The sequence below is a fragment of the Luteibacter sp. PvP120 genome (assembly GCF_054055715.1).
Genome location: NZ_JBSRXP010000001.1, coordinates 857,098 through 914,768, shown reverse-complemented (window position 1 = coordinate 914,768; position 57,671 = coordinate 857,098). Strand labels below are relative to the sequence as shown.

The following is a 57,671-nucleotide window of genomic DNA, read 5'->3' as shown; positions in this document are numbered from 1 at the left end:
CATTGCTTCCAGTTCGTCGATCAGCTGCTTGTAACCCTGGGCCTGGTCGGCCGGCGCCAGCGGATGGATGTTGGCGAACTCCGGCCACGTCACCGGGATCATCTCCGCGGTGGCGTTGAGCTTCATGGTGCACGAGCCCAGCGGGATCATGGTGCGATCCAGCGCCAGGTCCTTGTCGGCCAGGCCACGCAGGTAACGCAGCAGCTCGTGCTCGCTGTGGTGGGTGTTGAACACCGGGTGCTGCAGGAAGGCGGTGTCGCGCCGCAGGGCGGACGGCAGCGCATCGGCCGTGGCCGCATCCAGCGCGTCGATATCGCCCAGCTCCGCGCCGAACACGCCGGCCAGCGCCGCGATGTCCGCGCGGGTGGTGGTCTCGTCGAGGCTGATGCCCACGCTGCCCGCGTCGATCGCGCGAAGGTTGAGGCCGGCTTTCGCCGCCTTGGCGTGCAGCGCCGCGGCATCCACGCCCGTGACGTGCAGCGTGTCGAAGAAGTCGTTGCCCACCGTGACACCGGCCTTGCCCAGCACGCCGGCGAGGATGGCGGTGAGGCGGTGCGTGCGGCGTGCGATGCGGACCAGGCCGTCCGGGCCGTGATAGACCGCATACATGCTGGCCATGACGGCGAGCAGCACCTGCGCGGTGCAGATGTTGGACGTGGCCTTCTCGCGGCGGATGTGCTGCTCGCGCGTCTGCAGGGTGAGGCGGTAGGCCGGCTTGCCCTCGCTGTCGACGGAGACGCCGATCAGGCGGCCCGGCATCGAGCGCTTATAGGCATCGCGACAGGCGAGGTAGGCCGCATGCGGGCCACCGAAGCCGTAGGGCACGCCGAACCGCTGCGTGTTGCCGACCACGATATCCGCCCCCCAGCTGCCGGGCGCGGCAATCAGGGTAAGGGCGAGCAGGTCGGTGGCGACGCAGACGATGCCGCCGCGTGCGTGCGTGGCTGCGGCCAGCGCGGTGTAGTCGTTGATCCGACCGAAGGTGTTGGGGTACTGCAGCAGCACGCCGAAGCTGTCGACCGAACCGGCGTCAGCGTCCGCGCCCACGTGCAGTTCGATGCCGATGCCGTCGGCGCGCGTGCGCAGCACTTCCAGCGTCTGCGGGTGGACGTCCTTCGAGACGAAGAACACGTTGGACTTCGACTTGGCGGACCGCTTGGCCAGCGTCATCGCCTCGGCGGCGGCCGTGGCTTCGTCCAGCAGCGACGCGTTGGAGATGTCCATGCCGGTCAGGTCGGTGACCATGGTCTGGAAGTTGATCAGGGCCTCCATGCGGCCCTGCGAGATTTCCGCCTGGTACGGCGTATAAGCCGTGTACCACGCCGGGTTCTCCAGCACGTTGCGCAGGATGACGTTCGGCGTGAGGGTGCCGTAGTAGCCCTGGCCGATGAAGCTGCGGAACACCGTGTTGCGGTCGGCGATGGCACGGATCTTGGCCAGCGCTTCCTCTTCGGTCACCGCAGCGGGCAGCGACAGCGGCGCGGGCGACTTGATCGAGCCCGGCACGATGGCATCGGTGAGGGCGTCGAGACTGGCGTGGCCGACCACGGCCAGCATGGCGTCGATCTCGGCATCGTTCGGACCGATGTGACGCTCGATGAACGCACCGTGGTTCTCGAGTTCGCGCAGCGACGGAGAGTTTTTCTGGCTCATGGCTTTGGAGGCATCCGGAAGAACGTGCCGTGCCGGCACGTGGGGCGCCCCTCTGTCCTTTTGCCTGAGAGTTTGGAGGCGGGTGGCCTCTTGCACCTTCGGCGCCGGATCTAACCGGTCTCTCCAGAGTGATGAAGCACGTCGGTGGTCATGGGAGCCTGAGCGATTACGGGCGTTGCGCCTTCGGCAGCGGGTCCTTCCGCTTCTCCCACCGGGTGTTGCTGCGAACGATTATACAGAGCCGGGGCCGGGGATGATGTCTTTTTGCAAGCGTATCCCGCCCAGGATCAGATCGATCCCGGCCAGGAAGTCGGCGAGGTCGTCGTGGCAGCGCAGCGCCCCGGCCATGCCGCGCGTGAAGGGGTACGCGTCCGGGTCCAGTGCGGCCCAGGTCGTGGCGACGCTGGCCAGGAACGCCTCACGGTCCACGCCCAGCGTCTGGCCGTGGCGTGCGTTGGCCGCGTTCTGGCCGGCCACGCCCAGGATGTAGCTCCACAAGGCCAGCACGGTCGACCACTGCGCTGTCGGCAGCACGTCCAGCGCCTGAACCTCGCCGCCCAGCGCCTCCAGCAGTCGCACGCCGGGTAGCTGGCCAGGGCCCCGACTCAGCGCCGCGCCGACCCAGGGGTGGCGGTCGATGGCGTCGAACATGCCCAGTGCGATGGCGCGGATCCTGTGCTCGGGCGTCGGCGCTACGGGTGCCGTCCCCGCTGCCGCAGGTCGCAGCGCAGCCGCGACCACCGCGTCGCATGCCGCAGTCAGCAGGTCGTCCTTGTTGGCGATGTGTCCATAGATGGCGCCCGGCCCGGTCGCCAGGCGCTCGGAAAGCGCGCGGAAGGTGAGGCCGCTTTCGCCCCGGCTATCCAGGAGCGCCACGGCGGTAGCGACGATGCGATCCCTCGAAAGGGCCTGGTCACGTCGCTGGGCGGGAGGGGATGTGTCGGCCATGGCCTGGATGTTGACACGGATGGAACGACGTTCCAAGCTTATGGAACGTCGTTCCACGAGCGCCTCGCGTATGTCATTTGCGACCGCCGTGCTGGCGATCGTCTCTTTCCTACCTATGTTCGGAGCGTTCCATGCCTCCTTCCATCGCCATCGTGGGTGCCGGTCTTGGCGGCCTGACCCTGGCACGCGTCCTCCACGTCCACGGCGTTGCCGCGACGGTCTTCGAAGCCGAAGCCTCCGCTACCGCACGCGCCCAGGGCGGCATGCTGGACATCCACGGCGAGAATGGGCAGCTGGCGCTCAAAGCCGCCGGACTTTACGAGCAATTCCTCGACATCGTGCACCCCGGCGGCCAGGCGAGCCGGGTACTCGGCCATGACGGCGCACTGCTTTTCGCGGACGAGGACGATGGTTCCGGCGATCGACCGGAGGTGCCGCGCGGGGCGCTACGACGCATCCTGATCGAGTCGCTTCCGCCCGATGCCATCCAGTGGGGTAGGAAACTCACGCAGGTCGCCGCGTTGGGTGATGGTCGGCATGACTTGCGTTTCGCCGACGGCTCGACTTTCACCGCCGATCTGCTCGTGGGTGCCGATGGAGCGTGGTCGAAGGTTCGTCCGCTGCTGTCCGATGCCGTACCGATCTATACCGGGATGTCGTACGTGGAGACATGGCTGCACGATGTCGACCGTCGCCACGCGCCCAGCGCGGCGGCCGTCGGCGGTGGAGCGCTGTTCGCCGTCGCACCCGGCAAGGGCATCCTTGCGCATCGCGAGCCGGAGGGTGTCCTGCACACCTATGTGGCCCTGCGTCGTTCCGAGGCGTGGATGTCACGCATCGATGCAGACGAGCCGGCCCGGACGATGGCGCAGGTTGCGGCGGAGTTCGAAGGCTGGGACGCAGGATTGAAGTCACTGATCACCGACGGCGAAACGCCGCCGGTGATCCGACGCCTCCACGCCCTGCCATCCGAACACCGCTGGAAACGACTGCCGGGCGTGACGTTGCTCGGCGACGCGGCCCACCTCATGTTGCCTTCGGGCGAGGGCGCCAACCTGGCGATGTGGGATGGCGCCGAACTGGCACAGGCGCTGGTCGCGCAGCCAGGCGACATCGACGCGGCACTCGCCACCTATGAGGAAACGCTGTTCAGACGCAGCGCACTGGCCGCGGCAGATGCGCAGGAACTGCTCGAGGTATGTTTCGGCGAGCGCGCACCTGCCAGCCTGGTCGAGATGTTCAGCGGCGGCGGGTCTGCCGGCTGATCAGAAGAAGGCGGCGGGGCTGAGGGCGAAGCGCTTGGCCAGCGCACGGATGTGGTTGACGGTCAGCTCGCGCTTTCCCGCCAGAATCTCGGAAACCACGCTCTGTGTTCCGATTTCCGGCAGTTGGCTCTGTCGAAGATCGTGCTGTTCCATGAGGAACCGCAGAAGATCGACGCCATGCACCTCCGCCTGGAGATAGTGGCGCTGGTCGTAGGCGTAGATGAGATCGGCAATCACCTGGAACAGGGAGTGGCACGGGTGTGTCGCTTGCATTGCACCCGCATCGACGAGCATGTCGGCCAGTACCACCAGTTCGTCGTAATCGGCACTGTTTTCGATGTGGCGCAGACCGGAAAGCTTCTGGAAGGCCTCCCAGCCCTCCGTGACGAAAGCCAATGAAGTTCTTGCTTTCATTTCCATTTTCCTTCGTCGTACTGGCTGTGCGTGAGCACTGCCCTGCAGCGGGATTCCGGCATCGGTATGGAGAAGGGCGAATTCGACAAGGCGCCGATTCGTGATGACGCACATCGCACTCTTCCGTGAGCTTGGGTTCCATAATATCGCAAATTGCGATGGCGTCAACGAGAGGCGCGGATCGACACTTCTTGTCAGGCTTTATCTCACTGGCTACTGGCCATAAGGGCTGTCACCAGGGATCGGTACCTTCCGTGGCGGAGAATCCACCGGTCGGGCCTTCGTCCGGGAGCAGGGCGAGGCGAACGGTCTCGGCGGCTCCTTCGGGGATGGTCTGCGGGCCGCTGTGACCGTTGAGGTCGGTGGCGGTGTAACCGGGATTGGCCGCGTTGACTTTGATGCCGTGCTCCTTCAGTTCGGCAGCAAGCAGCACGGTGAACATGTTCATGGCCGCCTTCGATCCGTTGTAACCGAGCAGTTTGACCGCGGCGTATTCCCAGGTCGGATCGTTGTTGAGCGTGATGGAGCCCAGGCCGCTGGACACGTTGACGATACGACCCGACCTCGATTTTTTCAGCAGCGGCAGCAGCGCCTGCGTCACGGCGACGGCGCCGAAGAAGTTGGTATCGAAGATCTGCCGCACGACTGCCAGGTCGGCGGCTCCGGGCAGACCGTCGCCCTGCAACGATATCCCCGCGTTGTTGACCAGCACGTCGAGGTGGCCTTCGTTGGCTTCGATATCGGCGGCCGCTGCCGTCAGCGACGCGGGGTCGGTCAGGTCGACGGCGATGTAACGCACGTCGATGCCTTCAGCCTGCAGTGTTTTCACGGCCTCGTTGCCGCGTGATGCATCGCGTGCGCCGAGCAGGACACGATGACCCGCCTTGCCGAGTTGACGGGCGACTTCGAAGCCGATGCCCTTGTTGGCGCCGGTAATGAGGGAGATACGACGGTCGGTGTTGGTCATGGCGTTCCTTGGTGATGCGGCAGGGAGGGTATGGGTTTAATATATGAACCATCCTTCGGTTTTTGAATTCGCATATGTCCGTGATCCCTGCCGACCCCTTGAAGCCCCGCAAAACGCCGCGTCAGGCCCGGTCGGCTGCCACCGTTGCGGCGATTTTCGAAGCCACGTTTCAGGTTCTGCTGACCGAGGGCCTCGTGCGCCTGACCACCACGCGCGTGGCCGAGCGGGCCGGGGTGTCCGTCGGCACGATGTACCAGTACTTCCCGCACAAGCAGGCGCTGCTATACGCCTTGCTCGATCTCTATCTGGAGGAAGTGGTCGTGGCCCTGGAAGAGGCGTGCATCCACCACGAGGGTGGATCCCTGAGTTCGATCGCCGACGGCTTGGTCCATGCCTATCTGGAGGCCAAACTGCGTCACATGCCCGGGTCGCGGGCGCTTTACGCTGTGGCTGCGGAGCTCGATACGGCCGACCTGGTTGGCGATATCTCGCGGCGCGTGGACAACGCCCTGGCACGCGTATTGGCCAGTGCCCGCGATGCGACATTCGATGACCTGCCTACCGTGACCTTTGCGTTGCGCACCCTGCTGGTGGGCACCGTGCGTGCCGTGCTGGAAACCGACGCGTCGCCGCCGTCGATGGCGATGCTGCGTGCGCAGTTGCCCGTGATGTGTCGCGCCTACCTGTTCGCGGCGTCGCGTGCGCTCCCGCCAGGGCCGTAACGAACCTCGCTACCGCCGTCACCGCAAATGGACTATGCGGATGAGTTGACCGTTTCGCTGCGGCGTTACGGGTCGGATCTTCCTGGGAGCGGCTGAAACGATGAGCGCGGTGGGCAGCACGCAAAAAAGAAGCCCGCCGGACAAGCATCGCGGCGGGCTTCGTGTTGCAACAAACAAGAATCTGATCGGTTACTTCTTCAGGTCGAACCGATCCAGGTTCATCACCTTCGTCCACGCGGCGACGAAGTCGTGCACGAACTTCTCCTGGGCATCCTCGGTGGCGTAGACCTCGGCGATGGCACGTAACTGCGCATGCGAGCCGAAGATCAGGTCGACACGCGTACCGGTGAACTTGCGCTCGCCCGACTTGCGATCGACACCTTCGAAGATGTCCTGCGCCGACGACATCGCCCGCCATTCCGTGCCCATGTCGAGCAGGTTGCGGAAGAAGTCGTTGGTCAGCGTGCCCGGGTTCTGCGTGAACTGGCCATGCGTATCGTTGCCGGTGCGCACGCCCAGTACGCGCAAGCCACCGACCAGCACGGTCATCTCGGGAGCGGTCAGGGTCAGCAGTTGCGCCTTGTCGATCAGCAGCGCTTCCGCCGGCACGTTCCACTTGCGCTTGAGGTAGTTGCGGAAACCATCGGCCTTCGGTTCCAGCGCGTTGACCGATTCCACATCGGTCTGCGCCTGTGTGGCATCGCCACGACCCGGTGCGAACGGCACGTCGACCGCATGGCCGGCGTCACGCGCGGCCTTTTCGACGCCTGCATTGCCCGTCAGCACGATCAGGTCGGCCACCGAGACCTTCTTACCCGTGCTCTCGAAGTCACTGCGGATACCTTCCAGCACAGCCAGCACCTTTGCCAGCTGCTCGGGCTGGTTCGCCTCCCAGTCCTTCTGCGGCGCGAGACGGATACGTGCGCCATTGGCGCCACCACGCTTATCGGAGCCGCGGAACGTGGACGCGGACGCCCAGGCGGTGGTCACGAGTTCGGCCACCGACAGGCCCGACGCCAGGATCTTTTCCTTCAGCGACGCAATATCGGCTTCGCCGACCGGAGCGTGATCGACCGCGGGGATCGGATCCTGCCAGTCGAGCACCTCGGCGGGCACTTCGGGACCAAGGTAACGGGCACGCGGGCCCATATCGCGATGGGTCAGCTTGAACCACGCGCGGGCGAACGCGTCGGCGAACTGGTCCGGGTTCTCGAGGAAACGGCGCGAGATCTTTTCATAGGCCGGATCCATGCGCAGGGCGAGGTCGGTCGTCAGCATCGTCGGGCGCAGCTTCTTCGACGGATCGTAGGCGTGAGGAATGGTCTCTTCGGCGTCCTTGGCGACCCACTGGTGAGCGCCGGCGGGGCTCTTGGTCAGTTCCCACTCGTGGCCGAACAGGTTCTCGAAGAAACCGTTACCCCACTGAGTCGGGGTGCTGGTCCAGGTGACTTCGAGGCCGCTGGTGATGGTGTCGGCACCCTTGCCGCTGCCGAAGCTGCTCTTCCAGCCGAAGCCCTGGTTCGCAATGTCCGCGGCTTCCGGCTCGTCACCGACGTTGTCGGCGGGACCGGCACCGTGCGTCTTGCCGAAGGTGTGTCCACCGGCGATCAGCGCGACGGTCTCTTCGTCGTTCATCGCCATGCGTCCAAACGTCTCGCGGATGTCGTGCGCCGAGGCGACCGGGTCCGGGTTGCCGTCCGGGCCTTCCGGATTCACATAGATCAGGCCCATCTGCACCGCGCTGAGCGGGCTTTCCAGGTGGCGACCGCCATCGGTGCGGCTCTGTTCCTCGCCGTGCTTCTCGGCATCGGCCACGAGCACGCCGCCGTCGTTGTCGTCACCGGCCTTGCCCTTGCCGTAGCGGACGTCGCCGCCCAGCCAGGTTTTCTCGTTACCCCAGTACACGTCCTGGTCGGGTTCCCACGTATCCTCGCGACCGCCGGCAAAGCCGAAGGTCTTGAAGCCCATACTCTCCAGGGCGACGTTACCGGTAAGGATGTAGAGGTCCGCCCAGGAAATCTTCTGGCCGTACTTCTGCTTGATAGGCCAAAGCAGGCGACGCGCCTTGTCCAGGCTGACGTTGTCGGGCCAGCTGTTCAGCGGGGCGAAGCGCTGCTGCCCGCGGCCACCGCCGCCACGGCCGTCACCGACGCGGTAGGTGCCCGCGCTGTGCCAGGCCATGCGGACGAACAGGCCGCCGTAATGGCCGAAGTCCGCCGGCCACCATTCCTGCGAATCGGTCATCAGGCGGGTCAGGTCCGCTTTCACGGCCGACAGGTCGAGGCTGTTGAAGGCCTCGGCGTAATTGAAGTCCCCACCCAGCGGGTTGGACTTGTTCGAATGCTGGGCCAGCAGGTCCACACGCAGCTGTTTCGGCCACCAGTCACGATTGGTGGTGCCGCCGCCGGCGGTGTGGTTGAACGGGCACTTGGCTTCGTTGGTCATGCGCTCTCTCTCCTTGGGATGGTCCCAATGGCTGGCATTACGGTGCGTCAGGCTTGCACGGAGGTTCGGCGACAATACGCCACGGGGACAACGATGATGGGCAGTGTCACTGCCGAGAGGCCGACCAGGGTGTCGTTGTCCCGCTTGCGGGAAACAGGTGGAACAGCGACGTAAGCGCGACGGGGGAAGGGCATGACGCGACCTGTGGAAGACCTGTTCATGAGTGTACGCTGCGGGTGTGACGCTTCGGAAGCTGATTGATTCTATCGAATCCATAGGGTGAGGCTATGGAAGCCTTTCCTATCGTCGCGGTCCGTGCCGGTGTTGCTGGCGCGTTATCGGCAAGGAACGCCATGGCTCATGGAAAGCCTCATACACCGCAACGCGGCACGCGAACCAGGGCCACAGGTGGTAACGACCTTTCATCTCTGCCGCAACTTCTTTCGGGTGAACCGGCGTAAATTGATCGCTCGACATTCATGGTGTTTTCTATGAAAGCGAACGGATGGTTCGGCAAAAAGCGCATCGGCTGGGGTATCGGCCCGCGTCGCTGGCAAGGCTGGCTGGTCATGGCGATCTATGCGGTGACGATGATCGCGCTGCCGCGGGTTGTGGACAGGGCAGCCCACCCCTGGCTGGTCGGCGGAGGTATCGCCGTGCTGTCCATTGCACTGCTCACCATCATGATCCTCAAGTTCGAACACGCCGAGCACCGTCGTCCCTAGCGTGTCCATGGCCGAAGCACAGGCTTCACCAGCCCGGTGCTCGCTTCAATCCACCAGTTCGATGCCCAGGCCATGCAGCAGCCCGGACGCTTCCGTGCGGGTGAACCTGGCTCCCTTGATCTGGTTATCGCGGATGTCCATGACGTAATTGGTGGACTCTGAAAAATCCGCACCCCCCAGCTTCGTCTTCCCGAAGAGAGCTTCCGCAAAGTCGGAATAGGTGAAGTTCGCCCGCGTGAAGTTGCCCTGGCGCAGGTCGACGTGGCGGACTTTGCATTCCTCCATGACGATCTCCTGTAGATCGAGGTCGAAGAACGATGAGTAGTCCAGCACCGACTTGCGGAAAGCGAGCTTGGCCGGCGCGGCGTACCGCGGCCAGTCCGCTCGCGTCCAGTCCACGCCGATGACCTTGCATTCGTTGAACGTCACGCCCTGGAACTTGCTGGCCTTGATCTTGATGTTGCTCAGGTCGCAGGCTGCGAACGTGCAGTCGATGAACTTGCAGTGATCGAACGTTGCATCACTGAACGTGCAGCGGGTGAACGTGCATTCCTCGAAGGTGAGCGTGGCGAGGATGCTTTCGGCATAGTCCATGCCCTGGAACGCCTTGAGGTAAAAATCGCTTTCCGTGCCGATACGTTCGTTCATGGGGGGAGGGCCTGCGGAACACAGCGGCGATTGTCCGGCTTCACTGTCACGTGTTCAATCTTGCGTAACCGGTGCAACTGTGTGCGAGGGCGCTGCGCGATGCGATGCCCGCTACCATCACAATTGGCCCATCGCGGCTGTGTACTATTTTCCGCATTTCCCATGCAGGATAATGCATCATGCCATTGGCTGAATCGCGCCATGTATGCGAAGGCGCGGCTGTGCATGCGCTTTCGAGCCCGCAACGGGATATCTATCACGATCAACTGATGAAGGGCCGCACGCCGACCTACAACATCGGTGGGTACGTCGACCTCTTCGGCGGCGTGGACGCGGCACGCTTCCGCCAGGCCCTGCAACTCGCCGTGCGTAAGCACGATTGCCTGCGTTTGCGTCTGGTTTCGAGAGGCGAGGACACGCCCGGACAGGTCATAACGCAAGAACTTGCGATGTCGCTGCCGTTGCTGGATGTTTCCGACCGAGAGGCGCCCGAGCAGCACGCGCGGGCGTGGATTCGCGAGTGCATCAACACGCCATTCGATCTCTTCGATGGGCCATTGTTTCGCTGCGCGCTCCTCAAGCTCTCGGAGAGCCGGTTCCAGTGGTTCATCTGCGCGCATCACATCGTCGTCGATGGCTGGGGCATCGATACCATCATCCAGTCCGTCGCCAGCCTGTACAACGCGCTGGCGAACGGTGAGGCGCCGGATGCCGAGGCACCGTCCTATCTCGCGTTCGTAGCCAACGATGCCGCCTACCTGGCGTCCACGTCGTTCGACAGGGATCGCGACCACTGGCTTGGCACCTACCCGGACGTGCCCGATCCGTTGCTCGCGCCCCGCCATCGCGACACGGTCGTCGGTCAGCCTTTTTCGACCGGTGAATGTTCGTGGCGGCTGTCGCGCGATCTGGACGAGAAGATCGACGCCCTGGTCGCCACGCATGGATCGACGAGATTCCAGGTCTTTCTCGGCTTGTTCCAGGCGTTCTTCCTGCGCCTGGAACAGCGTGACGAACTGGCTGTCGGCCTGTCCGTCCTGAACCGCAAGGATGCCGCGGCGCGGCGGACCGCCGGCATGTTCACCAATGTCCTGCCAATGCGCCTGGCATTCGATACGAGCCGTTCGTTCGTGGCCTTGCTCGAGGCCATCGCGCCGGCGTTGCGCCAGGCCTATCGGCACCAGCGTTTTCCAGTAGGAGCGCTGAACGAGGGCCTGGACCTTTTCCGGGAGCATCGCGCGCAGGTCTACGACCTTTCCATCTCCTACGAGCATGGCGGCACCGAACTGTTCTTCGGCACGGTCCGCGGATGGGTCGTGAAGTGCACGAACGACCACGAAGGCACGCCGCTGCGTTTGTGCGTCCGTGACGACCTGGGGACGGGCGAGTCGACGATGTTCTTCATCTTCGGCCGCGCGTACTTCGACGACGGTGAGATCGCCACGTTGCGCGAGCGGTTCATCGTCTTCATGGAGGCGTTGCTGGCGGATGCCCACGCCCCCCTGTCCTCGATACCCGTCGTGCTCGCGAGCGAACGGAAGCAGTTCGCGGACTGGAACGCGACCGATGTCGCTTACCCCGATACGTGCCTGCACACGTGGTTCGAGCGCTGCGTCGACCGGCAGCCGGATGCCATCGCACTGGTGCACGGCGATGTATCGCTCACCTACGCCGAACTCAACCGACGCGCCAACCGGCTTGCCCACCATCTCCTGGCGATGGGCGTGCAGCCGGACGACCGGATCGCGCTGTGCCTCGAACGAAGCGTGTCGATGGTGGTGGGCCTGTTGGCCGTCTTGAAGGCGGGAGGTGCTTACGTCCCCATCGATCCGACGTATCCGCCGGAGCGCCTGGCCTATCTGCTGCACGATGCCCAGCCGCGCCTGCTGCTGACGGACGAGACGGGGTGCCGTGCACTGGGTGCCTCCGTAGACGCGACGACGCACCTGCGGCTGGACCTGCCTTCGCCACCGTGGATCACGCTGCCTGCGAGCAACCCCGAGGTGGCTGGCGTGACCTCGCAGCACCTGGCTTACGTCATCTATACCTCGGGCTCCACCGGGCAACCCAAGGGGGTGATGGTCGAGCACCGTCACGTCGCCCACCAGGTCGTCGCGTTGCAGCGTGCCTACGACCTGCGGCCCGGCGACCGTCTGTTGCAGTTCGCTTCGCTGGCCTTCGACATGTCGGTGGAGGAGATTTTTCCCGCGCTGGTCACCGGCGCCACGCTCGTGTTGCGCACCGATGCCTGCCTGGCCTCGCCGATGGCGTTTGCCGCCTTCTGTGCCGAGCACCGCCTGACCTGGATCAACCTTCCCAGCACGTTCTGGGCGCAGCTGCCCACGGAACGACCCGAACTGCCGCTGCCAGACACCTTGCGCCGGGTCAGCGTGGGTGGGGATGCCATCAGTCCTTCCGCGGTGGCCGCATGGTTCGCGAGGGCAGGGCACCGACCCACGCTGTTCAATGCCTACGGGCCCACCGAGGCGACCGTTAACGCCACGCTGTTGCGCATGGACGAGGTGCCACGCGTGCCGTCGATCGGACGCCCGGTGTCGAATGCCCAGGTGCATCTGCTCGACGCCGTCCAAAAGCCCGTGCCTGTGGGGGCCGTGGGTGAGCTGTACATCGGCGGTAGCGGCGTGGCGCGAGGCTATCTCCATCGGCCGACGCTGACCGCCGAGCGTTTCATCGACGACCCGTTCGCGAACCGTGCCGGTGCGCGCATGTACCGCACGGGCGACCTGGGTCGTTATCTGCCGGATGGCGCGATCGAATTCCTGGGTCGCAACGATCACCAGGTCAAGGTGCGCGGGTATCGCATCGAGCTGGGTGAGATCGAGGCCCGTCTCGCGACGCATTCATCGGTGCATGAGACGGTCGTACTCGCGCTGGGCGAGGGACTCGCGCGACGGCTCGTCGCCTATGTCGTGGCCCGGGGCAGCGAGGCCGACGATGCCGCGCTCGCCGGACTGTTGCGAGCGCATCTCGCCGTCGACTTGCCCGATTACATGCTGCCGTCCGCCTTCGTCCGTCTGGACGCCTTTCCGCTCACGCCGAACGGCAAGCTCGATCGCAAGGCGCTGCCCGAACCCGGCGACGAGGCATTTGCTCTGCGGCCCTACGAGGCGCCCCGGGGCGAGGTGGAAACCGAACTGGCGACGCTCTGGCGGGAATTGCTGGGCATCGAGCGCATCGGGCGTCACGATCACTTCTTCGAACTCGGCGGCCACTCGCTGGTCGCCATTCGCCTGCTCGGTCGCATGGCGCGGGCCTTCGATCGTGTGCTGCCGCTGGCCACCCTGTTCAGTCACCCTACCGTGGCCGAGCTGGCCGTGGCCGTCGAAGCGCTTGGGCGCGAAGACGCGCATCCTGTCCTGCCGCCCATCCGTCCCGTCGTCCACGGGGAGACGCTGCCGCTGTCCTACGCACAGCAGCGCCTGTGGTTCATGGACCAGCTGGACCGTGACAGCGCGATCTATCACGTGTCGCTGGTGGTACGCATGACGGGCGAGGTGGACGGGGCGCTGCTTCACCGCAGCCTGGACCGCCTGCTGGCGCGGCATGAGGCCTTGCGCACCGTGTTCCGTGCGATCGACGGCGAGCCGCATGCCGCGCTGCTGCCGACGGATACCGCGTTCCCGTTCGTCGAACATGACCTGCGCGGGACGAGCGATCCCGACGGCGCACTGGTCCGATACACCGACGATAACGCGCGCACGCCGTACGACCTCGAACACGGGCCGCTGGTCCGCGCCTGCCTCGTGCGTGTCGCTGACCGCGACTGCACGTTGCTGCTGGGCATGCACCACATCGTCGCGGATGGCTGGTCCCTGCACCTGCTGGCCCGCGAGATCGGCACGCTGTATACCGCGTTTGCGCAAGGGCAGGACGACGCGCTGCCGCCGTTGCCGGTGCAGTATCCCGACTATGCCGCCTGGCAGCGTGCGGTGCTGACTCCCCAGCGCTTGCAACGCCAGGTCGACTATTGGCGGCACACGCTGGCCGGCGCGCCGGACTTGCTCAACCTGCCGACAGATCGACCGCGCCCGGCGCGCCAGTCGTTCGCAGGTGCGGTGGTGCCGCTGCGGGTCGATGCCACGGTGGCCGGCCGCCTCAGGCAGGTGTGCGCCCGGCACGGCGTGAGCCTGTTCATGCTGCTTACGGCGGCGTGGTCGAGCGTGCTGGCGCGCCTTTCGGGTCAGGATGACGTGGTGATCGGAACGCTCTCTGCCAACCGCGGGCAGCGCGAGATCGAGCCGCTCATCGGCTTCTTCGTCAGCACGCTGGCCCTGCGCCTCGACCTGTCTGGCGAGCCGGATACCGCCGGGATGCTCGCCCGGGTGCGCCAGCGCATCCTTGCGGCACAGGAAAACCAGGACCTGCCGTTCGAGCAGGTGGTGGAGCTCGCGCGTCCGTCGCGGCGGCTGGACCATTCGCCGCTGTTCCAGGTGCTCATCGCCTGGCAGAGCAACGACCGCGGGCGCTTCGCGTTGCCGGGCATCGAGGTGAGCCAGGCAGAGATGTCACTCGCGGCGATCCGCTACGACCTGGAACTGCATCTCTACGAGGACGAAGACGCCATCGTCGGCGGACTCGGCTATGCCACGGCGTTGTTCGACGAGGCATCGATCGAGCGCCACGTGGGCTACCTGGGAGCCGTGCTGGATGCCATGGCCGCCGACACGACGCTGCCTTTATCCCGCACCGAATTATCCGGTGCCGACGAACGGGCCTTGCTCGAACGCTGGAATCGTACCGAGGTATCCGTCGCGCGGGAGGAGGGCATCCACCGACTCTTCGAACGGCAGGCGGCACGCTCGCCGGACGCGATCGCCCTCATCCACGGCGAGGCGCGGCTGGCCTATGGCGCGCTGAACCGGGAGGCGAACCGCCGGGCGCGTCATCTACGTGCGCTGGGCATCGGTGCGGAGGGCCGAACCGACCAGCGCGTCGCGCTCTGCGCCGAGCGCGGCTTCGCCATGGTCACCGCCATGCTGGCCATCCTCAAGGCGGGCGCCTGCTACGTACCGCTCGATCCCGCCTACCCCGCGGAACGGTTGCAGCAGGTGCTCGATGAAGCGGGCGCGACGCTGCTGCTTGCCGACGGGGCGGGGCGACGCGCAGTGGGCGACCGGTCGCTAGCGACACACCGCACGATCGACCTCGATAGGGCGCCGCCCGAAGAAGACGCGCTTGCATCGGACGACCTTGACCCCTTGCCCGGCGCGACGGATACCAACCTCGCCTACGTGATCTACACGTCCGGCTCCACGGGCACGCCGAAAGGCGTCGCCATGCCGCACGGGCCGCTGGTCAACCTGGTGCACTGGCAACGAACGCAGAGCGAACATGCGGGCGCCCCGGCACCGCGTACCCTGCAATACGCAGCGCTCGGCTTCGACGTGGCGTTCCAGGAGATCTTCGCCACGCTTTGTTTCGGGGGAGCGCTGGTCCTGGTGGACGCGGCGGTTCGGCTGCAGTTCGAGGTGCTGGTGGACGTGTTGCGCGAGCAACGCGTGCAGCGCGTCTTCCTGCCGTACATCGCCTTGCAGTCGCTGGCCGAGGCGATCGACGAGGGTTCCGTCCACGGTGAACTGCTGCCGGACCTTCGCGAGGTGGCCGTGGCCGGCGAGCAGTTGCGCCTGACCCCGCAGATCAAGCGCCTGTTCGCGCGCTTGCCGGCGTGCGCCCTGCACAATCACTACGGACCCACGGAAACCCATGTGGTCACGGCGCAGACGCTCGGCCCGGGGTCGATCGGCGATTCGCCCAGCCACGTACCCATCGGGCGTCCCATCGCCAACGCCCGCGCCTATGTGCTCGATACCCAGGGCGTGCCGGTGCCGCTGGGTGCCGTCGGCGAGTTGTACATCGGCGGCGTGGGCATCGCGCGCGGGTATCTCGATCGCGACGAACTGACCGCCCAGCGGTTCGTGCGCGATCCGTTCGACACCCGCCCCGATGCGCGCATGTATCGCACGGGCGACCTTGCCCGTTACCTGCCGGATGGGCGACTGGTCTGCCTCGGCCGCAATGACCATCAGGTCAAGGTCCGCGGTTTCCGCATCGAGCTGGGCGATATCGAGGCCCACCTCGCCGATCATCCGGCGGTACGGGAGTGCGCGGTGATCGCACGCGCGGATACGCGTGGCGAGACGCAACTGGTCGCCTATGTCGTCGCGCCGTGCCAGGACGACGGCTTGGCGGCCACGCTGCATGCGCACCTCGCCGGCCTGCTGCCGGGCTACATGGTGCCCGCGGCATTCGTGCGTCTGGCCGCCATTCCCCTGACCGCGCACGGCAAGCTGGATCGCCGCGCGTTGCCGTTACCCGACGAGCAGGCGTTTGCGCGCTCGGTCTATGCGCCGCCGCAAGGCGAGATCGAGGCGGGACTGGCCGCGTTGTGGCAGGACCTGCTCGGCGTGGAGCGGGTCGGGCGGCACGATCACTTCTTCGAGCTGGGCGGCCACTCGCTGATCGCAGTGCGGCTGCTGAGTCGCCTGTCGCAGCGTTTCGGCGTGGCGTTGCCGCTGGCCGAGCTGTTCGCGCACCCGGTACTCAGCGAGCTGGCCGGCGTGCTGGCCGACAGCCGGCTCAGGATAGGCGACACGGGCCTCGAGGTCATCCCGCGAGCGTCTCGCGGGGACAGCGCCCCGCTGTCACACGCCCAGCAACGGCTCTGGTTCCTCGCCCAGCTCGAGGGTGACAGCGCCACTTACCACATCCCACTGACGGTGCGTCTCGACGGTGACCTCGACGTGGCCGCCCTGCGCAGCGCATTCCGCCGCCTGCTGGCGCGCCATGAGAGCCTGCGCACCGTGTTCGTCGCCGAGCACGGGCGACCACACACCATGGTCCTCGATGAGGATCGCGGCCCGGACCTGCACCACGACGACCTGCGTGACCGGCCCGACATCGAGGCCGCGTTGACACGCTTCCTGGCCGAGGACAGGAACCGTCCGTTCGACCTCGCCGCCGGCCCCCTGGTTCGCGCCAGCCTGGTCAGGGTGGGCGAGTCGCGTCATGTGCTGCAACTGACCCTGCATCACCTGGTGGCCGACGGCTGGTCGCTCGGCATCGTCGCCGCCGAACTCGGCGCCCTCTATGTCGCCGGCGTGGACGGCGTGAATAGCCTCCTGCCGCCGTTGCCGATCCAGTACGCCGACTACGCCCTCTGGGAACGCGACCGCATGAGCGGGGACCGCCTCACGGCGCAAGCCGCGTACTGGCGACGGCAGCTCGCGGACGCACCGTCCCTGCTGACCCTGCCGACGGACAGGCCGCGTCCAGCACGTCAGTCGTTCGCCGGTGCGTTCCTTCCACTGACACTGGACCCCACGCTGACGCGTGCACTCAAACGTGTTGCCCACAAGCACGGCACGACCCTGTTCATGGTGGTGCTGGCCGCCTGGGCCGCGGTGCTGTCACGGCTCGCCGGTCAGTCGGAGGTGATGATTGGTACGCCCACCGCGGGACGCGGGCGGGAAGAACTGGAAGCGCTGATCGGCTTCTTCATCAATACCCTCGCGCTGCGCATCGACCTCGCCGCCCCACACGACGTTGCTTCGCTGCTCGACCACGTGCGGCAGGTCGCGCTGGATGCGCAGGCGCACCAGGACCTTCCGTTCGACCAGGTGGTGGAGATCGCGCAGGTGCCCCGGCGCGTCGATCGCACACCGCTGGTCCAGGTGCTGTTCGCCTGGCAGAGCCACGACGAGGGTCGGTTGTCATTGCCCGGCATCGCGGTGGAGCCGCTGCCCGCGTTCGACTGGGTGAAGTTCGATATCGAGCTGATCCTGAGCGACGTGGACGGCAGTATCCAGGGCGGCTTCAACTACGCCACCGCCTTGTTCGACGACGACACCATGGCGCGTCACGCCGGCTACCTGCATACCGTCCTGGAAGCCATGGTGGCCGATGACGCCGCGACGATAGCGGCCATCCCGTTGCTCGCCGTGCCCGAGCGGCGGCAACTGCTGGACGAGTGGAACCGTACCGAGGCATCGTATCCCGCGCAGACGGGCATGCACCAGCTGGTGGAGCGCTGGGCGCGCGACACACCGGACGCGCCCGCACTGGTCGATGCTTCGGAAACGCTCTCGTACGCACAGTGGAACGCTCGCGCCAACGGTCTCGCCCACGAACTGATCGCGCGGGGCGTGCGCCCAGGCGGCCGGGTGGCGCTGTGTGTCGGCAAGGGTTCGGCCATGTTCGTCGCGCTCCTCGCCGTACTGAAGACCGGCGCCGCGTACGTGCCGCTCGACCCGGCGTACGCCTCGGCGCGTCTGGACCATATCCTGGACGATGCCGCGCCCGGGCTCCTGCTTTACGACGCCGCCGGACGCGCGGCGCTCGGCGCGACGGCGCTCGCGGCGCGCGACGCGCTCGATCTGGCGGACTGGCTCGGCCGGGACGGCGAGGAAACCGACAACCCCGACGTGGGCGGCTTCGATGCACGCATGCTCGCGTACGTCATCTATACCTCCGGTTCCACCGGCAAGCCGAAGGGCGTCATGGTGGAACACCACGCGGTGGTCAACCTTGCGCTGTCGCTGAGCGAGCGGCTGGGCGTGGACGCAAACAGCCGGATCAGCCAGTTCGCCTCGCCCGGCTTCGATGCCAGCGTCTTCGAGAGCGTGATGGCCCTCGCCACGGGCAGTGCGCTGTATGTCCCCACGCAGGCGGAGCGGCTGAATCCGGCCGCTTTCCTCGCCTTCATTGGGCGCCACGGCATAACCCACGCCTCGCTGCCGCCGGCCTTCCTGCAAGGCCACCTCGAAACCCCTCGCTGGTCGCATCGACCCACGCTCGTCTTCGTGGGTGACGCATCCGCGCCGGGGCTGGTGGCCACCTGGCAACGCCATGCCCGTATGGCCAACGCGTACGGCCCAACCGAAATCACGGTATGCGCCACGGTGTGGCTGGCCCCGGACGAGCCTGGCGCACCGGCCAGCGTGCCGATCGGCAGGCCGCTCGCCAATACACGCCTGTATGTGCTCGACGAGCAGGGTCTGCCGGTGCCGTGTGGCAGCGTTGGTGAGTTGCATATCGGCGGGGTAGGGGTCGGACGCGGCTACCTCGACCGGCCCGTACTGACGGCCGAACGGTTCGTTCCCGATCCGTTCGATGCGCGGCCCGGCGCACGCATGTACCGCACCGGCGACCTTGTCCGCTACCTGGCGGACGGCAATCTCGTCTTCGTGGGACGCAACGATCATCAGGTCAAGTTGCGCGGCTTCCGCATCGAACTGGGCGAGATCGAGAGCCAGCTGGCGATGCATCCCATGGTGCGGGAGTGTGTCGTGATGGCCCGCGAGGATCGACCGGGCGAGCAGCGCCTGGTGGCCTACGTGGTGGTGGATGCCGATGGAGACGCGGACGTTGCCCTCCTGCGCGATCACCTGGCCGTGCGGCTGCCGGACTACATGCTCCCTGCGGCTTTCGTCGTGCTCAGGTCGATGCCGCTCACCGCGCACGGCAAGCTGGATCGCAAGGCCCTGCCCATGCCGGACGATGGTGCATACGCCCGGCGTGCCTGGGAGCCGCCGCACGCCGGAGCCGAGAACACGCTGGCGAGGTTGTGGCGCGAGGTGCTGGGTGTCGAGCGCGTCGGCCGACACGATCACTTCTTCGAGCTCGGCGGCCACTCGATGCTGGTCGTGCAACTGGTCATGCGCATCAACGAGGTCATGGACATGTCGGTGGCGGTACGCGATGTGTTCCGCTGTCCGGTGTTGACGGACATGGCGCAACTGATGTCTCCGGCCGATACGCTCCCGCCGTCGCTCGTCCTCGACCTGGACAGGGAGATCGTGCTCGACGAGGCCATCCGTGCCGATGCGCGACCTCGAGACCACGCGCCACCGGCGCATATCCTGCTCACGGGTGCGTCGGGCTTTCTCGGGGTATTCCTGCTTGCATCGTTGCTACGGCAGACGCAGGCGACGGTGCACTGCCTTGTCCGTTGTATCGACCCTGCGGACGGATGGTCGCGTCTGGCAGCGACCATCCGGCGGTTCGGCATCGCCGGGATCGATCCCGCCCGCGTGGTGATCGTGCCGGGCGATCTCGCGCAGCCGAAGCTCGGTCTGACCGAGGCGTGTTTCGATCGCCTGGCCGGCATGATCGATACGATCCACCATAACGGGGCGTGGGTGGATTCGTTGCACACGTACGCCAGCCTGAAAGCGGCCAACGTGACGGGCACCCAGGAGATCCTGCGCCTGGCAGCGCGGGGCACGCCCAAGCACATCCACTACGTATCCACGCTCAGCACGATACCGCCGGTCGAGAGCGCCGGACCGGACATCGTGAAGGAGACGCAGCTGGCCGAGCACTGGCGTGGCCTTCCTTCGGGCTACGCGCAAAGCAAGTGGGTGGCCGAGCGGCTGTTGCGCGTCGGTGGCGAGCGCGGCATCCCGTACACGGTCTATCGTCCCACGCATATCGCGGGCGCCCGCGGGAACGGCGCCAGCAATCCTACCGATACCTGGAGCCTGTTCATCGATGCGTGCCTCGTTCTCGAGTGCGTGCCGGACATCGATACGCCTATCAATTCATTGCCGGTGGACGACATGGCCGACGCGATCGTGACCCTGTCGCTGCGAGGCGACATGCGCGGCCGTAGCCTCAACCTCACCAACCCACGATCGTTCATGCTCGGCGAACTGACCCGACAGGTCGCGGCCATCGACGAGCTGGACGTGCAGCGTGTGGACTATCGAAAGTGGCGGCAGCAACTCGGCGAGCATCCCGCCACCGGTCGCCTCGCCACCGTGATGCCGGTCGAACTGTCGGAACTACCGGTCGGGACGAAGGCTCGTGCGCCGATCGAACTGGGCAATGCGATGGTCGAGTTCGCCGGTGACGGCGTGCGCGCTACGGCGATGACGCCCGATCTATTGTGCAGGTATGTGCGGTGGCGTTATGGGCAGATGGTGCAGCCGGCTTGATCTAATCAGGGCAGGCAGGGAGTACCGACTGCTGACGACCATGGTGGACGGCCTCCTTAGTTTGAGTCCTGCGATATAGGTTAAGGCGCATCGAGTGAATTCATCGCACCTTGAGTAGTTCTTTTTAGCTCTGGGTGCCTCACTGCGGCGGACGTTTACAAATTCACTATCTAGCGCTAAAACGATCAATCGAAGCACGTGAAGAAAGCGGTTGTATCAACTACTGCAAGGAGCCGATCATGAACGAAAAACGCACTTCACCGAAAAACGTTGGGCGTGGCGTTCACCGCAAAATATTGCCCCTCGCAGTCCTGTTTCTCCTCTCGGGAATGCCATTCGTCAGCAGTGCTGCCAAGATCCCCACGGGGTTTGAGAGCTACGCCAAAGTTGAGGCTGGCGAGGGGCTGCAGTGCGTCGTTGGAGACATCACCGACCAAGACGCCATGAATGGAAGGGCTTACGTATATTTGGAAGAAAAGAAAACGCACCATATTCAGTGGGCTTTCCGCATACCGTTGCCGCCCAATCGCTACCAGAATCGTGCCACGCATTGCTTGTCGGATGCCGGGAAGATCTATGCGCTGGTCCAATCAGACACATCGCAAGCCCAAGCTCTGTCGCAGACCTTCGTTGATGTCGTCACGATGGATAAAGCTACCGGACGCATCGAATCGACCGGAAAAGTCATCGCAGCGCAGGCTGGCCGTGCGCCGTCTACATGGGTCGAAGCGGGAGCTGGAAATTTTCGTATGGATAACGGAAAGATTGTCGTAACGGGGAAGTATTTCAACCTTCAAGACCCGGACGCGCGTAAGTCGTTTACCGCAAGCCCGACCCCCTGATCGACAAGGAGAGCGACATGGCGACCCCTCAAGAGCAGTTCATTGCAGATATCTATCCCGGCGCGAAGAAGATCGCAGAAGACACTGGGTCGTCAGTAGAGATTGTTCTTGCCCAGACCGCCCTTGAAACGGGATGGGGCCAGAAAGTCCTGCCTGGTACGAATAACCTCTACAACATCAAGGCGGATGCGGGCTGGAAAGGCAAGTCAGCAGAATTCACCGTACCTGAGGAAGATAAGAAGACAGGTGCGGTGTACATGTCCAAGGAAAAGTTTCGCGTCTACGACTCGTATGCCGAGTCTATGGCTGATCGCGCCAAGTTTCTTGCAGATAATCATAGGTACGAAAAAGCAGGCCTGTATAAGCCCGAGGTAAAAGGTCATCTAGAAAAGGAAGCAGAGGCCATAGCGAAGGCCGGCTACGCTACCGACTCTAACTACGCAGAGAAGCTCGTCAAGATAGGCAAGGGGCCTAGTTTGAGAGCGGGGATCGACCTTGCCGAAGGAAGGGCACCGCAATCCCATGGGGCGGACCATGATCGTCCGTTGCGCAAAGGTGAGAAAGGTGACGACGTAGGTGCCCTGCAGGCATCCCTGGCGTCCCTCGGGTACAGCGACGCAAACGGTCGTGCACTAAGGCCAGACAAGGATTTCGGTACGAGTACGGACCACGCGGTGAGGGCGTTTCAGCATGATCAAGGGCTTCACCAGGATGGTGTGGCGGGGAAGGCCACGCAGGCTGCTTTGGCGGAAGCCTTAAAAGCGCGGAGATTGCCCAGCATGATGGATGTCGACCACCCCGCCAAGGGCATGTACGACCAGGCATTCCGCTGTGTCGCGCAGCTCGATAAGGATCACCAGCGCGAAACGGGGCCTCATAGCCAGATGCTTTCGGGAAGCCTCGTTTCAGCCGCCGCGGCCGCCGGCTTCAGTCGCATCGACCACGTCGTGCTATCGGATGACGCAAGCCGGGCTTACGCGGTCCAGGGAGACATGAAATCACCATTCAAGCAGCACGTCGATGTCGACGTCGTGCAGGCGGTCCAGACCCCCCTGGCGCAATCCAGCGCCGAAGCAGCAACTCATATTCAAGCCAGCGAACAGGCTCGCATGCAGCAGATCCAGCAGCAGGCTGTTTCGCAACCCTCCCAGGATCCGCAGCAGCCCCCTCCGACCATGCTGAGGTAGCGGCTCAGGTCGGTGTAGTCACATCATCCCATTCCGCCTGCTCGAAGCGCACAAGCCAGTTCAGCGCGTGATGACGTTCCTGGATCACGCCCGGGATGACATGGGGAGGGAAGCTGCGGCGGCCGAGCTCAGCCTCGCGTATGACCCAGTGCGTACGGAAGGTCATATCGAGCGCGTCGAGGATATCGTCGATGAGACGCAGGCCAGGCGTAGTCGGCATGCCATGCTCCGCGTCATCGAGCAGGCTGGCCGTGAGGCCGGCGACATCGCAAATGGTATCCGGCGCAGGGTGGTCCGGCCAAAGTCCTGCCGCCCAGGCCAGGGTCGCCATGCTCTCGTAGCGCCAACCCATCTGGGTGACGAGATGCTCATCCGGGTTATCGGCCTGGAGGAACGCTTGTTCGTCCGGCGACAGATACGGGAAGGCTCCTGGGAGGCGCTCGCGCATCTGTTCAACATCGAGCCGTTCGCCGTCGCGGATGCCTTCCGCATAGGCGCTTACGATAAGCAAGGCCATCACGCGTCCGACGACGTCCGCCGGTGTACGCCATTGGGCTTCTTCCTCACCGACCACCGGTGGCAGGCTGGTCGAGGTGTGTATGCCTTTCTCCGAGAGTTCGGTCTCGATGACGGCTTTCCTCGCCACGGCATCGGCGGGATAGGGGACGTCCGCGGCAGGATCGCCGCCGCCCTCACTGTCGATCAGCACGCGGCCAGCCGTGTCGCGGACGCTTCCGTCGTCGTGAAAGACCACCGCGTTTGCCCGTTCGGTCCATCGCGAGAACGTGGGGAGGGCGGATGGCGCGACGCTCAGGCTGACGTGATGCTGCACCCTCTGCAGGTGCCGCATCAGGTGATAGAGCACGCGCGTCATCTCACCATCGCCGCGGCTGAGCACGTAGCCGATGAATCCGTCGAGGTGCTCGTGCAGGTCGGGATCGTCCAGGCCGCGCGCGCCGAGCACGCTGTGGGGAAAATCGAGCGCGGGCAGGGGGCTGACGGTGGCATAGACGTTCAAGCGGAGTTCGCTTGCGTCCGGGTCGCCGCCCGTGGGGGACGAGAGCATCGATGTGAGGCGTGTGAACATGGAGGAGGCTTCCTTCGCAGGTTCCGACGATTCTATCGCGAGGCTTTCCTGAACCCCGGAAACAACAAAGCCCCGCATCGCTGCGAGGCTTCGTCTATAATTGGTGCCCAAGAGAGGACTCGAACCTCCACGGTTTTACCCGCTAGTACCTGAAACTAGTGCGTCTACCAATTCCGCCACCTGGGCAGGTGTCCCGAAGCATCGCTGCCCCGTGAGCCGCGTAGATTAGGTAGGTCGAGTATGCTTGTCAACTATTTTGCACCCCGGATGTGAAACTATTTCCCATCCCCCTTCAAAGGTTCTTACGTGACAAAGAAAACGAAAGGTTCGGATACCGAACGCGGTCCCCGTAAACCCAAGGCCAGCCGCGCCGGCAAGGCGCCGGAAGGCAACACCCCCGCGCATGCCGTGGTCGATCCCCATGCCGAGCGCGAAGCCCAGCGCTACGAGAAGCCCATCCCCAGCCGTGAGGCCATCCTGGCCCTGCTGGAGGAGCGCGGCGAGCTGCTGGCCGAATACGACATCGCCCGGGCGCTGCGCCTGTTCGATGAATACGAGATCGTCGCCCTCAACAAGCGCCTGGGCGCCATGGTCCGCGACGGCCAGCTGCTGCGTAACCGCCGTGGCGACTACGCGCCGGCGCAGAAACTCAGCCTGATCCCCGGTCGCGTCATCGCCAATGCCGAGGGCTACGGCTTCCTGCGTCCGGACGAGGGCGGCGACGACCTCTACCTCTCGCCGCAGCAGATGCGCAGCGTGCTCCACGGCGATCGCGTGCTCGCCAGCGTGGTCGGCATCGACCGTCGCGGCCGCCGCCAGGGCGCCATCGTGGAAGTGCTGGAGCGCCGCTCGCCGCGGATGGTCGGGCGCGTGGTGATCGAGAACGGCGTGACCCTGGTCGAGCCGGACGATCGCCGCCTGCACCAGAACATCATGATTCCCGCCGGCCGCGACGCCGGTGCCCGCTCGGGCGAGATCGTCGTGGTGGAGATCACCGATCCGCCGACCCAGCAGCGCGGCCCCATGGGCACCGTGCGCGCCGTGCTCGGCGAGCGCCTGCAACCGTCGCTGGTGGTCGAGATGGCCATCGCCAGCCACGACCTGCCGCACGAGTTTCCGCCGCAGGTCATCCGCCAGGCCGAGGAAATCGAGCCCAAGGTCACCTCGGAAGAACGCAAGGGTCGCACGGACATCCGCAAGCTGCCCCTGGTCACCATCGACGGCGAAGACGCACGCGACTTCGACGACGCGGTGTATGCCGAGTCCCTGAAGGACGGCGGTTTCCGCCTGATCGTGGCCATCGCGGACGTTTCGCACTACGTGCCGGTGGGTACCCCGCTGGACGTCGAAGGCTACAACCGCAGCACGTCCACCTATTTCCCCGGGTTCGTCGTGCCAATGCTGCCGGAGACCTTGTCCAACGGCATCTGCTCGCTGATGCCGAAGGTCGAGCGCCTGTGCATGGTCTGCGACATGGAGATCGACGAGGAAGGCGAGGTCACCCGCTCCAAGTTCTACGACGCGGTGATGTTCTCGCATGCGCGCCTCACCTATAACAAGGTCTGGCAGGCCGTGGGCGAGCGCAATGCCGACGTGCGCGACGAGATCGCCGACGTGCTGCCGCAGGTGGAAACCCTGCACAAGCTGTACAAGGTGATGGCCAAGGCACGCAAGCGCCGCGGCGCCATCGATTTCGAGACCCCGGAAGTCAAGTTCCGCCTGGGGCCAGCGGGCGATGTGCAGTCGATGGGCGCTTCGGATCGCAACGACGCGCACAAGATGATCGAGGAATGCATGATCGCCGCGAACGTGCAGGCGGCGCGTTTCCTCACCAAGCGCAAGGTGCCTGCGCTGTACCGAGTGCATGCCACGCCCCCGGCCGAGAAATACGAAGACCTCCTGCAGTTCCTCAAGGAGTTCAAGCTGAAGATGCCGCCGGCCGACGAAGTCACGCCTGCGGATTTCTCGGCCCTGCTGAAAAAGGTGCAGGACCGCCCCGAGGCGGAGCTGATCCAGTCGGTGCTGCTGCGCGCGCAGAGCATGGCCATCTACCACCCGGAAAACCAGGGTCACTTCGGCCTGGCGCTGGATGCGTACGCGCACTTCACCTCGCCGATCCGCCGTTACCCGGATTTGCTCGTCCATCGTGCGATCCGCTATGCGATCACGCGGGGCAAGCCGTCCGAGTACGTCTACAGCGACACGCAGATGTCCGCCATGGCCATCCACTGCTCGCAGCGCGAGCGGCGTGCCGAGGAAGCCGAGCGCGACGTGGACGAGCGCTTCAAGTGCGCCTGGATGGAGAAACACGTCGGCGAGGAATTCGCCGGCACCATCACCGGCGTCACCTCGTTCGGGCTGTTCGTCGAGCTGGCCGCCTCTCGCGTGTCGGGTCTGGTGCATGTCTCGCAGCTGCCCAACGATTACTACAAGTTCGATCCAGTCCGTCACCTCCTGCAGGGCGAGCGCACCGGCGCGGCGTATCGCCTGGGCGACTACGTGAGCGTGCAGGTGCTGCGTGCCAGCCTGGAAGATCGCAAGATCGACTTCCGCCTTATCGCGCGGCTGGCCGCGCTGCCCAAACCCGCGCCGAAGGTGGCCGCACCGGTCGCCGCGCCGCGCTCGGGCATGATGGAAGCGGGCAGGGCGATGGGCCGTGCGGCGAAGAAAGCCGTCGGCCGCATCTTCGGCAAGAAGACTCCGGCACCGGTGGCCGTCGAGGAACCGATCGCGCCGAAGGCCCGTCCGGAGCGTTCGCCGGCGGCGGAAACCACGGCCGATCGCTCGGAGCGTTCTTCGCAGCGGGGCTCCCGCCAGCGCGGCCCGCGTCAGGCGGGCGGTGGTGAATCGCGCCAGGACGATAACCGCTCGGGCAACCGTCGTGGGCCGCGTCGCGACGACACGCGTGACACGCCGCCGTCGCCATCGTCGGAGGCTCCGGCACGGGGCAGGGCGACATCGAAGCGCGGCGGCGCGCCGGCTGGCGCGGGTTCGTCGGGCGAGGGTCGTTCGTCGGCCCCGGCCGTGAAGAAGGCCCCCAGGAAGCAGGCCGCGGCACCGTCGGACGCAACGACGACGGATACACCGTCGACGGAGCAGGCCACGGCGAAGAAGTCCACGACGCGTCGTGGTCCGCGTAAACCCAGGAGCAAGCCGCAAGCATGAGCGAGTCGTGGATCGTAGGCATCAATCCGGTCGAGGGCGCACTCGTCAACGACCCGGATCGTATCCGTGAAGTACTGATCGAGCAGGGTTCGAAGAACGCTCGCATTGCGGAGATTGCGGGCCAGGCGCGCAAGCTCGGCCTGATCGTCAAGCCGGTGGCCAAGGAACAGCTGGAGAAGCTCGGTGGCGAAGCACGCCATCAGGGCGTCATCGCGCGTTATGAAACTCCGCCCTTGCGCGACGAGAGCGCCCTGCCGGCGTTGCTCGAGGCGGCGGGGGCGGATGCGTTGGTGCTCGTACTGGACGGCGTCACCGACCCGCACAACCTGGGTGCGTGCCTGCGCAGTGCGGCGGCGGCCAAGGTGACGGCGGTGGTGGTACCGAAGGATCGCGCGGTAGGCATCACGCCCACCGTGCGCCGCGCGTCCGCCGGCGGTGCCGACCTGGTGCCGCTGATCGCGGTGACCAACCTGGCCCGCGCCCTGCGCCTGCTGAAGGACGCCGGCGTGTGGATCACCGGGCTGGACGGCGACACCGACCAGTCCATCTACGCGATCGACCTGAAGGGGCCGGTGGCGCTGGTGATGGGTAGCGAGGGTGACGGCATGCGTCGGCTCACCCGCGATACCTGCGATTTCGTGGCGAAGATACCGATGCCCGGCGGGATGGAGAGCCTCAACGTCTCCGTCGCCACGGGTGTCGTCCTGTTCGAGGCGTTGCGTCAGCGAGGTGCGAAGAAATGAATGCGATGTTCTGGCACGACTGGGCGGGTCTGGTCGGCGTGGCACTGGTGTTGATCGCCTTCCTCCTGCTCCAGGCGCACAAGGTGTCCGGCCAGGGTTACGCCTATCAGGTGATGAACCTGCTGGGTGCGTTCGGCATCCTGCTGTCGCTGGTGTTCGGCATGTTCAACCTGTCGGCGTTCGTGCAGGAGCTGGCCTGGTTCCTGATCAGCGTCTACGGCATCGTCCGTGGCGCGAAGGTACGCAAGGCCGCGGCCGATCCCACGACCGGTTCCACCGGTCCGACCGTCGGCCCCTCCGTCTGACGAGCGGGTCAGCGCGGGGTTACACACGCTCCGTATAATGGCAACGGGTCGGCGCAACGCCGGCCCGCTTCCGGGGACGACCCCGGAACGCGCACCATCTCCGCGGGGACGACCCCGCTCTTGCGGAGCACACTCCCATGTATTGGTTGATTCTTGTCGTGGCCGGCTTTTTCGAAATCGCCTGGGCCGTCGGCCTTAAATACACCGAGGGCTTCACCCGTCTGTTGCCCAGCGTCCTCACCGCGGGCGCGATGCTGGTGAGCATCGTGCTGCTGGCCTTCGCGACGAAACAGCTGCCCCTGGGCACGGCGTATGCGGTGTGGACGGGCATCGGCGCCGTCGGCGCGGTGATTTTCGGTATCGTGTTGTTCGGTGAGTCGGCGCAGCCGTTGCGGCTGGTGTGCGTCGGGCTGATCGTGCTGGGGATTCTGGGGTTGAAGCTGACGTCGGCGTCGGCGTCGGTGTAGGTCGTCGTCCGTGTAAACGTCTATCGCGCACATCGTGCGCTCCTACGCTCGGCGTAAACGTGGATCGCGCACATCGTGCGCTCCTACCCTCGGCGTAGGAGCGCACGATGTGCGCGATTTGCGATCACGTGCGAAACGGTCGCTACGCGCGCCCGATCGACGTTCGCCGATCGATGTTACATATCCGGATTGGCGGTCGTATCGCGCTTGATCCGCGGCGCGACCAGCGGTTCGCCATGCACGACGAACCAGACGTTCTCGGCGATATTGGTGGCGTGGTCGCCGATACGTTCGATGTTCTTCGCCATGAACAGCAGGTGGGTGCACGGCGTGATGTTGCGCGGGTCTTCCATCATGTAGGTCAGCAGTGCGCGGAACACCACGGTGTACGCCTCGTCGAGGTCGGCATCCGACTTCCACACTTCATAGGCGGCTTCGGCGTCCTGCGCGTCGTAGGCCTTGAGCACGTTGCGCAGCTGCTCGGCGGCCAGTTCGGCGAGGTTCTTCAGGCCGCCGGCGGCGCTGATCGGCGCCACGCGGCTGAGCGGGATGGAACGCTTGGCGACATTGGCGGCGTAGTCGCCGATGCGCTCGATGTCGGCGGCGATGCGCAGCGCCGCGAACACGTTGCGCAGGTCGCCGGCGATGGGGGCGCGCAGGGCCAGCAGGCGGACCACGTCCTGGCTGACTTCCTGTTCCAGGGCATCCAGCGCGTCGTCGTTGTCGACCACCCGCTGCGCCGCGCGCTCGTCGCGACGTTCCACCACGTCGATGGCGGCTTCCAGCTGCGCCACGGCCAGTTCGCCCATGCGGACGATCTCGCCGGTGAGACGCTTCAGTTCGCCGTCGTAGCTCTTGATGATGTGTTCGTGCGGGTTGTTCATCGCGGGTGCCTCGAAGTGGGGAGCGCTCAGCCGAACCGGCCGGTGATGTAGTCTTCGGTCTGCTTCTTATCCGGCTTGGTGAAGATCTTCTCGGTCCGGTCGAACTCGATCAGTTCGCCCATGTACATGAACGCGGTCATGTCCGAGCAGCGCGCCGCCTGCTGCATGTTGTGCGTCACGATCACGATGGTGAACTGGCTTTTCAGTTCCTCCACCAGTTGCTCGATACGGCTGGTGGCGATCGGGTCCAGGGCGGAGGTGGGTTCGTCCAGCAGCAGCACTTCCGGCTTCAGCGCGATGCCGCGCGCGATGCACAGGCGCTGCTGCTGACCGCCGGAGAGGCCGAGCGCGCTCTGCTTGAGCTTGTCCTTCACCTCGTCCCACAGCGCGGCGCCGCGAAGGGCCTGCTCCACGCGGCCTTCCATGTCGCTGCGGTTGAGCTTCTCGTGGTGGCGGATGCCGTACGCCACGTTCTCGAAGATGGTCATCGGGAACGGCACCGGTTTCTGGAACACCATGCCGACCTTGCTGCGCAGGCGGTTGAGCGAGTACTTCGGGTCGAGGATGTTCTCCCCGTCCAGCACGATCTCGCCGCTGGCGCGCAGGCTGGGATAGATCGCGTAGATGCGGTTGAAGATGCGCAGCAGGGTGGACTTGCCGCAACCGGACGGCCCGATGATGGCGGTGACCTTCTTCTCCGGCACGTCCATCGCGATGTTCTTCAGCGCGTGGAACTCGCCGTAGTGGAAGTTGAGGTCGCGTACGGTCATCTTCGGCGCCGCCTGGCCGAGGTCGACGGCGGCGTGCGGCGAGGTGCCGAATCCGGGCTTGGACGCGACTTCGTTGAGATTAGTCATTGGACACCTTGGAACGCGAGAAGACGAAGCGGGCGGTAAGGCTGAGCGCCAGCACGAACATGGTGAGCACGAAGGCGCCGGCCCAGGCCAGGGTGTTGATGTCCGGGCTGGGGTCCTTCGTGTATTCGTAGATGACCTGCGGCAGGCTGGGCATCTTGTCGATCGGGTTGAAGGTCATGAAGTTGTTGCCGAACGCCGTGAACAGCAGGGGCGCCGTCTCGCCGCTGATGCGAGCCAGGGCCAGCAGCACGCCCGTGACGATGCCCGAGCGCGCGGAACGCACCAGGATCTGCAGGGTCAGCTTCCACTGCGGCACGCCCAGCGACAGCGCCGCCTCGCGCAGCGTGCCTGGTACCAGCCGCAGCATTTCGTCGGTGGTGCGGACGATGACGGGCAGGGCGATGAGGGCCAGGGCGATGCCGCCTGCGATGCCGGAGAAGGTCACATCGCCGCCGGTCAGCCACTTGGACGGCAGCACGATCACGGTATAGACGAACAGGCCCAGCACGATCGACGGTGCCGAGAGCAGGATGTCGTTGAGGAAGCGGATGGTCGGCCCCAGCCGCGAGCGGCGGGAGTATTCCGCCAGCCAGGTGCCGGCGGCCACGCCGATGGGCGTGGCGATCAGGATGCCGATCACGTTGAGGATGAGGCTGCCGACCATGGCGTTTGCCAAGCCGCCTTCCTCGCGGTACGCGGTGATCTTGGTGAACAGCTGGGGCCTGAGGCCGGCGATGCCCTGGCTCAGGGTTTCCCAGAGGATCCATGCCAGGAACAGCAGGCCGATGCCGGTGGCCAGCACGCTGAAGACCATCGCGAGGATGTTCTTGATACGGCGCCGGGTATACAGCGAGGCGGACATCAGGTGCCCTCCTTGGTCGCCAGGCGGCGGAGCATGAGGCGCGCGATCAGCAGCACGATGAAGGTGACCACGAACAGCAGGAAGGCCAGCGCCATGAGCGCCGATTTCTGCAGGCCCTCCGCTTCGCCGAACTGGTTGGCGATGGTGGAGGCGATGGAGCTGCCGGTCTCGAGGATGGACGGGGTGAACTGGAAGGTGTTGCCCAGCACGAAGGCGACCGCCATGGTCTCGCCCAGCGCGCGGCCCAGGCCGAGGAAGATGCCGCCGATCACCGCCGTGCGGGTGTAAGGCACCACGATGTCCCACACCACTTCCCAGGTGCTGGAGCCCAGGGCATACGCCGATTCCTTCAGCCGGGTCGGCACGGTCTGGAACACCTCGCGCATCACCGAGGAAATGAACGGGATGATCATCACCGCCAGCACCAAGCCCGCAGTGAGCACGCCGGCGCCGAAGAACGGGTATTCGCTGGAGAAGAACTTGGCGATCCAGGGCACGTGCTGCACCAGCCACGACACCTGACCGTCCGGCGGCTCCGTGCTGAGGTTGTTCATCAGCCACGGCTTGATATGCGCGGCGACGAAGGGCGCGAAGATGAAAAGACCCCACATGCCGTAGATGATCGACGGAATGCCGGCCAGCAGTTCGATGGCCGAGCTGACCGGACCGCGCAGCCAGCCGGGCGCGATCTCGGTGAGGAAGAGTGCGATGCCGAAGCTGACCGGCACGGCGAAGACGAGGGCGATGAGCGCCGTAACCACGGTGCCCATGACGGGAACCAGGGCGCCATAGCGGTTGTTGGTCGGATCCCATTCGGCGCTGGTGAGGAAGCCCCAGCCGAACGTGGCGAAGGCGTCGCGGCCCAGCCACAGCGTGGAGGCGGCGGCGCCGACAAGGCAGACCAGGACCAGGAGGGCGCAGGCTTTCAGTGCCCCACCGAATATCCGGTCGTTACGCGTGTCCCGCGCGTTGCGGGATGCTTCCGCCTGGCGTTCCCGATCGGCTACGGCGTTGCTGACGGTGGCGTGCATGGTCGGTGCGGATTCCCGAAAGGCCTTTCAAACATGTGGGTCGCCGCTCCTGTCGGAACGGCGACCCGCCTGGACGATACTGTGGGCCGCGGATGTGTCAGCCGACCCATCGGTGTCGAATCAGTTCTTGAACTCCGACGCCCAGTAGGCTTCGATCTGCTGGACCAGCGGCGCCGGCAGGGCGACGTAGTCGAGCGAAGCGGCCTGCGCCTGGCCCTTCTCGAGCGACCACTTGAAGAAGTCGAAGGCGACCTTGCTGTGCGAGGCGTTCTTGGACTTCTTGTACATGATCGCCCACGTGGTGGCGGTGATCGGCCAGGCCTGCGCACCCGGAGCGTTGGTCATGATCAGGTTGAAGTCCTTGGCGGACTTCCAGTCGGCGGTGGCAGCGGCGGCACCGAAGGCCTCGGCGTTCGGCTGCACCCACGTACCGGCGGCGTTCTGCATCTGGGTGTACGAGAGCTTGTTCTTGGTGGCGTAGGCGTATTCGACGTAGCCGATCGAGCCCGGGATCTGGCGCACGTACTGCGACACGCCTTCGTTACCCTTGCCGCCGACGCCGGCCGGCCATTCCACGGCGGTGCCGAACTTCACCTTCGACGCCCACTCCGGGCTGACCTTGGACAGGTAGTTGGTGAAGTTGAACGAGGTACCGGAGCCGTCCGAGCGGTGCACGACGGTGATCTTGACGTCGGGAACCTTCACGCCGGGGTTGAGCGCGGCGATGGCCGGATCGCTCCACTTGGCAACCTTGCCCAGGTAGATGTCGGCCAGTACCTTGCCGTTGAGCTTGAGCTGGCCCGGGGCGACGCCCTGCAGGTTGACGATCGGCACGATGCCGCCGACCACGACCGGGAACTGGCCCAGGCCGAACTTGGCGAGGTCTTCGGCGCTCATCGGGGCGTCGGACGCGCCGAAGTCGATGGTGCCTTCCTTGATCTGGGCGATACCCGCACCCGAACCGACCGACTGATAGTTGAGCTTGTTGCCGGTGGCTTCGGCATAGGTGGCGGACCACTTCGACAGCACGGGGTAAACAAAGCTTGAGCCTGCGCCCGTGATATCGGTGGCCTGGGCGGACATACCGAACAGGGATGCGGCGACGAGCGCGGCGATGCGGAGTTTACGTGTGAACACGGGGTGGTCCTCGGATGGATGAGTGTCAGGCTTGTACGCCTGGGGCCGTATTGCAGCCCTGCCGTGTTGCAATGAGACGTACTGAATGTTTCAACCTCATGACACTCGCCTTTTTGGTGTCATATTCAGGAACTTACGAAACGCCTCAAACCACGATCGAGGCCGCCTGATCACGTTCGGCCAGCTCCAGGTGGCGCCAGCGGTTGACGATCCGGCAGAAAAGCTCCGCCGTCCGCTCCGCGTCGTAGATCGCCGAATGGGCCTCGCGGGTATCGAATGACAGCCCTGCGGCCAGCACGGCCTTGCTCAGCACCGTCTGCCCGTAGGCCAGGCCGCCCAGCGTGGCGGTGTCGAAGCAGCTGAAGGGATGGAAGGGGTTGCGCTTGTGCCCCGTGCGACGCACGGCGGCGTTGAGGAAGGCCAGATCGAACGCGGCGTTGTGGCCCACCAGCACGGCGCGCTGGCAATCGGCGGCCTTGACGGCGTCGCGCACGGCCTGGAAGACGTGGTCCAGCGCCAGGCGCTCGGGCAGGGCGCCACGGAAGGGGTGATCCGGGTCGATGCCTGTGATTTCCAGCGAACGCGGGTCGATGTTCGCGCCCGGGAAGGGCTCCACGTTGGCGGCCACGGCCGGCTGCGGCACCAGGAGGCCCGAGGGCTCCATCGTCACCACGACCACGGCGATCTCGAGCAGCGCGTCGCGCTCCGCGTCGAATCCCCCGGTTTCCACATCCACGATCACCGGCAAAAACCCCCGGAACCGCGCTGACATGCTCGAAGCGGTGCTGTTACTCGTCGTATCCATCCTTAAAGGATATCAGCCGGGGGCGCGGTGCGTCCGTGTTAAGCGGATGTGCGCGTGTCTTCGATCTGTCACAAAAAGGGCATGGAACGGTAAACCCCACGGCTCATTCTTCGCGCCGTTGGCCCTGCTTGAGGATTTTCGGACAGAAAAGACTCAACGGGGGCACAGGGGTCTACACACAATTTCATACAGCGGAGAAATCCCATGCGTTCCAAGTTGCTCACGGTGGCCATCGCCGCCGGTCTGGGCCTGACGAGCTTCGCAGCCCTCGCGGCTACGCCGAAGTCGCAGCAGCCGGCCCGCGTCACGGTCGACGCCGCCACCCTCCAGCAGCTGCAGGCGCAGCTGGCCGCCCTCCAGTCCCAGGTCGCCGACCTGCAGGCCAAGCAGGAAGCCCAGGCGGACGCCCAGATCGAAACCGCCAAGGTCGTCAACGACGTGCAGGTGGCTGCGGCCAAGCCGACCGACGACCTGTCCAAGAAGCTCGACGCGCTGAACAAGCTGGTGGATAACACCAAGGTCGGCGGCACGATGTTCTTCGACGCGACCAATCAGGATCACGACGAGAAGATCGGCAACGCCCGCTCGCTGCAGAAGGACGGCCACGGCTCGACCAACGGTACCGGCTTCGACGTCAAGCGCTTCTACCTGACGGTCGACCACAAGTTCGACGATGTCTGGTCGGCCAACCTGACCACCGACTTCAACTACCAGTCCACGCTGTCGCAGACCAGCCTGTTCGTGAAGAAGGCCTACGTGCAGGGCAAGTTCGATCCGCTCTTCACCGTGCGTTTCGGTGCGGCCGACATGCCCTGGATCCCGTTCGTCGAGAAGTGGTACGGCTACCGCTACGTCGAGAACACCATCACCGACCGTTCGTTCGAAGGCGGCCGCAGTGGCGGCACCGCGACGGCTGGCGGCGTGGGCTCGTTCGGCAACTCGTCCGACTGGGGTATCCATGCCATGGGTGCCACCACCGGCGACAACGCCGTCAACTACCAGCTCTCGGTCGTCAACGGTCGCGGCTTCCGCAACCTGAGCCGCTCCAAGAGCGTCGACACCGAAGGCCGCTTCGCCTACTCGCCGATCGAGCAGATGGTGATCGCCATCGGTGGCTACACCGGCAAGCGCGGCAACGACGTCGAGAACGGCGCCCCGACCCGCACCGCCACGCGTGGCGACGTGCTGCTGGCCTGGCGCGACAAGACCTGGGGCGCGGGCGTGGAATACTTCCACTCCGAGAACTGGGACGACATCCTGAAGTACCAGGGCGCGGGTCCGGGTGTGGGCGCCGCTACCAACACCACCAAGGACAAGGCCGACGGTTACTCGGTCTGGGCCGACTGGCACTTCTACGAGCAGTTCGCCGTCTTCGCGCGCGCCGACAAGCTCAACTACAAGTACAACAACCTGCTGAACGTCGAAGAGAAGCTCAACGACAAGTACTACAACGCAGGCGTGTCGTACGACGTACTGAAGAATCTGAAGCTGGCACTCGTCTACAAGCACAACAAGCTGGACGGTCCCTTCGCCACCCCGTACCACTACAAGACGAACGAAGTGGGCTTCTGGGGCATGCTGAGCTTCTAACGGGCATCGGAACGGAGTTCTGCTCAAGGACGAACCGGACGGCGGGCGCAAGCCCGCCGTTTTTTTTGTGCGTTGCGAATGATCTCAGCCCTCGGAGCCGGCATCCGGACGTCCAAACTGAATGCCCACACCCCGTCGGGGCGGGCGAAAGGCCGTCAAAACCGTTGTCACGTCACGTTTTCGAACAGAAAACTGCGTCATGCCTGAATTTGCTGCGTCGCCACACTTGCGGTCGCCGGTGCGCCTGTCGTAGGTTCGGCCCATGGACACCCCCGCCGCCCTCGTCATGCGCCGCTTCGCAAGCACGATCTTCGTGTTCTTCGCGTTGCTCGTCGCCTGCATGGGCGTCAGCGCCGCACCCGCCGCGGCGGAGGCGCTGTCGGTGACGATGGCCCAGGAACATGCAACGCAGCATGTCCATGTCGCTGCCGCGGACGACACCGTCGCCTTCGACGATCAAGACGCCGTGCCCTCGCTGGAAGACAACAGCGGCGGCGGCCTCGACGACACCTTCGACGTGCCGCCCCTGCACATCGTCTCGATACCCCGCATTGCCACCACCGGCCATGCGGACGTGCGCCCCCAACCGCACGCGCACCACCCCAGCCTGGACCTGCGCCCTCCCATCGCCTGATGTCCTCGCGGCGCCCATGTGCGCCGCTTCCGCCAGCCCGTGTCGCGACTGTCGTCGCCATGCCGGGCTTGTGCAACCCCATTTCCTTTCCCTTTCCCCGCGTGTCGGCGCCTTTGCCGGCCGCCGCGAGCGTGAGCGCTCGCGCCCCCTTTCCGCCAAGAAGAGAGAAACCACCATGGAACGTCTCATCCAGGGCTTCGACAACTTCCGCCGCAACATGACCGACGACCAGCGCGAGGTCTTCACCCGTCTGGCGTCCGGCCAGACACCCCACACCATGTTCATCACCTGCGCCGACTCGCGGATCATGCCCGAGCTGATCTTCAACGCGCAGCCGGGTGACCTGTTCGTCTACCGTAACGTCGGCAACATCGTGCCGCCGTACGCCCAGCACGTCAGCGGCGTGGTCGCTGCCATCGAGTATGCGGTCACGGCGCTGAAGGTCCAGCACATCGTGATCTGCGGCCACTCCGACTGCGGCGCGATGAAAGCGTTGCAGAACCCCTCCGTATTGAAGGGCAAGCCCTCCGTGGAGCAGTGGCTTAAGCATGCCGACGTAGCCCGTTACGTCGTCGCCGAGAACCGTCCCACCATGATGGGCGAGGAAGGCCTGCGCTACCTCACCGAAGAAAACGTGGTCGGCCAGCTGGAACACATGCGTACCCTGCCGGCGGTCGCCGCCGCCATCGCCAACGGCAGCCTGCGCATCCACGGCTGGATCTACGACATCGCCCAGACGGAAATCACCGCCTTCGATCCCCTCGAAGGCCGGTTCCGCCCCCTCGTCGCCGGCGATGCCCACGCGCCCGACGCGACACCGCACGCGCGTTTCTCGACGCCGCTGCCGGTGGCAAACGCCGCTTAAGGAAAGCCAGACATGCGCGCTTATTTCTCCCAGGGCCTCTTTGGCCGCGACCTCCTCGGTTCGGTGGTCGTTTTTCTTGTCGCTCTGCCGTTGTGCATGGGGATCGCGATCGCGTCGGGTATGCCACCCAGCGCGGGACTGATCACTGGCATCGTGGGCGGTATCATCGTCGGCTCCATCGCCGGTTCGCCGCTGCAGGTCAGCGGCCCGGCGGCGGGCCTCGCGGTCCTGGTGTTCGAATTGGTGCGTGAGCACGGCGTGGCCGCCCTCGGTCCCGTCGTGCTGCTGGCGGGCCTTATCCAGGTCGTTGCCGGCCTGTGCAAGGTCGGCGTCTGGTTCCGCATGACCTCGCCCGCCGTCGTGGCGGGCATGTTGTCGGGCATCGGCATCCTCATCGTGGCGTCGCAGTCGCATGTGCTGCTGGACGCCATCCCCAAGGCCCGAGGCCTGGAGAATTTCGCGGCGTTGCCTGCGGCGGCGTGGGAATCGGTGACCGGTGCGGGCGAGGGGCAGGCTCCGGCCGCCCTGATGATCGGCCTCGGTACCATCGCCATCATGCTTGGCTGGGAGAAGCTGCGCCCGGCCAAGTTGCGTTTCGTGCCCGGTGCGTTGCTGGCGGTGGTCGCCATGACCCTGATCGCGCAGCTCACCGCGGTGGACGTGAAGCGCGTGGACGTGCCGGCCAACCTGTTCTCGGCGGTCAGCCTGCCCAGCATGGGCAGCCTGTTCGGCCTGTTCGACGCCACCCTGCTGGTAGCCGCCGCCACGTTCGCCTTCATCGCCAGCGCCGAAACGCTGCTGTCGGCGGCGGCGGTGGATCGCATGCACGACGGCGTACGCACCAACTACGACCGCGAACTGACCGCGCAGGGCGTAGGCAATCTCATCTGCGGTTTCCTCGGCGCGCTGCCGATGACCGGCGTGATCGTGCGCAGCGCGGCCAACGTGCAGGCGGGTTCCGCCACGCGCATGGCCGCCATCCTGCACGGTGGCTGGTTGCTGGCCTTCGTGATGCTGTTGCCGTGGCTGATGCGGATGACACCGGTCTCGTGCCTGGCCGGCATCCTCGTCTTTACCGGCGTCAAGATGGTCAACCCCGGCCAGATCAAGTCGCTGGCAGCGTACGGCAAGGGCACGGCGGCCGTGTACGTCGCCACCACGGTCGCCATCGTCGCGACCGACCTGCTCACCGGTGTGATCGTCGGCTTCGGCTTGTCGCTGTTCCGCCTGGCGCTGCTCTCGTCCAAGCTGAAGATGGACGTGCAGCACCACGACGAGCCCGGCCACGCCACGCTGCACCTGGAAGGCTCGGCCACGTTCCTCAAGGTGCCGACCATGGCACGCAAGCTGGAGGCCGTGCCGGCCAACACCCGCCTCAACGTACGCATGGATCGCCTGGTTCACGTCGACCAGGCGTCCCTCGAGCTGCTCAAGGAGTGGGGCCAGAATGCCTCCAAGCGTGGCTGCGAGCTGATCGTCGACTGGCACGAACTGGGCCGCCGCGTCGAAGGCGCCCCCCAGGCGGCATAGTTCCGGCCCACGAGGGGCCATGTAGGAGCGCACGATGTGCGCGATCCCTCAACGTTGCTACATCGAATGAGGCAAAAACGCCGGCACTAGCCGGCGTTTTTGCTACCTGAGTTTTGCTTCGTTTTGCGCTTGGAAACGCCGTTTCATAGGCTTTTTATGGCTTCGTTCGCCATCGTTGCGTTGAGGGTTCGCGCACGTGCGTGCGCTCCTACACACGCATCCGGTCAAGCGCGTCCCACATGCCGTCAGGCCCGGTCAGGCGCATCCCGTCGGGCGCGTTACGCATCCCGTCGAGCGCATCCCGTCAGGCCGCTTTCGTCTTTTGCTTGAACGCACAAAGATCCACGATGGCGCAGCTAGGACATTCCGGCTTCCGCGCCTTGCACACGTAGCGACCGTGCAGGATCAGCCAGTGATGGGCATCCTGGATGAACTCCGCCGGGATGACCTTCTCCAGCTTGTCCTCGACCTTGCGCACGTCGGGGCCGGGGGCCAGGCCGGTGCGGTTGGCGACGCGGAAGATGTGCGTGTCCACGGCGATGGTCGGTTCGCCGAAGGCGGTGTTGAGCACCACGTTCGCGGTTTTCCGCCCGACGCCGGGCAGCGATTCCAGGGCCTCGCGTGACTTCGGTACCTCGCCCGCGTAGCGGTCGACGAGGATCTGGCTCATCGCGATCAGGTTCTTCGCCTTGTTGTTGTAAAGGCCGATCGTGCTGATGTACGGCTTGAGCCGGTCCAGGCCCAGGTCGAGGATCTGTTGCGGCGTATTGGCCACGGGAAACAGCTTGCGCGTGGCCTTGTTCACGCCCACGTCCGTGGACTGGGCCGACAGCGCCACGGCGGCGAGCAACTCAAACGGCGTGGTGTACGCCAGTTCGGTTTTCGGATGCGGATTCAGCTCGCGCAGGCGGCTGAACATCTCGACCACATCGGCTTTCTTCACGGGCTGTCCTTCTTCCGTGCCCTGGCCCGGGCAAGGGCCTCGAGGACGGCATTACGTGCGGCAGGTGCGGCCACGTCGGCCTTGTTCGCCGCCAGCTGGCGTTCGCGCTCGGCGCGTTCGTGGGCAAGGCGGGCTTCCCGGCGCTGGAAATGCCGTCGCGCGGCATCCGCGTGCCCGGGATCCTCGGCTTGCGAAACGGGCATGGGATCGAGTCGGATGCAATCGACCGGGCAGGCGGGTACGCACAGCTCGCATCCGGTGCAGAGGTCGCTGAGCACCGTGTGCATCACCTTCGAGGCGCCCACGATGGCGTCCACCGGGCACGCCTGGATGCACTTGGTACAGCCGATGCAGTCGGCTTCGACGATGCGTGCCAGCGTACGCGGCTTTTCCACGCCATGGGCGGGGTCCAGCGGCACGATCGGGCGATCCAGCAGATGGGCCAGCCGGCGAATGCCGGCCGCGCCGCCGGGCGGGCAGCGATCGATGCCCGCCGCGTCAGCGGCGATGGCTTCCGCGTAGGGACGGCAGCCGTGGAAACCACACTGCTCGCACTGGGTCTGCGGCAGGAGGGCGTCGATGCGATCGGCGAGCGTTGGCGTCATGGCTGGCGCGCGGCCGGTGGGCGGATCAGCGGACGGTGGCGCCCGGTGCCGCACCCTGGTCGGCATCCAGCAGGAACAGATCCGCGCCGCCGTCACCGGCGGACAGGATCATGCCTTCCGACAGGCCAAAGCGCATCTTGCGCGGGGCGAGGTTGGCGATGAACACCACGCTGCGACCGACGAGTTTTTCCGGCTCCGCGTAAGCCGCGCGGATGCCGGAGAAGATCTGCCGCTTACCAAGGGGGCCGGCGTCCAGTTCGAAACGCAGCAGCTTGTCCGATCCTTCGACGAACTCGCAGGCCAGCACCTTGCCGATGCGCAGGTCGAGCTTGGCGAAATCGTCGATGGACACGGTGGCGGCGGTGTCGGCGGCGGTGTTGGCAGGCGTGGCTTCGGTCATGGGCTTGGCGTTTTCTTTGGGTTTCTTGGACGGTTTGGCTTCGGCCACGGCTTCGCGGGCCTGCTCGGAGGGGGACAGCGACTCCTTCGAGGCGTCCACCATCGCGGCGATCTTCTTCGGATCCAGGCGCGAGAACAGCGGCGAGAACGCATTCACGGTATGGCCGAAGAGCTCGCGCCGTGCATCGTCGAAGCTGGCGATGGGCGCGCCGAGGAAGGCCTCGGCGGCGGCGACCGTGGTCGGCAGGATCGGCTTGAGCAGCCCGGACAGCAGGCGGAAGGCGTTGATCGCGAACGAGCACACCTGGTGCAATTCGTCGCGGCGCGTGTCGTCACGAGCGATGACCCAGGGCGCCTTCGCCGCGATATAGCCGTTGACCGCATCGGACATGGCCACGAAGCGCCGAGTGACTTCCGCGTACTCGTCGGCCTCGTAGAGTGCATCGATACCGTCGTACTGCCCCAGCAGGTCGGTCCACAGCGCGGACGCCTCGGGGTCGAAGCGATCGGACAGCGTGCCGGCGAAATGCGTGTGCAGGAAACCCGCGGTGCGGCTGGCGATATTGGCCCACTTGCCGACCAGATGCGAATTGACGCGTTCCTCGAACGATTTCAGGTCGAGGTCGACGTCCACCGGCTGTGGGCTGAGCATGGTGGCGAAGTAGTAGCGCAGGGCTTCGGGGTCCAGGCCGACATCCAGGAAGGTGCGCGCCTGGATGAAGGTGCCGCGCGACTTGGACATCTTCGCGCCGTTGACTGTCAGGTAGCCGTTGGTATGCAGCGCGGTCGGCACGCGCATGCCGGCCCCGTGCAGCATGGCCGGCCAGAACAGGCCGTGGAAGTTGATGATGTCCTTGCCGACGAAGTGATGCATCTCGGCCGTGCTGTCCGCGCGCAGGAAGTCGTCGAAGACCAGTCCGGTGCGATCGCACAGGGCCTTGAACGCGGCGAGGTAACCGGCCGGCGCGTCCAGCCAGACATAGAAGAACTTGCCCGGTGCGTCGGGAATCGGGAAGCCGAAGTAGGGCGCGTCACGCGAGATATCCCAGTCGCGCAGGCCACCGTCGATCCATTCCGCCAGCTTGGCCACGACGCCGCTGTCGGCGGTGGGCTTGCCTTCGGTGAACTTGCCCGCGAACCAGTCGCGCAGCAGCTGCTCGAACTTGCCCAGTTCGAAGAAGTAATGCTCCGAATCGCGCAGCACCGGGGTGGCACCCGACATCACCGAATACGGATTCAGCAGGTCGGTAGGCGCGTAGGTGGCACCGCAGTTCTCGCAGTTGTCGCCGTACTGGTCGGGCGTGCCGCACTTGGGACAGGTGCCCTTGACATAGCGATCGGGCAGGAACATGTCCCGCGTGGGGTCGTACAGCTGCTGGATATCCCGGCGCGCGATGTAGCCGGCGTCGCGCAGGCGCGTGTAGATGGCCGTCGCGATATCCCGGTTTTCCGGGGAATGCGTGGTGTGGTACTGGTCGTAGCTGAAATGGAAGTCGGTGAAGTCCGCTTCGTGCGACGCCCGGATGCCGGCGATGTAATCTTCCGGCGTCAGCCCGACCTTCTCGGCGGCCAGCATGATCGGGGTGCCGTGGGCGTCCTCACCGGCGACGTACCACACCTCGTTGCCTTGCATCCGCTGCGCCCGCGCCCAGATGTCGGCCTCGATGTAGCCGAGCATATGGCCCAGGTGCAGCGGGCCATTGGCGTAGGGAAGGGCGTTGGTAACCAGGATGCGGCGGGCCATGAGGATCGCGGTCGGCTTCGGGGCCCGCGATTATGGCATGGGGCGCGGTTAGGCGGTTTTTTGCGGGCACCCGCCTCGCAAGAACGACGGGTGTAGGAGCGCACGATGTGCGCGATGCCCTTATGGCCGTGCCCTACGGCGCTCCCCTCATTCCACCCGCTTTATTCCACCCGCACCCAATCCTGGCTACGCCCGATCAGCGAGAAACCGATGTAACCGTGGACGTCGAGCGTCTTGCCGCCGTTCTCCAGCTTCACGGTGAGCTTGTAGATCTTGCCCTTGGCCGGATCGAGGATCTGGCCACCCGACCACTCGTTGTCACCGTCCTTCTTCAGGCCCCAGATGATGGTCATACCCTCGATGGGCTTGTTCTTCCGCTCGCCATCGCACTGGGCGCAGACGGGATGCGGGCCATGATCGGACTTGAGCACCTGCAGCACCTTGCCCTCCAACTGACCGTTGGCGCCCTCGGTGATCTCGACGATGGACTTCACTTCCTTGGTGGTGTCGTCGATCGTCTTCCATTTGCCGACCGGGCTGTCGGTGGCGGCAAAGGCGGGGAGGGCGCTCGCGACGAGGGCGAGACCTAGGGCGGCGCGGATCATGGACTTCATAAGTTTGCGGTACTCCCCATACGGTAAGGTATGGCCGGAGCCTGACGAGGGCCATCGACGCCGTCAAGCTGCACCGCGCCAGATGCGCCGCCAAGGGCAGGATGGACGGGAAGCGGGTGCCGACGGTCCGGTGCCACCCCGCTAGCTGGCATAATGGGCAATCTTCGATTTTGCTCAACATCCCCCATGACCCAGCCCAGCGAAACCCTCGTGCGCGGTGTCCTCGACCGCGTCATCGACCCCTATTCGGGCCAGTCGCTCGGCGCCGCCGTGCGCGCCGTGGGCGTCGATGGCGACCGCGTGTCCGTCGATATCCAGCTCGGCTACCCCGCCGTCGGCTATGTCGAGCAGGCCACGACGCAGGCGCGCGAGGCGCTCGAAGCCGAGCCGGGCATCGCCGCGGCCGCCGTCTCGGTCGGCTGGCGGGTGCACCCGCACAAGGTGCAGGGCCAACTGGCGCCTATGCCGGGGGTGAAGAACATCATCGCCGTGGCCTCGGGCAAGGGCGGCGTGGGCAAGTCCACCGTTTCGGTCAACCTCGCGCTGGCCCTGGTCGCCGAAGGTGCCCGCGTCGGCATCCTCGATGCCGACATCTACGGCCCCAGCCAGCCCCGCATGCTGGGCCTGACCGGCAAGCCCGTGTCGCCGGACGGCAAGAGCATCCAGCCGATGCTGGCCCACGGCCTGCAGGCCATGTCCATCGGCGTGCTGATCGACGAGGACACGCCGATGATCTGGCGTGGCCCGATGGTCACCCAGGCCCTGATGCAGCTGCTCAACGACACCCGCTGGGACGACCTGGACTACCTGGTCATCGACCTGCCGCCCGGCACGGGCGACATCCAGCTCACCCTGTCGCAGAAGGTGCCCGTCTCCGGCGCGGTCATCGTCACCACCCCGCAGGACATCGCCCTGCTGGACGCGCGCAAGGCGCTGGGCATGTTCCGCAAGGTGGAAGTGCCGGTGCTGGGCGTCGTCGAGAACATGGCCACCCACATCTGCTCCGCCTGCGGCCACGAGGAACACATCTTCGGGCACGGCGGCGGCGCACGCATGGCCGCGGAGGCGGGCATCGCCTACCTCGGCGACCTTCCGCTGGATATCCGTATCCGCCAGCAGGCCGACGAGGGCACGCCCACGGTGGCCGCCATCCCCACCTCGGACCTGGCGGAGCGCTATCGCGCCATCGCCCGCTCCACGGCGGCGAAGCTGTCGCTGCAGGCGCGCAACAAGGCGATCTCGTTCCCCAAGATCGTCATCCAGAACACCTAAGTGGCGTCTTCGACGACGTTCCTATACCTTTCCGGCTCCAGCGAGGGAGACAGTACGTGAGCATCAAGTCCGACAAGTGGATCCGCCGCATGGCCGGGCAGCACGGCATGATCGAGCCCTTCGCGCCTGGTCAGGTGAAGGAGCGCGACGGCCACCGGCTGGTCTCCTATGGCACCTCCAGCTATGGCTACGACGTGCGCTGCGCCGACGAATTCAAGGTGTTCACCAACATCAACTCCACCATCGTGGACCCGAAGGCGTTCGACGAGCGCAGCTTCGTGGACATCAAGTCGGATGTCTGCATCATTCCGCCCAACTCGTTCGCGCTGGCCCGCACGGTGGAGTATTTCCGCATCCCCCGCCAGGTGCTGACGATCTGCCTGGGCAAGAGCACCTACGCGCGCTGCGGCATCATCGTCAACGTGACACCGCTGGAGCCCGAGTGGGAAGGCCACGTCACGCTGGAGTTCTCGAACACCACGCCGCTGCCCGCGAAGATCTACGCCAACGAAGGCGTCGCGCAGATGCTGTTCCTCGAGTCCGACGAAGAGTGCGAGGTGTCCTATGCCGATCGCGGCGGCAAGTACCAGGGCCAGCGCGGCGTGACCCTGCCGAGTACCTGAACGCCCGTGCCGTCCCAGCCGCGCGCGAGAAAGGCGCGGGGTAAACTTTCCCTCTTCATGAAACGCCGATCCACGGAGACACGCATGATCCGAGTTACCACCCTCCTGTCCCGCGCCGCCGCCGCGGTCCTGCTTGCCAGCCTGCTCGTGCTGGGCGGTTGCCATCGTGGCGTCTCCAAGAGCGACCACGTGCCGACCGAGCAAGGCCAGTTCGACGTCACCATCAAGGCCTACAAGAGCGGCCAGTTCGTGGTCGACAACGCCGTGCTTTCCGCGGCCGACACCGGCAGCCACTTCGCCTACCTGAAAGACCAGGGCAAGCTGCCCAAGACGGTGCTGCTGATCCCCAGCGACGACTCCAAGATCCGTGACATCCATCTCGGCTTCATGGCTCGCATGCAGCTGGATTATGGCTTTGCCGTGTACTACGACAAGAAGGGCGAGCTCACCCGCCTGAACGCCGTGGAAGAGAAGGCCCGCCAGCTCGAGGACACCCCGCAGAAGGCTAACCTGCCGGATCGCATGCAGGGCAAGGACGCCGCCAGCGGCGCCTACAACCCGCAGACCCAGCCGTAACCGCCGAAGGCGGCGGCTCGTCGCTAGTTCTTAGCGAGCTTGTAACGCAGAAGACGGGGCAGGTGCCATTGGCACCTGCCCCGTTGTCGTTTCGGCGATACGCCAGGTAGGTCATCGGCCGGCCACTGGGCTGGGCTGGGAACAGCCTCGGTGCCAGCGGCAGGCTTGATGCTGGCTACAATCCCAGCGCTTCCCTCAGTGCGTCGATCCACCGCTCGGCCTCGCCGGGCGGATACGCTTCAGCCTGGCCAAAACCCCACACCGGCCCCGGCCACGCCGCATCACCGGCGTTGCGCGCCACCACATGCACGTGCAATTGCCGGACGATATTGCCCAGCGCACCGATATTGAGCTTTTCGCACGGCGCCACGGCACGCAGGGCGGCGCCGGCCAGGCTGGCTTCCTGCCAGAGCCGGGCCTGGTCGTCCGCATCCAGGTCCGACACCTCGATCCTGCCCGCCTTGCGCGGCACCAGCACCAGCCAGGGGTACCGCGCGTCGCGCATCAGCAGCACACGGCTCAAGGGCAGGTCGCCGACGACAAGGGTGTCGCCGGCCAGCCGGGCATCGAGGGTGAAGCCGTCACTCATGCCAGTTCGCGGGCGAAGAACGCCAGGGTGCGCTCCCAGGCCAGCTTGGCGCTCGGCTCGTCGTAGCTGCCGCGGACATCGCAATTGAAGCCGTGGTCGGCCGGATAGACCCAGGTATGCATCTCGGGCTTCAGCTCACGGTGCTTTTCCACCATGTCCGGTGGGATGGAGTGGTCGCGTTCGCCGAAGTGGAAGATCACGTTGGCCTTGGCCGGCTCGCTCAGGAACGGCACATTGCGCGCACCGTAGTAGCTGGCCGAGGGCAGGCCCAGGCGCAGGGCGGCCAGCATTGAGACGGTGCCGCCCCAGCAGTAGCCCACCGTGCCCACCTTGACCTTGTACTGCTCGGCGATCAGCTTGGCGGCGATGGCGACGTCCTGCAGGGGACGCAGCAGGCCCAGTTCGCCGATCAGCTTGATGCCCTTCTGCATGCCGTCGTGGTCGTAGCCCAGTTCCACGCCCTTTTCCACGGGGTCGAACAGTGCCGGGGCGATGGCGACATAGCCCTCGGCGGCAAAGCGGTCGGCCACGCTGCGGATATGCGCGTTGACGCCGAAGATCTCCTGGATCACCACCACGCCACCCTTCGGCGTGCCGGCGGGCCCGGCGATGTAGGCGTCCATGCTCTCGTGCGGGCGGGAGGTGTCGAGGATAAGGGTGCGGCCCATTGAAGGTCTCCGGAAGAGTGGGTAAGGAGACAAGGGTAACCTGTAGGCATGTCGCCGGGATGTGCGGGGCGGTGCCGGACAGCAACGATGAAGTAGATATCGCGATATCTTACGTATATCGTTTACCGATATACGATAAGGATGCGGCGTACGATGTCGACGAAGCGAATGCCGATACACCCTGGCGAGATCCTTCGCGAGGAATACCTAGTTCCGTTGCAGCTTTCCGCGAATGCGCTGGCGAAGGCCATCGGCGTCACTGCGACTCGCGTGAACGAAATCGTTAACGAGCGTCGTGGCATCACGGCCGATACGGCTTTGCGGCTGGCACGATACTTCGGTACCGACGCACAGAGCTGGCTCAACCTGCAGCAGCACTACGAACTGGAGTGCGCGCAGCGATCACTGGGGCCGGTTCTGGCAAAGATCCATCCTCGCGCGGCATGATGCGATCGATATCCCGATACGGATTCCAGGTCGAGCTTGCGACCGAAATCTCTGCCAGGAAACTGCCCCCAAGGAGACGCTGCCATGTTTTCAGTGTTCACGGACCTGACGATCTTTCAAGCCATCATGATCGGCTGCGCAGTGCTGACAGGCGGGGTTATCTTCGCTCTCCTGAAGCATGTCCCGAAGACGCCTGCAACACGGCGACTTCGGGGTATCACGACGTTCCTGGCTTTCGTGCTTATTGCCACATCGATCTGTGAGAGGTTGGGTTGGATCCACTGAGGCGAAGGTCTTACCCAGCCATGGGTGAACAGATTTCAACCAGGCACCCGTTGATATCGCGCACGTACCCGACGCGCTGGCCCCAGGGCTTTGCCTCGACCGCCTTGAGCGCCAATGCACCTGCTTCGACGGCCTGGCTATAACCCTGCTCGGGTGCCTCGGTAACAAGGCATATCTCGAAGCCGGCAGAAAGCTCGCTCCTGCTATTCGGACGAATGGCGACGCCGTTGAGTTCCGCCATCGATTCGCCGGCGAAACTGAGCGTGGTCTCGCCGGTCGCCATCTCCGCATACAAGCCACTCTCGTGGACGAAGCGACGTTGCAGGCCAAAGGCGCGTTCGTAGAATTCCACCGTCGCCGTGACGTCCGGCACGTAAATGATCGTATAGCCCAAGCGCATCGTAATCTCCCGTGGTGATGGCGTGCAGCGTGGAGCACTTCAACTCGCCCGGCTTGAACAAATCGGCCACGTCATTCGATCGACATGCCGACCAGTACCAGCGGCGGCCTGCTGCCGGGAGTAAAGCCCCCATGGCGCCGAAACTCACGTGTCATATGAGCCTGGTCGCTGTAGCCGCTTTCGATCGCCGCATGGGCCGGAGCGAGCGGCCCTGACGCATCGTTGAGAAGTCGCATGGCGCGCTGGAAGCGCACGACAGCGGAAAACGCCTTGAACGACAGTCCTACTGCAAGTGTCAACTGACGTCTCAGCGTTCTTTCCGGCACGACGACAACGCGGGCGACCTCATCGAGCCGGAGGCGTCCACCGGATGCCTGAATGACGGTGATTGCACGCCGGACCGTCGCGTTAGGTCGCTGCGCCAGGGCCGCTCGCCGATGCGCGAACGCACTCAAGGCAGCCGCCAGTGCGGACGGCGTTCGAGCGTCGCCGATCGCTCCGCCGTCCAAGCCAAGTGCGGTTTCGGCCGCTTCGCCGATCAAGGCGCTGTCAGTAAGCGACGCAGGAGCGATGCCGAGACATGGCCCACCCCAACCGGGTCGGAAACGTACGCCCAGGAAGCGGTCGCCGGCCGACACAGCGACCTCCGCCCAACGCCGGGCGGGCCCGACGATCAACAATTTCACATGAGCAAGTCCGCTCCCTCCATCGCCCCGGAAAGCGACGATGAGGTCCATCCGGCCATCCGGGAGCACAATGTGCGTACCTTCAGTAGACGCCGTGAAAGTCCACTCCGCTTCGATCGCCCCCGAAGAAAGAATCGGGAGAAGCTGTTCCTGATAGTCTGACGGCCATGGCATACGCGAGAGTCTGCCGCCTTTGGGTAATTTCCCGTAACAGCTGCCCGCTGATGCGATGGGCATCTTAGGCATTTACCGGTCGAAGTTGAGTTGCTAGCGAGGATTATTGCCTGGCGCAGACTGGCATGTTTCCTTTAAGGATCTGACTCCTGGACGATTTATGCATCCGTTGTTTGCTATTTCTGCGTGGCCTACCTTTCCGTTATCGTATTTTCCAGCAGCGGCGCAGCAGCTGTCTTGTCTTTGGACATACGCACTGCTTCGGCGTAGTAAGCGTAATTGTCGGCATTAATTATCGCCATAGTGCGATCAGTGGCTGCCAGGGCTTTCGCCTTAATACGCCCATAGCCTTGCGGTTGATCACCAATATACGGGCCGTTACTGTCGCTATGGTGGGCGTTCTCGTGAAGGATGATTATTACCTGGCTATCGACTCCATAGGTGGAAAATGGGAGTCGAAAGAAGAGCGAGCACATGTGTGTGACGCTTTCTTCTGTCCAGGCTGCGGCACCTTTAGCCTCAGCGGCATCTGAACAGCCGCAGGAGTAACGATCGTCAAGATTGACGCGATTGTTGATTGCGCTTGTCACGTGCAACGGAAAGAAGTCTCCTGAATCCCAAACCTGCTGAAGCTGTGGAACGCTTGGAAAGCCGGGGCTGTCGTTCAATGGAGCACCAAACCACGTGGTATACATCGCGTCAGACGCAATGGATGGCTTCCACGAAATCTTGCCGTCGACTACCGAGTGTCTTACGTTGAAGAGAGAGTTGGCTGCAGATTTGCCGTAAAATGCCCAGCTGGAAGCAGTGTTTCGTGCGGCATTGATTGGAGTGGCTTGTTCACTTGTGCACGTGGTATCTGGCCCTGTGGCTAGTGTGCCCAATGAGGATGGAGCAGTGATTTTATATGAAGTACGCAACGCTCGCTCGCGGCTCAGGAGGCTGGAGTTGGCGTAAATTTGCAACTCGTTACTGGGAACCATCGTGTACGACACCTCATCCGGGTTCCAATCGCTCACTTCAATGTACGGCTGGGAATAGCTTAGCTTATAAGCGCCACCCTTAATGTCGTAGTTCATCGCAAGGTCGACATCTGCACTCATTGTCTGCCCTGGGTTAATTGTCCAGAACCTAACGTCTTTTTCCCTTGTCGCGACGCGTGTTGCGCGGCCCGTATACGCCACAGTTTCTCCTGGGGCTGAAACGACTTTCACTATATTGTTCCACAGGTGTCCGTTGTCGGAATCGAGTGGGCTATCTACTTTTGGAAGCAATAGAGGACGGCCTGAGCGGTTTGTTACGTTGACCGTTACAAAAGCCATCTCGGCTTTCTCTCGCGAGGCCGGTTGTTTCAACACGACTTCCAATGGATCGACTGCACTTAATGCTGTCAGAGGGAGGGTGGCAAGAAACACGAGGACCGAAGATTTTATTTTTTTCAACATAGCACTTGTCCTTGATTGTAAAAGCTACCGGACGCGTCTATGCCCGGCGTTGCGCAGGTGATTTGTTACAAATAGGGTATCCGAGAGGGACGTAGGCTTGGACTTAAATTCGGCTAGGGTTTCACCTTTGTAAATCAGGAAGCCGCTACGTCACGCGTCTTGCTAACTGTCAGCCTGATAGCCCCTCTCCCTGTCCGCCAACCCGCTATAATGCCCGGCTTCCCTATACCCCCGGTACCCACGGCAATGTCCCAGGCCGCTCCCAAAGTCGGTTTCGTCAGCCTCGGCTGCCCGAAAGCCCTCGTCGATTCCGAACGCATCCTCACCCAGCTGAAGGTCGAGGGCTACGAGATCGTGCCCAGCTACGGCGAGGCGGATGCCGTGGTGGTCAACACCTGCGGCTTCATCGACTCCGCGGTGCAGGAGTCGCTCGACGCCATCGGCGAGGCGCTCCACGAGAACGGCAAGGTGATCGTTACCGGCTGCCTGGGCAAGCGCTCCGAGCTGATCCGCGAAAGCTACCCCGAGGTGCTGGCCATCTCCGGTCCGCAGGATTACGCCAGCGTGATGAGCGCGGTGCATCAGGCCATTCCGCCGGTGCGCAATCGCTTCCTCGACCTGGTGCCGGACACCGGGGTGAAACTGACGCCCAAGCACTACGCGTACCTGAAGATTTCCGAGGGCTGCAACCACCGTTGCAGCTTCTGCATCATTCCCTCCATGCGCGGCGACCTGGTCAGCCGCCCGGTGGACGAGGTGCTGCTTGAGGCCGAGAAGCTGGCGCGTGGGGGGGTGAAGGAACTGCTGGTCATTTCGCAGGACACCAGCGCTTATGGCGTGGACGTGCGCTACGCCGAGCGAGAGTGGCGCGGCAAGGCCTATCGCACGCGCATGACGGAGCTGTGCCAGGGCCTGTCCGAACTGGGCATCTGGACCCGCCTGCACTACGTCTACCCGTACCCGCACGTGGACGAGATCATGCCGCTGATGGCGGAGGGCAAGATCCTCCCGTACCTGGACATCCCGTTCCAGCACGCCAGCCCGCGCATCCTCAAGCTGATGAAGCGCCCGGGCAACGTCGAGCGCACCCTGGAGCGCGTGCAGGCGTGGCGCCGCGAGGTGCCCGACCTCACCATCCGCAGCACCTTCATCGTCGGTTTCCCCGGCGAGACGGACCAGGAATTCCAGGAACTGCTCGGATTCCTGCGTGAAGCCGAGCTGGATCGGGTCGGCGCGTTCGCCTATTCGCCGGTGGACGGTGCGAAGGCCAACGACCTGCCGGGCCAGATCGACGAGGAACTGAAGGAAGACCGCCTGGAGCAGTTCATGGCGGTGCAGGCCGAGATCTCCGCTGCCAAGTTGCAGCGCAAGGTCGGCCGGACCATCAAGGTGCTGATCGACGAGATCGACGCCGACGGCGCGTGGGGTCGCTCCAGTGCCGATGCCCCGGAAATCGACGGCGCCGTGCGCATCGACGACGGCCAGCTGCTCAAGCCCGGCCAGTTCGTCGACGTGGTGGTCGAGGAAGCCGACGCCCACGACCTCTACGGTCGCCTGGCCTGAGCCCATGCGGTACGTGGCGCCGACGCGGCAGTCGCTCGAGCGGAGCGTGCTCGCGTCGCCGCCGCTGTCGTGCTGGCGCGACTACGCCACGCTGCTGGGTGGGGAGGCGTGGCCCGATATCGCAGCCCTGAACGCGCTGCTGCCGGCAGACGCCGACGTGCACTTCGTCACCCAGGACAAGGCGCTGCTGGACGACGGCTTGCACTACGAGGAACGCATCGCGTATCGCCGCGCCATCGCCACGCGGCCGGACAACTGGCACGACCTGCTCAATGCCCTGGTATGGCTGCGCTATCCGGCGCTGAAGCGCGCGCTCAATGCGCGGCAGATGGCGGAGATCGCCGTGATGGGGCCGCGGGAGCGCTCACGGCCGCAATGCGCCCTGACGCATTTCGACGAGGCGGGGATGATCGTCACGCTGCGTGAGCCGGCCATGCTGGCGGCCTGGGATGCCCACGACTGGACCACGCTGTTCTGGACGCACCGCGAAGCGTGGCTGACCGGCGGGGCCCGCGTCGAGGTGTTCGGTCATGCCTTGCTGGAGCACGCACTGACGCCCGGCAAGCTGCTGGTCGGCAAGGCCCTTGTGGTGACGGGAGAGGGCGATGCGCGGGCGATCTGCGCGGACGCCATCGCCGCCGGCAGCGTCCTCAACGACCCGCAGGAACTGAGGCCACTGCCGGTGTCCGGCGTGCCCGGCTGGCATGTCGAGACGGATCGGCCGTCGTTCTACACAACGGCACCGTGTTTCCAGCCCCTCCGCGAAGGCCGGACCTACCCGTTACCGCTTTGACGCGGGGTCAGCCAGGCCGTGATCGCGCACGTAGTCGCCCAGCAGGCTGTCGTGGTCGACGCCCAGCTTGCGCATGGCGTCGCGCTTCTGCCGGCTGATGGTCTTCACCGACTTGCCCTCGCGGTCGGCGATCTGTTGCAGCGACATGCCGGCGACGAAGGCGCGGATGACTTCCGTTTCGCGCGGGGATAGCGGCGCACCCGGCATGGCCACCGAGGTGTCGTCAGCCTCGTTGAGGATGTCGAGCAGGGTTTCGCTGAGGTAGGTTTCACCGTCCGCGACGGCGCGCGCGGCCGTGGCCAGTTCGTCCATCGGGGCGCGCTTGTCGACGATGCCGCGCGCGCCGCGCCCCAGCATGGATTGCAGGGCCGCCGGACGGTTGATCATCGTCAGCACGATGAGCGCGACATGCGGATAATCCCGGTTGATCGTTTCCAGGAGGGGAAATCCATCGTCCTGCCGATCGCTCGGCATGAGAAAATCCGTAATGACGACATCGCAGGCGCGGTCGGCCAGCATGGCCAGGAGTTCGTCCGCGGCCTTGGCCGCACCGACCACTTCGACGTGCGCGTTCTCCAGCGCAAGCCGCCCCCCAACAAGAACGAGGGGGTGATCGTCTGCCAGAATGACCTTGAGTGGCATGCCTTGCGTTCTCCTGAATACGTTGCGATACAGCGGGCTTCGACTCGATTATGCCCATGAAGGTTACCTTGACGAAGCCTCCCGTGTGATCCGACGCCTGTTCCCGTTAATGCTGCTTGTGCTCGCCCGCATGGCCATGGCCATGCCGGATGTGCCGTTGCGCCCTGCCGACGCGGAATGGCTGCGCCATCATCCGGTGCTCATCGTGGGCGCGTATCCGGAGGGGTACCCGCCTTTCGAGGAACTGCGCGACGGCGAGCTGGAAGGCCTGGGCCCGGATTACCTGCGCGAACTGGCCGGCGAGCTGGGCGTGACGCTACAGACGCGGGAATACCCCAGCTGGCCGGCGTTGCTGGCCGCCCTGGCGAAAGGCGAGATCGACGTGGCGACCTCGGTCACCCCGCTCGAACAGGGCATGCCGGGTATCCGTGTGGGCGCCACGTACTTCGAATCGCTTCCCGCGCTGGTGGAGCGCATCGATGCGCCCATCGTCCATCGACCGGGCGACCTGCGCGGCAAGCGGCTGGCGGTGCACACCGGGTATTTCGACATCGCCGCGCTGCGCCGCGAGTTGCCCGATACCACGCTGGTGGAGACGGCCTCCACCGCGGAGGCGCTGGGCCGGGTAAGCCGGGGCGATGTGGATGCCTACCTGGACAACCCTTATTCGGCACGCGAGTTCGTCGCGCGCCTGCGCCTGGACCACGAATTGCGCGTCGGCAGCCCCGTGGCCCTGCCGATCAGCGCGCTGGCCTTCGCGGTGCCGGCCTCCCGTGCACCGCTGGGCCGCGCGCTTGATCACGCCCTGGGCGAACTCACGGCCGCCGACCACGGCCGCCTGCGCGCGCGCTGGGTGGGGCGCGACATCGCTCCGCGGCCCCGCGAGGCCGGCATTCCACTGAGCGAGAAGGAAAAAGACTGGCTGCGGGCGCTGCCGCCCTTGCGCCTGGGCGTGGACCCCAGCTACGCGCCTTTCAGCCTGATCACCGGGCGCGGCGAGGCGGAGGGGCTGTCGCTGGATTACGTGCGCGAGATTGCGGCGGAGCTGGGCATCCGGGTCACCCAGGTGCCCAGCGAGAACTGGGCCGGCACCGTGGAGCGCGTACATCGTGGCGAGGTGGACGTCGTGGCCGCGATCAATCCGCAGAGCGCCACGGCACCGTTCCTGGAGCCGAGCGTGCCCTACCTCGATTTCCCGATCATGATCGTCACCCGCGAAGGCGCGCCTACGATCGCCGGTCGCGACGACCTCGCGGGCAAGCGCGTGCTGGGCAACACCACCCGTGAGCCGATCCGCCGGCTGCTGTCGCGCATCCCGGGCGTCCAGATCGTCTCCGTCGACACCGAGGCGGAGGGCCTGCGTCGGCTGGCGGCAGGCGAGGGCGACGCGTTCGTCGGCAACCTGGCTTCCGTCGATTACCTGATCCGCGACAACTTTCTCGGCCAGCTCAAGGTGGCCGCACCCACCGGCGACAACGAGGCCATCGCCATCGGCGTGCGGCGTGAACTCGCGCCGCTGGTGCCGCTGGTCAACCGTGTGCTGGTCAACCTGTCGACGCACCGCCAGCAGGAGATCCGCAACACCTGGTTCGCCTCGCACTACGTGGTCGGGCCCACCTGGCGCGAGATCGCCGGGCGCGTGGCGCCGTTCGTGGCAGTGCTGCTGGCCTCGTTGATCGCGATCAGCTACGCCTACCTCAACCTGCGCCGTGAGACACGCCGGCGCGAACGCACGGAGCGGCGCCTCGCCGAGGTCACCGCGCACGTGCCTGCCGTGGTGTACGAAGCGGTGCGCGGTCTCGACGGCACCTATGCCATGGCCTACGTGGGCGGCGATCCGCAAAGCATCCTCGGCATGGAGCCCGGCCAGTTGCTGGCCGCGGGCGAGGCCATGCTGGCACCCGTGCCGGAAGACGATCGTGAGGCCCTGCGCGCCGCCTTCGAGCGCTCGGCGCGTGAGCTCACGCCGTTGCATGTCACTGTGCGCGCGCACGTCGGCGGACGCACGCGTTACCTCAGCTCCGACGCGGTCCCGCTGGCGGCCGCCGACGGCAGCGTGCGCTGGAACGGCTACTGGGTGGATGTAACCGCGCAGGAGCTGGCATCGCGCGGCATGGCGCATGCACGCGACGAAGCCGAGGCCGCCACGCGTGCCAAGAGCGACTTCCTGGCCACGATCAGCCACGAGATCCGCACGCCGATGAACGGCGTGATCGGCCTGCTCGACGTGCTGGAACGCACGTCGCTGGATACCGACCAGCGCAAGATGGTCTCGACCATCGAGCACTCGGCGGAAGCCCTGCTGCACATCCTCGACGACGTGCTGGATTTCTCGAAGATCGAAGCCGGGCACCTCACCTTCGACCCGCGTCCGGCCGATCCTCGCGGCATCGTCGAAGGCGCCATGGCGATCATGGCGGCACAGGCGGAATCCAAGGGCCTGCGCCTGGAAGCCTCGTTCGACCCAGCGCTGGCCCCGGCCGTCACCGTCGACGACGGGCGCCTGCGCCAGGTGTTGCTCAACCTGCTGGGCAATGCGATCAAGTTCACGGTGGAGGGCTCGGTGCTCATGGCGGTGCACGTGGATGAACACCACGGCGCACGCCAGCGCCTGCGTTTCGTCGTGCGCGACACCGGCATCGGCATCCATGCGGCCAAGTTGCGGCACGTGTTCGCGCCGTTCAGCCAGGCCGAATCCTCGACCACCCGCCGCTTCGGCGGCACCGGCCTGGGCCTGACCATCGCCCGGCGACTGGTCGAGCGCATGGGCGGGCACATCGTCATCGAGAGCGAGCCGGGGCAGGGCACCACGGTCACCGTCACCCTGGAACTGATGATCGCCGAGGTGCCAGTGCCCACGCAGGCCCAGAACGGCGATGCGCCCGTATCGCCCGTACCGGCGCGCGATGCGCGGATCCTCCTGGCGGAGGACCACCCGGTAAACCAGGAACTGGTTCGCGTGCAGCTGGCTTTGCGCGGCTACCGCTGCGATGTGGTGGACGACGGCGTGGCTGCGCTGGAGGCACTGGCCACGCGGGAGTACGACTTGTTGCTGGTGGACTGCCACATGCCGCGTATGGACGGCTATGCGGTGGCGCAGGAGGTGCGTCGCCGCGAGGCGGGCGGCTCGCGCCGGCTCCCCATCGTGGCGATGACCGCGGATGCGCGCGCCGAGCAGCACGAATTGTGTCGGGCCGCCGGCATGGACGACCTGCTGCGCAAGCCGATCCGGCTCGAAGCCTTCCACGCGGCCGTCGCCCGCTGGCTCGGCGACACCGGGGTACCGCTCGCCGACGATCGCGTGGCCCCGTCGAGCGTCGTGCCCGTTGGCGCCGGGATGTCCGGCGTCGACGCATCGGACACCGACGAGGGCATACCCGATGTGGACATGGACCGGATGCGTCGCGCGTTCGGTTCGGACGAAAACATCGCCAGCGTCATCGATGCCGGCGTGCACGCCACGCGCGAGGCGCTGGCGCGGTTGGATGCGGTCGCCGTGGATGCCCACACCGAGGCCGTGGCCGGCTGGATTCATCACGTGCTCGGGGGCGTGCACGTGTTCGGGCACTCGCCGGTGGGTCACCGGGGCGAACGCATGGAGCTCGCCCTGCGTGAAGGCGCCGCGGTGGACGACGACGCGTTACGCGACTTCGCGGCGGATGTCGCCACGTTCACCGATGGGTTGGAGCGCCTCGCGATTCGCCTGCGCCGGAACGCGCCCGCCCCGCCGGACGCTCAGTCGTAGGACACGTCCATGATCGCGAAGCGCGTGCGCCCGCCGGGCAGTTCCGCGTCGAACTCGTCGTCCAGGCGTTTCTTCAGCACGGCGCGAGCCATGGGCGAGTCGATGCTGATCCAGCCCTTGCGGGCATCGGTCTCGTCGGGCCCGACGATGCGATAACGCACCGTCTCGCCGCTTTCCACGTTTCCCAGGGTCATCGTGGCGCCGAAGAACACGGCGTCGCGTTGCGAGGGGGCGGCCTCGACCACCTTCAGTGCCGGGATGCGCTTGCTGAGGTAGCGCGCGCGACGGTCGATCTCGCCGAGCTGCTTCTTCCGGTAGGTGTACTCGGCGTTTTCCGACCGATCGCCCTCGGCGGCGGCCGCGGCCAGCGCCTTGACCACCTCGGGCCGCACGGTGTGCCACAGGTGGTCCAGTTCGGCCTTCAGGCGTTCGAAGCCCTCCCGCGTGATGATCGCGGTGGACGAGGGGGAGGGTGGGCGCCAGCGACTCATGGCGTGGCCTTCGGAACCAGGGGCATGCGCGCGCCGCCGCCCAGCGCATAGCGGACGCCGGTCAGGGCTCGCTGCGGGAAAAGTGTGTCGGCATCGGCGAGGGCGTGGCGCGGCATGGCTAATCCTTAAGAATCTCCTGAACAAGTGTACGCAACGATATGCCGTTACGAGAAAAATCGTCATATGCCCGCTTGAGTCCGGGGCGTGCGGCGGGTAACGTGGCCGCCACTGCCT

The 57,671-nt window shown here is 65.3% G+C and carries 45 protein-coding genes, 1 tRNA gene and 1 riboswitch (1 of these 47 running past the window's edge); of the genes, 21 read left to right on the top strand and 25 right to left on the bottom strand.

The window, feature by feature from the left end; all coding sequences use genetic code 11:
- Positions 1–1,653, bottom strand: partial view of an aminomethyl-transferring glycine dehydrogenase gene (gcvP, locus tag ACVKN3_RS03615; RefSeq protein ID WP_354515838.1) — the 5' portion only. The gene continues 1,218 nt to the left of window position 1, outside the view; only the first 1,653 of its 2,871 coding nucleotides appear in the window; its start codon is at positions 1,651–1,653; its stop codon lies off the left edge, out of view.
- Positions 1,654–1,695: 42 nt separating this feature from the next.
- Positions 1,696–1,790: riboswitch (glycine riboswitch) on the bottom strand.
- A gap of 94 nt (positions 1,791–1,884) precedes the next feature.
- A complete protein-coding gene (locus tag ACVKN3_RS03610; RefSeq protein WP_285407045.1) occupies positions 1,885–2,637 on the bottom strand; it encodes a TetR/AcrR family transcriptional regulator in 753 nt (250 codons plus the stop codon).
- A 95-nt stretch (positions 2,638–2,732) separates the two neighbouring features.
- Here ACVKN3_RS03610 and ACVKN3_RS03605 point away from each other — a divergent pair, with 95 nt between their 5' ends.
- Positions 2,733–3,866, top strand: coding sequence for an FAD-dependent oxidoreductase (locus ACVKN3_RS03605; protein WP_354515840.1), 1,134 nt, complete (start codon positions 2,733–2,735; stop codon positions 3,864–3,866).
- Here the strand turns inward: ACVKN3_RS03605 and ACVKN3_RS03600 are convergent, their stop codons facing one another.
- Both ACVKN3_RS03600 and ACVKN3_RS03595 read right to left on the bottom strand, forming a co-directional pair.
- Entirely contained in the window at positions 3,867–4,394 is a 528-nt protein-coding gene (locus ACVKN3_RS03600; protein ID WP_354515842.1) for a helix-turn-helix domain-containing protein, read from the bottom strand.
- A gap of 118 nt (positions 4,395–4,512) precedes the next feature.
- The gene (locus ACVKN3_RS03595) at positions 4,513–5,247 is read right to left on the bottom strand and encodes an SDR family oxidoreductase (protein ID WP_354515844.1); all 735 of its coding nucleotides are present in this window, start codon (positions 5,245–5,247) and stop codon (positions 4,513–4,515) included.
- A 74-nt stretch (positions 5,248–5,321) separates the two neighbouring features.
- Here ACVKN3_RS03595 and ACVKN3_RS03590 point away from each other — a divergent pair, with 74 nt between their 5' ends.
- Positions 5,322–5,969 (top strand): TetR/AcrR family transcriptional regulator, encoded by a 648-nt coding sequence (locus ACVKN3_RS03590; RefSeq protein WP_354515846.1) that lies wholly within the window; start codon positions 5,322–5,324, stop codon positions 5,967–5,969.
- A 189-nt stretch (positions 5,970–6,158) separates the two neighbouring features.
- Here ACVKN3_RS03590 and katG read toward each other — a convergent pair whose 3' ends face one another.
- Positions 6,159–8,414, bottom strand: coding sequence for a catalase/peroxidase HPI (gene katG, locus ACVKN3_RS03585; protein ID WP_354515848.1), 2,256 nt, complete (start codon positions 8,412–8,414; stop codon positions 6,159–6,161).
- A 491-nt stretch (positions 8,415–8,905) separates the two neighbouring features.
- Here katG and ACVKN3_RS03580 point away from each other — a divergent pair, with 491 nt between their 5' ends.
- Positions 8,906–9,139: a hypothetical protein gene (locus tag ACVKN3_RS03580; protein WP_354515850.1), complete on the top strand. Its 234-nt coding sequence runs from the start codon at positions 8,906–8,908 to the stop codon at positions 9,137–9,139.
- Positions 9,140–9,184: 45 nt separating this feature from the next.
- Here the strand turns inward: ACVKN3_RS03580 and ACVKN3_RS03575 are convergent, their stop codons facing one another.
- Positions 9,185–9,787 carry a pentapeptide repeat-containing protein gene (locus tag ACVKN3_RS03575; RefSeq protein WP_285407062.1) on the bottom strand — a complete coding sequence of 201 codons (603 nt, stop codon included), beginning with the start codon at positions 9,785–9,787 and terminating at the stop codon, positions 9,185–9,187.
- A 179-nt stretch (positions 9,788–9,966) separates the two neighbouring features.
- On the opposite strand from ACVKN3_RS03575, the gene ACVKN3_RS03570 reads away from it, so the two are divergent.
- The 3 genes from ACVKN3_RS03570 to ACVKN3_RS03560 all read left to right on the top strand — a co-directional run bounded on the left by ACVKN3_RS03570 (position 9,967) and on the right by ACVKN3_RS03560 (position 22,771).
- Entirely contained in the window at positions 9,967–20,742 is a 10,776-nt protein-coding gene (locus tag ACVKN3_RS03570) for a non-ribosomal peptide synthetase (RefSeq protein WP_354515852.1), read from the top strand.
- A 239-nt stretch (positions 20,743–20,981) separates the two neighbouring features.
- The gene (locus ACVKN3_RS03565; RefSeq protein ID WP_354515854.1) at positions 20,982–21,584 is read left to right on the top strand and encodes a Clp protease/crotonase-like domain-containing protein; all 603 of its coding nucleotides are present in this window, start codon (positions 20,982–20,984) and stop codon (positions 21,582–21,584) included.
- 17 nt (positions 21,585–21,601) lie between these two features.
- Positions 21,602–22,771, top strand: coding sequence for an XVIPCD domain-containing protein (locus ACVKN3_RS03560; protein WP_354515856.1), 1,170 nt, complete (start codon positions 21,602–21,604; stop codon positions 22,769–22,771).
- A gap of 4 nt (positions 22,772–22,775) precedes the next feature.
- Here the strand turns inward: ACVKN3_RS03560 and ACVKN3_RS03555 are convergent, their stop codons facing one another.
- Both ACVKN3_RS03555 and ACVKN3_RS03550 read right to left on the bottom strand, forming a co-directional pair.
- Positions 22,776–23,858, bottom strand: a complete 1,083-nt coding sequence (locus ACVKN3_RS03555) for a DUF4272 domain-containing protein (RefSeq protein WP_354515858.1) — start codon at positions 23,856–23,858, stop codon at positions 22,776–22,778.
- A 101-nt stretch (positions 23,859–23,959) separates the two neighbouring features.
- A tRNA-Leu gene (locus ACVKN3_RS03550) sits at positions 23,960–24,044 on the bottom strand.
- A gap of 222 nt (positions 24,045–24,266) precedes the next feature.
- On the opposite strand from ACVKN3_RS03550, the gene rnr reads away from it, so the two are divergent.
- The 4 genes from rnr (at position 24,267) to sugE (ending at position 28,538) form a co-directional block, all read left to right on the top strand.
- Positions 24,267–27,023 carry a ribonuclease R gene (gene rnr / locus ACVKN3_RS03545; RefSeq protein ID WP_285407075.1) on the top strand — a complete coding sequence of 919 codons (2,757 nt, stop codon included), beginning with the start codon at positions 24,267–24,269 and terminating at the stop codon, positions 27,021–27,023.
- Positions 27,020–27,766, top strand: a complete 747-nt coding sequence (gene rlmB, locus ACVKN3_RS03540; RefSeq protein ID WP_354515860.1) for a 23S rRNA (guanosine(2251)-2'-O)-methyltransferase RlmB — start codon at positions 27,020–27,022, stop codon at positions 27,764–27,766. The genes rnr and rlmB overlap by 4 nt, the downstream gene beginning before the upstream one ends.
- Positions 27,763–28,071: a CBU_0592 family membrane protein gene (locus tag ACVKN3_RS03535; RefSeq protein WP_285407072.1), complete on the top strand. Its 309-nt coding sequence runs from the start codon at positions 27,763–27,765 to the stop codon at positions 28,069–28,071. Before rlmB ends, ACVKN3_RS03535 begins: the two co-directional genes overlap by 4 nt.
- Before the next feature lie 137 nt (positions 28,072–28,208).
- Entirely contained in the window at positions 28,209–28,538 is a 330-nt protein-coding gene (gene sugE / locus ACVKN3_RS03530) for a quaternary ammonium compound efflux SMR transporter SugE (protein ID WP_354515863.1), read from the top strand.
- Between the two features lie 176 nt (positions 28,539–28,714).
- On the opposite strand, the gene phoU is transcribed toward sugE, so the two are convergent.
- From phoU to rnt, 6 genes are all read right to left on the bottom strand, one after another.
- The gene (gene phoU / locus ACVKN3_RS03525) at positions 28,715–29,422 is read right to left on the bottom strand and encodes a phosphate signaling complex protein PhoU (protein ID WP_036140715.1); all 708 of its coding nucleotides are present in this window, start codon (positions 29,420–29,422) and stop codon (positions 28,715–28,717) included.
- 26 nt (positions 29,423–29,448) lie between these two features.
- On the bottom strand, positions 29,449–30,192 hold the full coding sequence (pstB, locus tag ACVKN3_RS03520; protein WP_240003967.1) for a phosphate ABC transporter ATP-binding protein PstB: 744 nt from the start codon (positions 30,190–30,192) through the stop codon (positions 29,449–29,451).
- A gap of 79 nt (positions 30,193–30,271) precedes the next feature.
- Positions 30,272–31,141 carry a phosphate ABC transporter permease PstA gene (gene pstA / locus ACVKN3_RS03515; RefSeq protein ID WP_036140717.1) on the bottom strand — a complete coding sequence of 290 codons (870 nt, stop codon included), beginning with the start codon at positions 31,139–31,141 and terminating at the stop codon, positions 30,272–30,274.
- Positions 31,141–32,172 (bottom strand): phosphate ABC transporter permease subunit PstC, encoded by a 1,032-nt coding sequence (pstC, locus tag ACVKN3_RS03510; protein WP_354515865.1) that lies wholly within the window; start codon positions 32,170–32,172, stop codon positions 31,141–31,143. Before pstC ends, pstA begins: the two co-directional genes overlap by 1 nt.
- Positions 32,173–32,292: 120 nt before the next feature.
- Positions 32,293–33,309, bottom strand: a complete 1,017-nt coding sequence (pstS, locus tag ACVKN3_RS03505; protein ID WP_285401346.1) for a phosphate ABC transporter substrate-binding protein PstS — start codon at positions 33,307–33,309, stop codon at positions 32,293–32,295.
- A gap of 145 nt (positions 33,310–33,454) precedes the next feature.
- On the bottom strand, positions 33,455–34,114 hold the full coding sequence (gene rnt, locus ACVKN3_RS03500; protein WP_285401345.1) for a ribonuclease T: 660 nt from the start codon (positions 34,112–34,114) through the stop codon (positions 33,455–33,457).
- Positions 34,115–34,318: 204 nt separating this feature from the next.
- On the opposite strand from rnt, the gene ACVKN3_RS03495 reads away from it, so the two are divergent.
- From ACVKN3_RS03495 to ACVKN3_RS03480, 4 genes are all read left to right on the top strand, one after another.
- Entirely contained in the window at positions 34,319–35,704 is a 1,386-nt protein-coding gene (locus ACVKN3_RS03495) for a carbohydrate porin (RefSeq protein WP_285401344.1), read from the top strand.
- Positions 35,705–35,966: 262 nt separating this feature from the next.
- On the top strand, positions 35,967–36,338 hold the full coding sequence (locus ACVKN3_RS03490) for a hypothetical protein (RefSeq protein ID WP_285401343.1): 372 nt from the start codon (positions 35,967–35,969) through the stop codon (positions 36,336–36,338).
- Between the two features lie 175 nt (positions 36,339–36,513).
- Entirely contained in the window at positions 36,514–37,203 is a 690-nt protein-coding gene (locus ACVKN3_RS03485; protein ID WP_036140723.1) for a carbonic anhydrase, read from the top strand.
- A 12-nt stretch (positions 37,204–37,215) separates the two neighbouring features.
- Entirely contained in the window at positions 37,216–38,733 is a 1,518-nt protein-coding gene (locus tag ACVKN3_RS03480) for a SulP family inorganic anion transporter (RefSeq protein WP_285401340.1), read from the top strand.
- A gap of 304 nt (positions 38,734–39,037) precedes the next feature.
- Here the strand turns inward: ACVKN3_RS03480 and nth are convergent, their stop codons facing one another.
- From nth to ACVKN3_RS03460, 4 genes are all read right to left on the bottom strand, one after another.
- On the bottom strand, positions 39,038–39,676 hold the full coding sequence (gene nth, locus ACVKN3_RS03475; RefSeq protein WP_036140725.1) for an endonuclease III: 639 nt from the start codon (positions 39,674–39,676) through the stop codon (positions 39,038–39,040).
- Positions 39,673–40,281, bottom strand: coding sequence for an RnfABCDGE type electron transport complex subunit B (locus ACVKN3_RS03470; protein ID WP_285401338.1), 609 nt, complete (start codon positions 40,279–40,281; stop codon positions 39,673–39,675). The genes nth and ACVKN3_RS03470 overlap by 4 nt, the downstream gene beginning before the upstream one ends.
- 25 nt (positions 40,282–40,306) lie before the next feature.
- Entirely contained in the window at positions 40,307–42,424 is a 2,118-nt protein-coding gene (metG, locus tag ACVKN3_RS03465) for a methionine--tRNA ligase (protein WP_285401336.1), read from the bottom strand.
- A gap of 161 nt (positions 42,425–42,585) precedes the next feature.
- Complete coding sequence (locus ACVKN3_RS03460) at positions 42,586–43,038, bottom strand: DUF2147 domain-containing protein (RefSeq protein ID WP_285401334.1); 453 nt, start codon at positions 43,036–43,038, stop codon at positions 42,586–42,588.
- A 186-nt stretch (positions 43,039–43,224) separates the two neighbouring features.
- On the opposite strand from ACVKN3_RS03460, the gene apbC reads away from it, so the two are divergent.
- The 3 genes from apbC to ACVKN3_RS03445 all read left to right on the top strand — a co-directional run bounded on the left by apbC (position 43,225) and on the right by ACVKN3_RS03445 (position 45,509).
- Positions 43,225–44,310 carry an iron-sulfur cluster carrier protein ApbC gene (gene apbC / locus ACVKN3_RS03455; protein WP_285401332.1) on the top strand — a complete coding sequence of 362 codons (1,086 nt, stop codon included), beginning with the start codon at positions 43,225–43,227 and terminating at the stop codon, positions 44,308–44,310.
- A gap of 56 nt (positions 44,311–44,366) precedes the next feature.
- Positions 44,367–44,933: a dCTP deaminase gene (gene dcd / locus ACVKN3_RS03450; protein ID WP_285401330.1), complete on the top strand. Its 567-nt coding sequence runs from the start codon at positions 44,367–44,369 to the stop codon at positions 44,931–44,933.
- A gap of 84 nt (positions 44,934–45,017) precedes the next feature.
- Complete coding sequence (locus ACVKN3_RS03445; RefSeq protein WP_036140731.1) at positions 45,018–45,509, top strand: hypothetical protein; 492 nt, start codon at positions 45,018–45,020, stop codon at positions 45,507–45,509.
- A gap of 175 nt (positions 45,510–45,684) precedes the next feature.
- Here ACVKN3_RS03445 and ACVKN3_RS03440 read toward each other — a convergent pair whose 3' ends face one another.
- Together ACVKN3_RS03440 and ACVKN3_RS03435 are read right to left on the bottom strand one after the other, a co-directional pair.
- Positions 45,685–46,098: an HIT family protein gene (locus ACVKN3_RS03440; protein ID WP_354515871.1), complete on the bottom strand. Its 414-nt coding sequence runs from the start codon at positions 46,096–46,098 to the stop codon at positions 45,685–45,687.
- Positions 46,095–46,766, bottom strand: coding sequence for a dienelactone hydrolase family protein (locus tag ACVKN3_RS03435; RefSeq protein ID WP_354515873.1), 672 nt, complete (start codon positions 46,764–46,766; stop codon positions 46,095–46,097). Before ACVKN3_RS03435 ends, ACVKN3_RS03440 begins: the two co-directional genes overlap by 4 nt.
- 153 nt (positions 46,767–46,919) lie before the next feature.
- Here ACVKN3_RS03435 and ACVKN3_RS03430 point away from each other — a divergent pair, with 153 nt between their 5' ends.
- A complete protein-coding gene (locus ACVKN3_RS03430; protein WP_354515875.1) occupies positions 46,920–47,213 on the top strand; it encodes a HigA family addiction module antitoxin in 294 nt (97 codons plus the stop codon).
- A gap of 295 nt (positions 47,214–47,508) precedes the next feature.
- Here the strand turns inward: ACVKN3_RS03430 and ACVKN3_RS03425 are convergent, their stop codons facing one another.
- From ACVKN3_RS03425 to ACVKN3_RS03415, 3 genes are all read right to left on the bottom strand, one after another.
- On the bottom strand, positions 47,509–47,898 hold the full coding sequence (locus tag ACVKN3_RS03425) for a VOC family protein (RefSeq protein WP_354515877.1): 390 nt from the start codon (positions 47,896–47,898) through the stop codon (positions 47,509–47,511).
- Between the two features lie 71 nt (positions 47,899–47,969).
- Entirely contained in the window at positions 47,970–48,758 is a 789-nt protein-coding gene (locus ACVKN3_RS03420) for a helix-turn-helix domain-containing protein (protein ID WP_456991224.1), read from the bottom strand.
- A 191-nt stretch (positions 48,759–48,949) separates the two neighbouring features.
- Positions 48,950–50,203, bottom strand: coding sequence for a M35 family metallo-endopeptidase (locus tag ACVKN3_RS03415; RefSeq protein WP_354515881.1), 1,254 nt, complete (start codon positions 50,201–50,203; stop codon positions 48,950–48,952).
- Between the two features lie 246 nt (positions 50,204–50,449).
- Between ACVKN3_RS03415 and rimO the strand changes: the two genes are divergently transcribed.
- Both rimO and ACVKN3_RS03405 read left to right on the top strand, forming a co-directional pair.
- Positions 50,450–51,766 carry a 30S ribosomal protein S12 methylthiotransferase RimO gene (gene rimO / locus ACVKN3_RS03410; protein ID WP_354515883.1) on the top strand — a complete coding sequence of 439 codons (1,317 nt, stop codon included), beginning with the start codon at positions 50,450–50,452 and terminating at the stop codon, positions 51,764–51,766.
- A gap of 4 nt (positions 51,767–51,770) precedes the next feature.
- Positions 51,771–52,559 (top strand): DUF3025 domain-containing protein, encoded by a 789-nt coding sequence (locus tag ACVKN3_RS03405; RefSeq protein ID WP_354515885.1) that lies wholly within the window; start codon positions 51,771–51,773, stop codon positions 52,557–52,559.
- Here ACVKN3_RS03405 and ACVKN3_RS03400 read toward each other — a convergent pair.
- Complete coding sequence (locus tag ACVKN3_RS03400; RefSeq protein WP_036140738.1) at positions 52,548–53,201, bottom strand: response regulator; 654 nt, start codon at positions 53,199–53,201, stop codon at positions 52,548–52,550. The two genes, ACVKN3_RS03405 and ACVKN3_RS03400, sit on opposite strands and share 12 nt — an antisense overlap.
- Positions 53,202–53,310: 109 nt before the next feature.
- Here ACVKN3_RS03400 and ACVKN3_RS03395 point away from each other — a divergent pair, with 109 nt between their 5' ends.
- Positions 53,311–56,946, top strand: coding sequence for an ATP-binding protein (locus ACVKN3_RS03395; RefSeq protein WP_354515887.1), 3,636 nt, complete (start codon positions 53,311–53,313; stop codon positions 56,944–56,946).
- Here the strand turns inward: ACVKN3_RS03395 and greB are convergent.
- Positions 56,937–57,437, bottom strand: coding sequence for a transcription elongation factor GreB (gene greB / locus ACVKN3_RS03390; RefSeq protein ID WP_354515889.1), 501 nt, complete (start codon positions 57,435–57,437; stop codon positions 56,937–56,939). The two genes, ACVKN3_RS03395 and greB, sit on opposite strands and share 10 nt — an antisense overlap.
- Positions 57,438–57,671 lie beyond the last annotated feature (234 nt).

Bases quoted from the DNA above. Each gene is read 5' to 3' on its own strand.
- ACVKN3_RS03605 (WP_354515840.1), top strand. From the start codon at position 2,733: ATGCCTCCTTCCATCGCCATCGTGGGTGCCGGTCTTGGCGGCCTGACC.
- ACVKN3_RS03600 (WP_354515842.1), bottom strand. From the start codon at position 4,394: ATGTGCGTCATCACGAATCGGCGCCTTGTCGAATTCGCCCTTCTCCAT.
- ACVKN3_RS03595 (WP_354515844.1), bottom strand. From the start codon at position 5,247: ATGACCAACACCGACCGTCGTATCTCCCTCATTACCGGCGCCAACAAG.
- ACVKN3_RS03590 (WP_354515846.1), top strand. From the start codon at position 5,322: ATGTCCGTGATCCCTGCCGACCCCTTGAAGCCCCGCAAAACGCCGCGT.
- katG (WP_354515848.1), bottom strand. From the start codon at position 8,414: ATGACCAACGAAGCCAAGTGCCCGTTCAACCACACCGCCGGCGGCGGC.
- ACVKN3_RS03580 (WP_354515850.1), top strand. From the start codon at position 8,906: ATGAAAGCGAACGGATGGTTCGGCAAAAAGCGCATCGGCTGGGGTATC.
- ACVKN3_RS03575 (WP_285407062.1), bottom strand. From the start codon at position 9,787: ATGAACGAACGTATCGGCACGGAAAGCGATTTTTACCTCAAGGCGTTC.
- ACVKN3_RS03570 (WP_354515852.1), top strand. From the start codon at position 9,967: ATGCCATTGGCTGAATCGCGCCATGTATGCGAAGGCGCGGCTGTGCAT.
- ACVKN3_RS03565 (WP_354515854.1), top strand. From the start codon at position 20,982: ATGAACGAAAAACGCACTTCACCGAAAAACGTTGGGCGTGGCGTTCAC.
- ACVKN3_RS03560 (WP_354515856.1), top strand. From the start codon at position 21,602: ATGGCGACCCCTCAAGAGCAGTTCATTGCAGATATCTATCCCGGCGCG.
- ACVKN3_RS03555 (WP_354515858.1), bottom strand. From the start codon at position 23,858: ATGTTCACACGCCTCACATCGATGCTCTCGTCCCCCACGGGCGGCGAC.
- rlmB (WP_354515860.1), top strand. From the start codon at position 27,020: ATGAGCGAGTCGTGGATCGTAGGCATCAATCCGGTCGAGGGCGCACTC.
- ACVKN3_RS03535 (WP_285407072.1), top strand. From the start codon at position 27,763: ATGAATGCGATGTTCTGGCACGACTGGGCGGGTCTGGTCGGCGTGGCA.
- sugE (WP_354515863.1), top strand. From the start codon at position 28,209: ATGTATTGGTTGATTCTTGTCGTGGCCGGCTTTTTCGAAATCGCCTGG.
- phoU (WP_036140715.1), bottom strand. From the start codon at position 29,422: ATGAACAACCCGCACGAACACATCATCAAGAGCTACGACGGCGAACTG.
- pstB (WP_240003967.1), bottom strand. From the start codon at position 30,192: ATGACCGTACGCGACCTCAACTTCCACTACGGCGAGTTCCACGCGCTG.
- pstA (WP_036140717.1), bottom strand. From the start codon at position 31,141: ATGTCCGCCTCGCTGTATACCCGGCGCCGTATCAAGAACATCCTCGCG.
- pstC (WP_354515865.1), bottom strand. From the start codon at position 32,172: ATGCACGCCACCGTCAGCAACGCCGTAGCCGATCGGGAACGCCAGGCG.
- rnt (WP_285401345.1), bottom strand. From the start codon at position 34,114: ATGGATACGACGAGTAACAGCACCGCTTCGAGCATGTCAGCGCGGTTC.
- ACVKN3_RS03495 (WP_285401344.1), top strand. From the start codon at position 34,319: ATGCGTTCCAAGTTGCTCACGGTGGCCATCGCCGCCGGTCTGGGCCTG.
- ACVKN3_RS03490 (WP_285401343.1), top strand. From the start codon at position 35,967: ATGGACACCCCCGCCGCCCTCGTCATGCGCCGCTTCGCAAGCACGATC.
- ACVKN3_RS03485 (WP_036140723.1), top strand. From the start codon at position 36,514: ATGGAACGTCTCATCCAGGGCTTCGACAACTTCCGCCGCAACATGACC.
- ACVKN3_RS03480 (WP_285401340.1), top strand. From the start codon at position 37,216: ATGCGCGCTTATTTCTCCCAGGGCCTCTTTGGCCGCGACCTCCTCGGT.
- ACVKN3_RS03470 (WP_285401338.1), bottom strand. From the start codon at position 40,281: ATGACGCCAACGCTCGCCGATCGCATCGACGCCCTCCTGCCGCAGACC.
- metG (WP_285401336.1), bottom strand. From the start codon at position 42,424: ATGGCCCGCCGCATCCTGGTTACCAACGCCCTTCCCTACGCCAATGGC.
- ACVKN3_RS03460 (WP_285401334.1), bottom strand. From the start codon at position 43,038: ATGAAGTCCATGATCCGCGCCGCCCTAGGTCTCGCCCTCGTCGCGAGC.
- apbC (WP_285401332.1), top strand. From the start codon at position 43,225: ATGACCCAGCCCAGCGAAACCCTCGTGCGCGGTGTCCTCGACCGCGTC.
- ACVKN3_RS03445 (WP_036140731.1), top strand. From the start codon at position 45,018: ATGATCCGAGTTACCACCCTCCTGTCCCGCGCCGCCGCCGCGGTCCTG.
- ACVKN3_RS03440 (WP_354515871.1), bottom strand. From the start codon at position 46,098: ATGAGTGACGGCTTCACCCTCGATGCCCGGCTGGCCGGCGACACCCTT.
- ACVKN3_RS03435 (WP_354515873.1), bottom strand. From the start codon at position 46,766: ATGGGCCGCACCCTTATCCTCGACACCTCCCGCCCGCACGAGAGCATG.
- ACVKN3_RS03430 (WP_354515875.1), top strand. From the start codon at position 46,920: ATGTCGACGAAGCGAATGCCGATACACCCTGGCGAGATCCTTCGCGAG.
- ACVKN3_RS03425 (WP_354515877.1), bottom strand. From the start codon at position 47,898: ATGCGCTTGGGCTATACGATCATTTACGTGCCGGACGTCACGGCGACG.
- ACVKN3_RS03420 (WP_456991224.1), bottom strand. From the start codon at position 48,758: ATGCCATGGCCGTCAGACTATCAGGAACAGCTTCTCCCGATTCTTTCT.
- ACVKN3_RS03415 (WP_354515881.1), bottom strand. From the start codon at position 50,203: ATGTTGAAAAAAATAAAATCTTCGGTCCTCGTGTTTCTTGCCACCCTC.
- rimO (WP_354515883.1), top strand. From the start codon at position 50,450: ATGTCCCAGGCCGCTCCCAAAGTCGGTTTCGTCAGCCTCGGCTGCCCG.
- ACVKN3_RS03405 (WP_354515885.1), top strand. From the start codon at position 51,771: ATGCGGTACGTGGCGCCGACGCGGCAGTCGCTCGAGCGGAGCGTGCTC.
- ACVKN3_RS03400 (WP_036140738.1), bottom strand. From the start codon at position 53,201: ATGCCACTCAAGGTCATTCTGGCAGACGATCACCCCCTCGTTCTTGTT.
- ACVKN3_RS03395 (WP_354515887.1), top strand. From the start codon at position 53,311: ATGCTGCTTGTGCTCGCCCGCATGGCCATGGCCATGCCGGATGTGCCG.
- greB (WP_354515889.1), bottom strand. From the start codon at position 57,437: ATGAGTCGCTGGCGCCCACCCTCCCCCTCGTCCACCGCGATCATCACG.